This is a genomic window from Pseudomonas sp. PS01301 (assembly GCF_029960215.1).
GTDB lineage: Bacteria > Pseudomonadota > Gammaproteobacteria > Pseudomonadales > Pseudomonadaceae > Aquipseudomonas > Aquipseudomonas coleopterorum.
This window is the reverse complement of record NZ_JASCPM010000020.1, coordinates 1-57671: the sequence shown is the minus strand read 5'-3', so window position 1 is coordinate 57671 and position 57671 is coordinate 1. Positions and strand designations below refer to the sequence as shown.

53 protein-coding genes and 2 pseudogenes are annotated in these 57671 nt (G+C 54.1%); 34 read left to right on the top strand and 21 right to left on the bottom strand.

Features of this window, described 5'->3' with window-relative positions; all coding sequences use genetic code 11:
- Positions 1-685 precede the first annotated feature (685 nt).
- Positions 686-1552, bottom strand: a complete 867-nt coding sequence (locus tag QMX89_RS12595; protein ID WP_282348452.1) for a LysR family transcriptional regulator — start codon at positions 1550-1552, stop codon at positions 686-688.
- Positions 1553-1710: 158 nt separating this feature from the next.
- Between QMX89_RS12595 and QMX89_RS12590 the strand changes: the two genes are divergently transcribed.
- From QMX89_RS12590 to QMX89_RS12565, 6 genes and pseudogenes are all read left to right on the top strand, one after another.
- Positions 1711-2433, top strand: a complete 723-nt coding sequence (locus QMX89_RS12590; protein WP_282348478.1) for an AzlC family ABC transporter permease — start codon at positions 1711-1713, stop codon at positions 2431-2433.
- Positions 2423-2731: an AzlD domain-containing protein gene (locus QMX89_RS12585; protein ID WP_282348451.1), complete on the top strand. Its 309-nt coding sequence runs from the start codon at positions 2423-2425 to the stop codon at positions 2729-2731. The genes QMX89_RS12590 and QMX89_RS12585 overlap by 11 nt, the downstream gene beginning before the upstream one ends.
- A 198-nt stretch (positions 2732-2929) precedes the next feature.
- Positions 2930-3141, top strand: a pseudogene (locus QMX89_RS12580) (hypothetical protein).
- Positions 3138-3614, top strand: a complete 477-nt coding sequence (locus QMX89_RS12575; protein ID WP_282348449.1) for a hypothetical protein — start codon at positions 3138-3140, stop codon at positions 3612-3614. The pseudogene QMX89_RS12580 and the gene QMX89_RS12575 overlap by 4 nt, the downstream one beginning before the upstream one ends.
- Positions 3615-3663: 49 nt before the next feature.
- Entirely contained in the window at positions 3664-4218 is a 555-nt protein-coding gene (locus QMX89_RS12570) for an SH3 domain-containing protein (RefSeq protein WP_349012516.1), read from the top strand.
- Positions 4219-4323: 105 nt separating this feature from the next.
- Positions 4324-5364, top strand: a complete 1041-nt coding sequence (locus tag QMX89_RS12565; protein ID WP_282348448.1) for a DUF4062 domain-containing protein — start codon at positions 4324-4326, stop codon at positions 5362-5364.
- Positions 5365-5428: 64 nt separating this feature from the next.
- Here the strand turns inward: QMX89_RS12565 and QMX89_RS12560 are convergent, their stop codons facing one another.
- Together QMX89_RS12560 and QMX89_RS12555 are read right to left on the bottom strand one after the other, a co-directional pair.
- Complete coding sequence (locus QMX89_RS12560) at positions 5429-5707, bottom strand: hypothetical protein (protein WP_282348447.1); 279 nt, start codon at positions 5705-5707, stop codon at positions 5429-5431.
- A 171-nt stretch (positions 5708-5878) separates the two neighbouring features.
- Positions 5879-6340, bottom strand: a complete 462-nt coding sequence (locus QMX89_RS12555) for a helix-turn-helix transcriptional regulator (protein ID WP_282348446.1) — start codon at positions 6338-6340, stop codon at positions 5879-5881.
- 157 nt (positions 6341-6497) lie between these two features.
- On the opposite strand from QMX89_RS12555, the gene QMX89_RS12550 reads away from it, so the two are divergent.
- The 4 genes from QMX89_RS12550 (at position 6498) to QMX89_RS12535 (ending at position 8396) form a co-directional block, all read left to right on the top strand.
- Positions 6498-6893: a hypothetical protein gene (locus tag QMX89_RS12550; protein ID WP_282348445.1), complete on the top strand. Its 396-nt coding sequence runs from the start codon at positions 6498-6500 to the stop codon at positions 6891-6893.
- 42 nt (positions 6894-6935) lie between these two features.
- Positions 6936-7403, top strand: coding sequence for a hypothetical protein (locus tag QMX89_RS12545; RefSeq protein ID WP_282348444.1), 468 nt, complete (start codon positions 6936-6938; stop codon positions 7401-7403).
- Positions 7404-7408: 5 nt separating this feature from the next.
- Positions 7409-7798: a hypothetical protein gene (locus tag QMX89_RS12540; protein ID WP_282348442.1), complete on the top strand. Its 390-nt coding sequence runs from the start codon at positions 7409-7411 to the stop codon at positions 7796-7798.
- A gap of 193 nt (positions 7799-7991) precedes the next feature.
- Entirely contained in the window at positions 7992-8396 is a 405-nt protein-coding gene (locus QMX89_RS12535) for a hypothetical protein (protein WP_282348440.1), read from the top strand.
- A gap of 91 nt (positions 8397-8487) precedes the next feature.
- Here QMX89_RS12535 and QMX89_RS12530 read toward each other — a convergent pair whose 3' ends face one another.
- Complete coding sequence (locus QMX89_RS12530; protein ID WP_282348439.1) at positions 8488-8955, bottom strand: 3'-5' exoribonuclease; 468 nt, start codon at positions 8953-8955, stop codon at positions 8488-8490.
- 463 nt (positions 8956-9418) lie between these two features.
- Between QMX89_RS12530 and QMX89_RS12525 the strand changes: the two genes are divergently transcribed.
- Complete coding sequence (locus QMX89_RS12525; RefSeq protein ID WP_282348438.1) at positions 9419-9754, top strand: hypothetical protein; 336 nt, start codon at positions 9419-9421, stop codon at positions 9752-9754.
- A 102-nt stretch (positions 9755-9856) separates the two neighbouring features.
- Here QMX89_RS12525 and QMX89_RS12520 read toward each other — a convergent pair whose 3' ends face one another.
- The 5 genes from QMX89_RS12520 to QMX89_RS12500 form a co-directional block, all read right to left on the bottom strand.
- A complete protein-coding gene (locus QMX89_RS12520) occupies positions 9857-11143 on the bottom strand; it encodes an Nramp family divalent metal transporter (RefSeq protein ID WP_282348475.1) in 1287 nt (428 codons plus the stop codon).
- Positions 11144-11435: 292 nt separating this feature from the next.
- Positions 11436-13706, bottom strand: coding sequence for a heavy metal translocating P-type ATPase (locus QMX89_RS12515; RefSeq protein WP_282348474.1), 2271 nt, complete (start codon positions 13704-13706; stop codon positions 11436-11438).
- 536 nt (positions 13707-14242) lie between these two features.
- Positions 14243-14707 (bottom strand): DUF411 domain-containing protein, encoded by a 465-nt coding sequence (locus tag QMX89_RS12510; protein WP_282348436.1) that lies wholly within the window; start codon positions 14705-14707, stop codon positions 14243-14245.
- Positions 14708-14857: 150 nt separating this feature from the next.
- The gene (locus QMX89_RS12505) at positions 14858-16249 is read right to left on the bottom strand and encodes a heavy metal sensor histidine kinase (protein ID WP_282348435.1); all 1392 of its coding nucleotides are present in this window, start codon (positions 16247-16249) and stop codon (positions 14858-14860) included.
- Entirely contained in the window at positions 16246-16920 is a 675-nt protein-coding gene (locus tag QMX89_RS12500) for a heavy metal response regulator transcription factor (protein ID WP_282348434.1), read from the bottom strand. Before QMX89_RS12500 ends, QMX89_RS12505 begins: the two co-directional genes overlap by 4 nt.
- A gap of 501 nt (positions 16921-17421) precedes the next feature.
- On the opposite strand from QMX89_RS12500, the gene QMX89_RS12495 reads away from it, so the two are divergent.
- The 3 genes from QMX89_RS12495 to QMX89_RS12485 all read left to right on the top strand — a co-directional run bounded on the left by QMX89_RS12495 (position 17422) and on the right by QMX89_RS12485 (position 23167).
- The gene (locus tag QMX89_RS12495) at positions 17422-18621 is read left to right on the top strand and encodes a TolC family protein (RefSeq protein WP_282348473.1); all 1200 of its coding nucleotides are present in this window, start codon (positions 17422-17424) and stop codon (positions 18619-18621) included.
- Positions 18622-18688: 67 nt separating this feature from the next.
- Complete coding sequence (locus tag QMX89_RS12490) at positions 18689-20005, top strand: efflux RND transporter periplasmic adaptor subunit (protein ID WP_282348433.1); 1317 nt, start codon at positions 18689-18691, stop codon at positions 20003-20005.
- A gap of 24 nt (positions 20006-20029) precedes the next feature.
- The gene (locus QMX89_RS12485; protein ID WP_282348432.1) at positions 20030-23167 is read left to right on the top strand and encodes a CusA/CzcA family heavy metal efflux RND transporter; all 3138 of its coding nucleotides are present in this window, start codon (positions 20030-20032) and stop codon (positions 23165-23167) included.
- Positions 23168-23216: 49 nt separating this feature from the next.
- Here QMX89_RS12485 and QMX89_RS12480 read toward each other — a convergent pair whose 3' ends face one another.
- Positions 23217-24149 carry a cation diffusion facilitator family transporter gene (locus QMX89_RS12480; protein ID WP_282348431.1) on the bottom strand — a complete coding sequence of 311 codons (933 nt, stop codon included), beginning with the start codon at positions 24147-24149 and terminating at the stop codon, positions 23217-23219.
- 173 nt (positions 24150-24322) lie between these two features.
- Between QMX89_RS12480 and QMX89_RS12475 the strand changes: the two genes are divergently transcribed.
- Complete coding sequence (locus QMX89_RS12475) at positions 24323-24634, top strand: hypothetical protein (protein ID WP_282348430.1); 312 nt, start codon at positions 24323-24325, stop codon at positions 24632-24634.
- A gap of 228 nt (positions 24635-24862) precedes the next feature.
- Complete coding sequence (locus QMX89_RS12470; RefSeq protein ID WP_282348429.1) at positions 24863-25111, top strand: DUF2790 domain-containing protein; 249 nt, start codon at positions 24863-24865, stop codon at positions 25109-25111.
- 163 nt (positions 25112-25274) lie between these two features.
- Here QMX89_RS12470 and QMX89_RS12465 read toward each other — a convergent pair whose 3' ends face one another.
- Positions 25275-26600, bottom strand: coding sequence for an OprD family porin (locus QMX89_RS12465; RefSeq protein ID WP_282348427.1), 1326 nt, complete (start codon positions 26598-26600; stop codon positions 25275-25277).
- A 254-nt stretch (positions 26601-26854) separates the two neighbouring features.
- Between QMX89_RS12465 and QMX89_RS12460 the strand changes: the two genes are divergently transcribed.
- From QMX89_RS12460 to copD, 5 genes are all read left to right on the top strand, one after another.
- Positions 26855-27712 carry a hypothetical protein gene (locus QMX89_RS12460; RefSeq protein ID WP_282348426.1) on the top strand — a complete coding sequence of 286 codons (858 nt, stop codon included), beginning with the start codon at positions 26855-26857 and terminating at the stop codon, positions 27710-27712.
- A gap of 341 nt (positions 27713-28053) precedes the next feature.
- Positions 28054-29919 (top strand): copper resistance system multicopper oxidase, encoded by a 1866-nt coding sequence (locus QMX89_RS12455; protein WP_282348425.1) that lies wholly within the window; start codon positions 28054-28056, stop codon positions 29917-29919.
- Between the two features lie 151 nt (positions 29920-30070).
- Positions 30071-30943 carry a copper resistance protein B gene (locus QMX89_RS12450; RefSeq protein ID WP_282348472.1) on the top strand — a complete coding sequence of 291 codons (873 nt, stop codon included), beginning with the start codon at positions 30071-30073 and terminating at the stop codon, positions 30941-30943.
- A 65-nt stretch (positions 30944-31008) separates the two neighbouring features.
- Positions 31009-31392: a copper homeostasis periplasmic binding protein CopC gene (gene copC, locus QMX89_RS12445; protein WP_282348424.1), complete on the top strand. Its 384-nt coding sequence runs from the start codon at positions 31009-31011 to the stop codon at positions 31390-31392.
- A 2-nt stretch (positions 31393-31394) separates the two neighbouring features.
- On the top strand, positions 31395-32330 hold the full coding sequence (gene copD, locus QMX89_RS12440; RefSeq protein ID WP_282348423.1) for a copper homeostasis membrane protein CopD: 936 nt from the start codon (positions 31395-31397) through the stop codon (positions 32328-32330).
- A gap of 52 nt (positions 32331-32382) precedes the next feature.
- Here the strand turns inward: copD and QMX89_RS12435 are convergent, their stop codons facing one another.
- The gene (locus QMX89_RS12435; RefSeq protein ID WP_282348422.1) at positions 32383-32829 is read right to left on the bottom strand and encodes a DUF411 domain-containing protein; all 447 of its coding nucleotides are present in this window, start codon (positions 32827-32829) and stop codon (positions 32383-32385) included.
- A 288-nt stretch (positions 32830-33117) separates the two neighbouring features.
- Between QMX89_RS12435 and QMX89_RS12430 the strand changes: the two genes are divergently transcribed.
- Positions 33118-33801 carry a heavy metal response regulator transcription factor gene (locus tag QMX89_RS12430; RefSeq protein ID WP_282348421.1) on the top strand — a complete coding sequence of 228 codons (684 nt, stop codon included), beginning with the start codon at positions 33118-33120 and terminating at the stop codon, positions 33799-33801.
- A complete protein-coding gene (locus QMX89_RS12425) occupies positions 33798-35177 on the top strand; it encodes a heavy metal sensor histidine kinase (protein ID WP_282348420.1) in 1380 nt (459 codons plus the stop codon). Before QMX89_RS12430 ends, QMX89_RS12425 begins: the two co-directional genes overlap by 4 nt.
- A gap of 269 nt (positions 35178-35446) precedes the next feature.
- Here QMX89_RS12425 and QMX89_RS12420 read toward each other — a convergent pair.
- Positions 35447-36072: pseudogene (locus tag QMX89_RS12420) on the bottom strand (LysE family translocator).
- 69 nt (positions 36073-36141) lie between these two features.
- On the opposite strand from QMX89_RS12420, the gene QMX89_RS12415 reads away from it, so the two are divergent.
- Entirely contained in the window at positions 36142-36867 is a 726-nt protein-coding gene (locus QMX89_RS12415; protein ID WP_282348418.1) for a DUF3841 domain-containing protein, read from the top strand.
- 183 nt (positions 36868-37050) lie between these two features.
- Positions 37051-37461 carry a hypothetical protein gene (locus QMX89_RS12410; RefSeq protein WP_282348417.1) on the top strand — a complete coding sequence of 137 codons (411 nt, stop codon included), beginning with the start codon at positions 37051-37053 and terminating at the stop codon, positions 37459-37461.
- A 147-nt stretch (positions 37462-37608) separates the two neighbouring features.
- Here the strand turns inward: QMX89_RS12410 and QMX89_RS12405 are convergent, their stop codons facing one another.
- Both QMX89_RS12405 and QMX89_RS12400 read right to left on the bottom strand, forming a co-directional pair.
- Positions 37609-37911: a hypothetical protein gene (locus tag QMX89_RS12405; RefSeq protein WP_282348416.1), complete on the bottom strand. Its 303-nt coding sequence runs from the start codon at positions 37909-37911 to the stop codon at positions 37609-37611.
- A 345-nt stretch (positions 37912-38256) separates the two neighbouring features.
- Positions 38257-38616 (bottom strand): response regulator, encoded by a 360-nt coding sequence (locus tag QMX89_RS12400; protein ID WP_282348415.1) that lies wholly within the window; start codon positions 38614-38616, stop codon positions 38257-38259.
- Between the two features lie 219 nt (positions 38617-38835).
- On the opposite strand from QMX89_RS12400, the gene QMX89_RS12395 reads away from it, so the two are divergent.
- The 4 genes from QMX89_RS12395 to QMX89_RS12380 all read left to right on the top strand — a co-directional run bounded on the left by QMX89_RS12395 (position 38836) and on the right by QMX89_RS12380 (position 41761).
- Positions 38836-39651, top strand: a complete 816-nt coding sequence (locus tag QMX89_RS12395) for an alpha/beta hydrolase (protein ID WP_282348414.1) — start codon at positions 38836-38838, stop codon at positions 39649-39651.
- On the top strand, positions 39641-40816 hold the full coding sequence (locus tag QMX89_RS12390; RefSeq protein ID WP_282348413.1) for a PAS domain-containing sensor histidine kinase: 1176 nt from the start codon (positions 39641-39643) through the stop codon (positions 40814-40816). Before QMX89_RS12395 ends, QMX89_RS12390 begins: the two co-directional genes overlap by 11 nt.
- 290 nt (positions 40817-41106) lie before the next feature.
- Positions 41107-41433 (top strand): hypothetical protein, encoded by a 327-nt coding sequence (locus QMX89_RS12385; protein WP_282348412.1) that lies wholly within the window; start codon positions 41107-41109, stop codon positions 41431-41433.
- 34 nt (positions 41434-41467) lie between these two features.
- Entirely contained in the window at positions 41468-41761 is a 294-nt protein-coding gene (locus tag QMX89_RS12380; RefSeq protein WP_282348411.1) for a hypothetical protein, read from the top strand.
- A gap of 368 nt (positions 41762-42129) precedes the next feature.
- Here QMX89_RS12380 and QMX89_RS12375 read toward each other — a convergent pair whose 3' ends face one another.
- Entirely contained in the window at positions 42130-42918 is a 789-nt protein-coding gene (locus tag QMX89_RS12375; RefSeq protein WP_282348410.1) for a carbon-nitrogen hydrolase family protein, read from the bottom strand.
- Between the two features lie 307 nt (positions 42919-43225).
- Here QMX89_RS12375 and QMX89_RS12370 point away from each other — a divergent pair, with 307 nt between their 5' ends.
- On the top strand, positions 43226-43801 hold the full coding sequence (locus QMX89_RS12370) for a TIGR00730 family Rossman fold protein (RefSeq protein WP_282348408.1): 576 nt from the start codon (positions 43226-43228) through the stop codon (positions 43799-43801).
- A gap of 282 nt (positions 43802-44083) precedes the next feature.
- Here the strand turns inward: QMX89_RS12370 and QMX89_RS12365 are convergent, their stop codons facing one another.
- Complete coding sequence (locus QMX89_RS12365) at positions 44084-45091, bottom strand: metallophosphoesterase (RefSeq protein WP_282348407.1); 1008 nt, start codon at positions 45089-45091, stop codon at positions 44084-44086.
- A gap of 296 nt (positions 45092-45387) precedes the next feature.
- Entirely contained in the window at positions 45388-46155 is a 768-nt protein-coding gene (locus QMX89_RS12360; protein WP_282348406.1) for an NAD-dependent deacylase, read from the bottom strand.
- Between the two features lie 664 nt (positions 46156-46819).
- On the opposite strand from QMX89_RS12360, the gene QMX89_RS12355 reads away from it, so the two are divergent.
- The 3 genes from QMX89_RS12355 to QMX89_RS12345 all read left to right on the top strand — a co-directional run bounded on the left by QMX89_RS12355 (position 46820) and on the right by QMX89_RS12345 (position 49926).
- Entirely contained in the window at positions 46820-47074 is a 255-nt protein-coding gene (locus QMX89_RS12355; protein WP_282348405.1) for a hypothetical protein, read from the top strand.
- Positions 47075-47381: 307 nt separating this feature from the next.
- On the top strand, positions 47382-47678 hold the full coding sequence (locus QMX89_RS12350) for a hypothetical protein (protein WP_282348404.1): 297 nt from the start codon (positions 47382-47384) through the stop codon (positions 47676-47678).
- 97 nt (positions 47679-47775) lie between these two features.
- Positions 47776-49926, top strand: a complete 2151-nt coding sequence (locus QMX89_RS12345; RefSeq protein WP_282348402.1) for an SEC-C domain-containing protein — start codon at positions 47776-47778, stop codon at positions 49924-49926.
- 175 nt (positions 49927-50101) lie between these two features.
- On the opposite strand, the gene QMX89_RS12340 is transcribed toward QMX89_RS12345, so the two are convergent.
- Positions 50102-50389 (bottom strand): hypothetical protein, encoded by a 288-nt coding sequence (locus QMX89_RS12340; RefSeq protein WP_282348401.1) that lies wholly within the window; start codon positions 50387-50389, stop codon positions 50102-50104.
- Between the two features lie 223 nt (positions 50390-50612).
- Between QMX89_RS12340 and QMX89_RS12335 the strand changes: the two genes are divergently transcribed.
- Positions 50613-51509: a hypothetical protein gene (locus QMX89_RS12335; protein ID WP_282348400.1), complete on the top strand. Its 897-nt coding sequence runs from the start codon at positions 50613-50615 to the stop codon at positions 51507-51509.
- 110 nt (positions 51510-51619) lie between these two features.
- Here QMX89_RS12335 and QMX89_RS12330 read toward each other — a convergent pair whose 3' ends face one another.
- Both QMX89_RS12330 and QMX89_RS12325 read right to left on the bottom strand, forming a co-directional pair.
- On the bottom strand, positions 51620-55984 hold the full coding sequence (locus tag QMX89_RS12330) for an ATP-binding protein (protein ID WP_282348399.1): 4365 nt from the start codon (positions 55982-55984) through the stop codon (positions 51620-51622).
- Positions 55985-56316: 332 nt separating this feature from the next.
- Entirely contained in the window at positions 56317-57237 is a 921-nt protein-coding gene (locus QMX89_RS12325; RefSeq protein ID WP_282348398.1) for a DUF808 domain-containing protein, read from the bottom strand.
- Positions 57238-57671: the final 434 nt, after the last annotated feature.

The following is a 57671-nucleotide window of genomic DNA, read 5'->3' as shown; positions in this document are numbered from 1 at the left end:
TCACCTATACATGGTGAGCAAGGACTGCAGAATTCGAGATCACTAGCGTCATCACAGATAGGTGTCGTCAGTGACCAGCCTTCAGCTGAACTCTCAGCAAGGGAGGTCTGCCAGATACTGAGAGAGGTCACATGGGGGCGGCGTACTATGACCAAGGTGGGTGATGCCTTATGGGATGAGATTTATGCTGGCCATTTCCATATGCGTGTAGATGGCTGGGAGCTGTCGATTTATAACGACTGTGATGAGCTCGACTACTGCGAAGAATGCGTGAGCCCGGATGGTCGGCGCTGGTCGTTTGATTCAGGTGATCGATACGGGACTGATCCCATTGCTCTCCTCTCAACGTGGGAGCATCAGACGCTTGAGCAGATGCTGAAGGAGTTGTGATTCCGGTTTAACGTATCGTTGCGTGCCCCTAATAGGGGACGGCTGTCGTGAACCGAGCCTTGGCGTAAACGCCTGCGTCTCGGCCCTGTGGGCTTCCATCCTCACGCCTTCGGCTGGTGCCTGCGCGCTCCGCTTGCGTTGGCTATTTTTCTTTCGCCGGGCAGAAGCAGTTTGGTAGCCTCAGGCCGCTTGTGGGCCAACCTTCATACTGCAGCTTGATCGATGGAGATTGGAACTGATCGGAAGGTCATCGTCCCCTGACGGTCATTTTTACGGGATCGAGGCGTGGTAAAGCTCAGGGCCCTGCTATCCGAAGCGTCTTGATCAACAAGCTCTGCAAGCTATCTACCGACTTTGACCGGGCTGAGGCACGACTTCGATATACCGCGACTTCCATCGGTTTTAGCGGGCCAAGTGCTTGCCCTCCGCCAAGAATTTCCAAGTGCTCGGGGACACTGCATCGAGTCAGGACGGCAACCGCTAGGCCGCTCTCAACTGCTGCGATCTGACCCGCTAGGCTTGAACTGTGATAGACCACTCTGTAGCCACGACCTTGCAGGGCCAACGAGTCAATTGCGCAGCGTCTGGCGAGGCTCGCTTCTTCGTAGGTCGCAATGGGAAGCGGGTCGCGCCTCCAAAGGTCAAACTGGGCCGATCCAACCCAGACCATCGGCTCATGAAACAACAGGGTGCCTCGCCTAGGGTGGTCTCGCGATATTAATGCTAAGTCCAGGTCGCCTCTCTCGACACGAGGTATCAGCGAGGTTGACTGCTCACAATTAAGCTCGATCTCGACTGAGCCATGGCGTGGGGCGAAGCGCTTGAGTACCGGAGTCAGATACTTGGCAGCGTAATCATCCGGAACACCTAATCGTATACGTCCCGTCAGCTCGGCCCCGCTAAAGGCCGCTTGAGCATCCCCATGTAAATCCAATATTCGTCTGGCATATCCAAGGAGTATCTGCCCATCCGGTGTCAATTGATGATGTCGTGCGTCACGGACGAGTAAGCGCCGTCCCACCGCAGCTTCGAGTTTTTTGAGCTGCATACTCACCGCCGACTGGGAGCGAAATACTTCAGGGGCTGCACTGGACAGTGATCCTGTGTCGACGACCGCTACAAAGCATTTGAGCCAGTCTATTTGGAGGTCTTGGATGTTCATGAGAAATTACATCATTCGATTACCGGATATTAGCTACAACTATTATGCGCTTTCCGAAGGCGGCTGTCTGGCGGATAGTCACCTCGTGCTGTGCTACAGAGCGCAGCTTGGGTTTCTCTCCCCTGCATGACACATCCGTATTACCGCTCCAGGAGGAAATGCTTTTGTCGTCCGCTGAAAATCCTATATCTGATTTAACGTTTATTGAGGCCTGGGCCGGCTTCAAGAACTTGTTACCTATTTCGCTGTTTGTAACGGTTTTTGGAGGTGCATTTGGGCTTGCGGCTGCTCAGGCAGGACTGAGTGAGACGTCAACCGTGCTCATGAGTCTTCTTGTGTTTGCGGGCGCCGCACAATTTGCAGCTCTCGATCTGTGGGGCACGCACGTTCCGGTGCTCCCCTTGGTGATCACTGTCTTTGCGATCAATGCCCGGCATCTCTTGATGGGAGCAACCTTGTACCCATGGCTACGGGAGCTTCCACTGGCCAAGCGATATGGGGTCATGCTGGTGGTATCAGACGCCAACTGGGCAATGTCGATGCAGGCGTTCAACAGTCGAAAGCCAGGCTTTGGCGTATTACTTGGCGGCGGAATCGCCCTATGGGCGTCGTGGACGATAGGGACTTGGCTGGGCATATATTTTGGGAGCGCAATCAAAAACCCCGTCAGCCTCGGGCTCGACATGGTGATGGGCTGTTTTCTCCTCGCCATGGCTATCGGAGGTAAGAAAAGCTCCCGCATGTCGATCATTTGGATTGTGGCTGCTGCGGCAGCACTGCTTGCTTACTGGTATCTACCCAAGAACAGCCATGTTGTTGTAGGTGCACTTGCGGGCGGTCTGTTGGGAGCCGTTTGGATGGAAAAGAAAGATGAGCATTGATACCGCAGGCTTTGGAACACTATCTCTAATCCTGATTATGGCTGTGGTCACGCTTGCGACGCGGTGGGGAGGCGTTTTCGTCATGTCCTTCGTGCCCATCAACTACCGTGTGCAACAATTTATCAGCGCCATGTCAGGCTCAGTATTGATAGCTGTACTTGCCCCCTTGGCGGTCACTGGAGACAACGGTGCCCGTCTTGCCTTGTTAACGACTGGCCTCGTGATGCTGCTGATCAAAAAACCTCTTCCAGCTATCGCAGCAGGGATCGCCATAGCGGCTTTATGGCGCAACCTTTGAGGAGGTAGCTACCGCATGGGTGCTTCGTAACCGTCTGTGCCCGTCTCGGCTACTGGGAAGAGTGCATCAGCGAGAATGGCTCCATTCTCTCGTATTACGCTGTCACCTAGGCGCTCCGCTTGCTTTGATCATCTCTGAGTAGATAACACCGCGCTTTGGCTCCTGCTATTCTGCCTTTCCTACCATGGAGGTAAGCAAATGCAGGGCGGCTCTTCACTACCAGACATTTTGGAAAGGCTGTACCAATACCAGCTAGGCCCCATGAGGCTGCGCTGATGGAATTGACCCTACAGGTAGAAGCGCAGGGACACGCGGAAGCGGGGGTTAACATCCGTGGCGCTCTTGAGACAATTGGCGATAACGCTGGTCACATTAAGCAGGGTATAGCTCGCCCCAAAAAGCTGCCATGACGCATCCACTGTTCGATTTTGATCTCAAGCGCGTGTCGCGCGAGCACTACATCACTGGCAAGGCCGCAATCAATTTCCCCCACCCAGGATGTATCACCGGTGGGTGGCATTTCCTGTCTTACTTCGACCGAGATTCGGGCGTCGCCAAAGTATCGCTTGCAGGGATTCACTACCCAGATACGGATGCGTTTTTTGGTGACACAGGCATCACTGATGTGACCGAGCAGTTGAGTGATCGTGGCTGGCCCGTGGAAGACAAAAGGCTCTTCATGGCTGACCACTTCAGAGCGGCGGCGGACATGGTGGTGAAATGGGCGCTGAGTGATTCGAGACACTGCAACATAGAAATCGCGGAATGGTTTCCCACGCGTGAGGCGAAGCTGCGATTGCTTGGGGTGTTGGGTCTCGGGAAGACCAAGCTTTTCGAACTGGAAAAGCTGCAAAAAGTGGAAGCTTGGCTAAGCTCGCAGTAGTTGAATTACGACAGGTTTGTCAAAAGAACAGCCTTCGTTTACGAGCTGAATGAGAGCAATGGATATGCGCAAGAAGTCCCAGTCATGGTTTGTTCCGCTTCTGGTTTTGTTTGCCATCCTCTGGGCAATGGGAAAGAAAGACACGCCCCCAGCCCAAGTACAGCCCAGCGCCCTGAGTACGCCGGGTGCACTGACGTCTAATACGCCAACGTCTGTGTCAACACCAGCGCCGGTCTCTGCCTCTACAACAGAAAAGTTCGTAAGCGCCGACACCCTCAACGTCCGTGATCAACCTAGCGGAAAAGTCATTTCCAAACTGAAGCGTGGTGACAAGGTTCAAGTCTCCGAGACGCGCAATGAATGGGCGCGCATCAGCACTGATGGTCAACCTTCGAAATGGCTTTCGTCAAAAAGCCTTTGCAACGGGTCGGGCTGCTACGTCGTATCGAAGCCCCGACCATTGACTCAGCCAGCAGAGCCTGCTCGCCAACAAATTCCGGCTTATGGTTCCTCGTGCCCCTGCTCCTCTGGAAACGTATGTATCGGGCCTCGGGGTGGTCGGTACTGCATTACCTCTGGCGGTAACAAACGGTATGGCGTTTGATCGTTTGGTCGTTAATCCGCTCTCCAGCACCCAGGGCTAGCTGTAACAATCCCACCGAGCGGCAGTCTAAGAGGCCACATATAACAGCGTTCAGAGGGTGCACTGATGAAGGTGTTCATAAGCTCCGTGGTAAGAGGATTCGAGCAGTTCAGAGCCGCCGCCAAAGACGCGGTGGAAACACTGGATATGAAACCGATTATGAGCGAGCACTTCGGAGCACGCACCTATTCTTCGGAGCATGCCTGCCTGACTGAGGTCGACCAGTGCGATGTCTACATCCTCATTCTGGGCTCTAACTACGGCTATGAACCTGAACCAGGCATGTCGGTCACCCAACAGGAATTCCGCCAAGCAGTCAGCAAACGGAAGCCGATCCTGGTATTCATCCAGCAGACGGACTTTGATGCGAAGCAGGCTGTGTTCGTGAACGAGGTGTCTGACTACAAGCAGGGTTATTTCCGCGCTGCGTTCTCGGAGCCTCAAGAGCTGCTCAAGGCGATTATCCAAGGCCTGTCCCGGATGGATAAAGCCAACAGCTCGCTTCCGGAAACGGCATTCCTTGAACGCATCTCAGAGACCTCGAATACCCGTTCCTCGTGGAGCCACTCATACGCACCACAGCTTGAGTTCGCATTTTTGCCACAACCAATCGGGCAGCATGTTGTGCACGGGACTGCCCAACGCCGTGATGAGATCTTCCAAAGCTTTGCTAGCTTGGGCTTGGCCAAATTTAAAGATGGCTATGAAGACTGGGATGACAGACTGTTCACAGGCTTCAAATCGGGTGACATCTCATGGAGGGTTTTCGATGACGGGCTCATCCTCTTGGAAACCAATGCGAGCGTACCCGTAGAAGGGCGCACGCCAGGCTTATATTTCGTTTCTCCGACCCACCTGAAGACACTCATTCTCTCGTGTTTCGAGGTGGCTTCGTTCAACAGTGGCTGGTATCGCATTGCGCTGAAAAATCTGACAATGGCGAAGATAGAAGAGCCACCAGCAACAGCACCTAGCAGCTATTCAATGCCGATGCGCCGGCAAGAAGTTGTTAGCGAGTCGAGGCTGTTTATCCCCGCCACCCGGCCCATGGCTGAACAGTGGGCGCAGGAAAGCATCGTAAGGATGGCAAGAGCTTTGGATTACTGATGCCCGTAGCTTGGTGCTCGAAGGTGACGACAGGCCGGACTACTTCGCTAGCCCGTGCACTGGGTCAAAGGTCATCTTGCTCCTGCCGAATGTCGATTTCGCCCATAGCTCCCAAGTGAATCTTTTTGCATGGAAGCTCGGTAATGAGCCCGCGTTCGAGAAGCATCCTGGGCACATCCCACAACAGGGCCGACATGTCGTGCCTCTTGGTCTGCTGCGGGATTACCTCTGCGACAAATGAGCCCAGATCGAACTCTCGTGTCGCCACGAATGGCCCTGACCGGTCATAGCCTTCATAGATGCCTGAAGCTATGCAAATGACCTCGCCTGTCTTGACGATCATGACGCCACCCTAAGCATTAGGTTGCTGAGAAGCCTCAGATGCACCGAGGACTAGCCTGTCCGTTTACTACAGCACATCTGACGTGAAATGTCGGTGCTCTTGTAAATGGCTTAGCGATTTCTAGAGGTATGCAAGGCTTCAGTCACGCTGAGATCAAAGCAAATTCCGGGCTTAAGATTGCTCATCGGCGTGCCAAAGCCGGCCAACCGTACTGCGTGGCAGTCCTAACTGGCGACTGGTCTCCACTTGCGAAAGCCCAGTCTTCTTCAACCCCTGTACCGCCTTCAGTTTTTCTGCAGCGGCAGCTGATTGTGGCGCTGGAAGCTTCTGCGGTTCGCCAGGGAGCACCTCGTCGAGAATACCTAAGAGCAGCAGCTCAGCATGTGTCTCATCCAGAGCCGAGCGCGCCGTCTTGCCCTCATGCGACGCAGCCACAAGTGTTAGAAATGTGAGTGGTGATACGCCCAATGCCTGAGCGATATCGGCAGTGAGGTCGACACTGGCAGATCTCGTTGATGCTTCCAATCGGCTGATGTGGCCTTGGTCAGTCTGGTTTTGGAGCTCTGATTGCGATAAGCCCCGCTTCATCCTTAGCCACTGCAATGTTGCTGCGTATGCCTTGCGCAAAGACATCTAGGCACTTCTCCTGAAAAGGAGAACGTATGACGTGTTTGATAGATCCCATTCAAATGTATATAGTCATAGCGATGGGATTTCTGGCCTGCCCTCGAGCGTTCATCACGTCCGATGCGCCCTGAATTTCTACTGTTGTCATGAGGATCATCAATTTATGGCTAATTCTCCTGAGCACGAACTGCTCCAGGAAGGTCAGGTTTCCTTGGCTGGCACGTCGCTGTCTCCCGCAGAGATAGAAGCATTGGTGGCTGAGCGCTTTCCTCGTAAGGCGTATTGCACCGTGGAGGACTGGCTCATATTCCACGTTGACGAATCCCCCGAGTCGCTCGCGAAAGTACGGGCTACAGGCCTGGAACCGATGTTCATGTATGCCCACTGCGTGACCTTTGACGGGCATGGCCGATTCCCGCCGGGGAGCTGGGTACGCTCGACGCTGTGCAAGTCGTTCGACGGCGTTTGCTTGTTTGAGACGCGGAACACCGTGTACGTGCTGGTGGGCAAGGGGCGCGAGATGACCGCGTCGCTCAAGACAATATTTGGCTTATGTTAATCGCAGGCTCACTAGGCGGGCCTGCTTCAGACGAGATACGTGATGTTCAGGATTAGCATGCAAGACCAAGCCGGCCCCGTAGGGATGTTCGGCGATGGCCTCGCTCATTTTCACGCGGTGTCACGATCCCTAGTAACTCACTGGTATCACGTGAGCCTGAAGCGTCGACACGAAGATCGCTTCGTAGCTTACGAGGAGATGTTGAGCGACGAGCCCCGTCTGGTTGAGCTGCTGGTCTCTCAGAACGAGAACCTGCTCGTGCAGGAAGTCCAAGTCGTCACCCCAGGGTGGATGAACAAGGGATCTAGCTGGAGGATGGAGAAGCTGACCTCGTTATCCATGGGATTCAATCAGGCTGAAGTGCCAATCTGCGTCTTGAAGGTCGAGAGTGGTGATGTGTACGTCAATACTCATCAGCGTGATTTGGATGTTGAGTCTCTGACGGGATTGAGGGAGCTCTACCGGAGGACTGCTCCAGAGACCACCGTAACTCCTGTATCGAGAGGTTAGTAACCATGGAAGAGATCAACACGGTCGCAGTCGATTTGCACGTTAAACGCTACTCGGACTTTGACCTGCTTCGCCTCGCCAGAGCAGCGAGCCAGGATTACGACGGGCTGGTTACTGCGTTTCTGGTGGGTGTCCACATTCATGCCTGCAGCGCCGTCGGCGTTGTCTTCAGCCACATTTCCCCAGGGCCATACCAGCGATTTGCGGATGGTCGGCTGATCCGGACATCTGACATTCAGTCTGTGACGAAACAAGGCAGGTTCTGGGTGATCACCACGGTTCACTCCAAGTATGTCATTGCGACGTTCAGGCGCGATGTTGGGCGGCGTAGTCTTCGGGAGTTCATGCGTGTAGCAAGCGGACGTTATGTCCCAACACCGAGTCGTCTCCAGTAGTCATTCCGCCTTGTGGGCGTGCCCGCCTTCGTCGGGACGGCTGTCGTGAACCAAGCCCCGCTGGAGCGGATCTTGGCCCCTGCGGGCTTCCATCCTCACGTCTCTGGCCCATCCAGGGCCGGCGCGCTCCGGTTGCCGTTTTGGCTGCAAGCTTGAGGCGGTCAGCCCTACTCCAACGATAACCTCAGACACCATGAATCAGCGCACCGAAGTTTTACCTGAGATCGACATCGCTGAATTTCAGGAACGCTACCCTCAGATGTTCTCTAACCCCGGTGTCGATGAGATTTATTGCGACCCTGGGTGGCGGGGAATCTTGATCGCTCTTTGCGACACAATTCAGAATCACCTGAAGCAACACCCCGAGGTCTCTCTTGTGACGGTAGAGCAGATCAAGTCCAAATTTGGCGAGCTGCATTTCTTTTATGAAGGCGGCGATGCTTACTGCAGGGGGGCAATAGACGTAGCGATCCAACTCTCGACGAAGACCTGCTCGTACTGCGGAGCGCCTGGGAAGCAGGTCGGGGGCACATGGGTCAGCACACTGTGCTCACGTCATGATGGCAGCGATCAACTGGATGATAAGCTCGCGACATGAGGATCAAGCCCGTCTTGACCCAACGGAGACTGCCGCCTCGTTGTTCAGCACAAGAGCAGCCGTGTCGTTAAACCGCTGAGCATTTCATTGATCAGGGGAGTCCTTCCGCCGTGAGTCCCTCCACGAACATGCCAGCAATGATCCTGGCATCCAAGAGCGCATGGTGCGGCGGCTCTCCACCGTCGCTGACCGGGGACAGGGTTGTAGCGTCGGTAGGGTAATTACGTACGTTTCTAGGCCAGTACCCATTGTCATAAGCAAGCTCGCAGAACAGCTCCCAGTCGAATTGTGGCGCATCCGTAACGATCTCTATCGCACAGTCGAAAGACGCCAGGAACTCGAGAAGCGAAATCCTCGCCTCGGTGATAGGCAACGCCCAGCTGCCACCCCACAACTGCGGAAGCACGATTTCCTTTACGAAATTACTGCAGTCTTCTTCTCTCCAATCATCAAGCAATTCCACGTAGAATTCGCGCCCTTCCTCAGCTACCAGTGCCAGCGATATCAGCTTCGCTGCTGCCGAGAGCTGTGTGAATTCACAATCGAGAAAGAGCCTCATGTCCTTAAAACTCCATAATGAATAGGCGTCGCCTCGACATGGTGCAAGAAGGTCAGCTGTGGGATCTGGCTCTTCACCATTTCGGCCATGAAGGGCTGCTCGAGCTAGTTGTGAAGCTGTGGCGTACCGCTTCTCCCCCACCCACATTACTGGTTGAGCATCTCAGCACCCCTAGGGTGAGCCAACAAGTCCTGAATATACTGAAAGTTGCCCAAGAGCAGGTCGGTGCATTCGTGCCGGGTAGAACGCCACTCAGCGGCACGGTAACTTTGTACGCTCGTCACGCGAGTGATCTTGCGGACGGGCTGATTACTCGTCTGCCGAAGGGGCAGCTCTCGCGAGCTTGGCGGGGCTCATGTCTCGAAATCGACCTAGGAATATGAGCCTCACTTATTTCTCGGAATGCCGTGAAGGAAGCCTAGTAGAATCGCCGCGCTACATGTTGACCCCTTCGAGGCGTTGTATGAATTCAGATTTGAGCGAAGAAGAAATGCGTCTTGCCCTTTTCGGCTCGGCCCAGCCTGAAGAGCAGATACTTGCTTCTCAAGTCGACGATCCGGTGCCAGAGGTTGTGTTCACCAAGCCAACGGTAGCGCCTGCTGCCAAGAAGAAGGTGGCGAAGGCTTTCAAGCCCCGACTGCGAGTCACGCTGAGCGTGGGCAATGAGTTTGAAGGCAAAACGTACGAGCTGATCCATGACGCCGACACCTTGAGCACGCTGCTTGCTGAACAGGAAGCGGTCAAGGCTGCCCGGAAGAAGTACAAGTATGTGGAAGTCGTCTCGGTCAAATCTATGTAGACGTCCTCGCTCACCTAGCCTCGCAGCTGGAATTGCGGCCTAGGTACGATCCTTGGCGAGGATGGTCATGCCCCGGTATCTGTCAGTGCGACTTTTGGCTTGTTAAAGCCAACTCTGCACCACATCCAGCAATAGCTTGATGTTCAGTATCACGATCACCGCTGCGATCCCCCAGGCGAGTATCGCTAACGCACGCCCAGCGACCAGCGAGCCCATCTTCGAGCGGTCGGTAACAAACCTTACCAGCGGAATAACAGCGAACGGCAGCTGCATCGACAGTATCACCTGGCTCAAGACCAGCAGCTGCGCGGTGCCTCTCTCTCCGTACAACATGGTCACGATCACCACCGGAATAATCGCGATTGCGCGTGTGATTAATCTACGAGCCCACGCAGGAATCCGCAGCTGCAGAAATCCTTCCATTACGATTTGCCCGGCCAGGGTGGCGGTAACCGTGGAGTTCATTCCAGATGCGAGCAAAGCGATGGCGAAGAGAGTGGATGCGATGCCTACACCGATCATAGGAGAAAGGAGCTCATGCGCCTTTTCTATATCCGCTACGTCTGTGCGACCTGCCGCATTGAACACCGCTGCAGCCGTGATGAGGATCGCCGCATTGATGAACAGCGCCAAGGTGAGCGCGATAGTGCTATCGGTTACCGCCCAGCGCAAACCGCTCTTCTTGCCAGCCTCGGTTCGCGGGTAGTTGCGGGTCTGCACGATGGATGAGTGCAGATAGAGGTTATGAGGCATTACCGTCGCACCGATAATACCGATGGCCAGATAGAGTGCAGCGGGGTTTGTCACAACCTCGGTTTGCGGTATGAATCCTTGCAGCACCGCAGCAAGTGGCGGCTGGGACATCACCATCTGTGCAGCAAAGCACGCAAAGATCAGCACCAGCAGCGCTACGATGAAAGCCTCCAGCCAGCGAAACCCTCGCCGCATCAACAGCAGAATCAGGAACACGTCGGCAGCGCAAAGAATGGTGCCCCATAACAACGGGATGTCGAACAGCAGCTTGAGCGCAATCGCAGTCCCGATAACCTCAGCCAGATCACAGGCAATGATTGCCAGCTCGCAGACAAACCACAGGCCCATACGAACGGGTGCGCTGTAGTGCGCTCTGCATGCTTGCGCCAGATCCAGCCCTGTAGCGATGCCCAGCCGAGCGGCCAGCGCCTGAAGCACGATAGCCATCAAGTTCGATAGCAGAATGACCGAAAGCAACATGTAGCCAAACTGTGATCCACCCGCAATGTCGGTCGCCCAGTTGCCAGGATCCATATAACCCACGGCGACCATGTAGCCAGGGCCAGCGAAAGCTAGAAGTCGTCGCACCCAGCCGCCAGAGGCTGGTACTGGGACGCTGGCATTCAGCTCTCCCAGGCTAGGCTGTACGCCAACGGCGAGCGGCCCCGGAAGGGCTAATTTGGGATCACGACCGGGAGGATTAGATGAACCTTCGCGCTTCGCCAAAATGCAGCTCCGAGATGAGACACACTAAAGCGTGAACTCCGCTCGGCTCCGTCAATGCTCTGGCCAAGCTCTGCACGCTACCCGTTTGTACGTAACACAGCCCTTGTCTCACTTCACGGCATCATCACCGCTCTTCCATCACGCCAACTTGCCCAACGTTCGACGAGCAACCGTAGCCAGGCGTCAGGATTAACGACCGGCATCACTTTTTCAGCAGGCGTAGCCCGTTCAGCACCACTAAAACGCTCACGCCGACATCAGCGAATACGGCCATCCACATTGTTGCCATTCCCACCAAGGTGAAGGACAAGAACACTGCCTTGATGCCCAAGGCAAAGACGATATTCTGTTTCAGGATGCTGGCCGTCTGACGGGACAGGCGGATGAAGGCCGGGATTTTTCTGAGGTCATCATCCATCAGGGCAACGTCAGCGGTTTCGATAGCAGTATCGGTGCCTGCAGCCGCCATCGCGAACCCAATCTGCGACTTGGCTAATGCGGGCGCATCATTGATGCCGTCGCCGACCATACCCACCACATGCCCTTTGGACTGCAATTCTTCGATTGCGGTGAGTTTGTCAGCTGGAAGCAGATTTCCTGAAGCCTGATCAATACCAACGGATTGGGCAATGGCAGATGCGGTGTGATCATTGTCGCCGGTCAACATGGCAGTTTTCACGCCCAGTGCATGCAGCTCTTCAATCGCCTTTTGGCTAGACTGCTTAACCGTATCAGCGACTGCAAAGACTGCCAGCGCACGATCAGCGTTGCTCAATACCACAACGGTCTTGCCTTGCCGCTCTAAGGCACCCAACTGCGACTCCAGCGAAGCGTCACAAAGACCAAGCTCCTCCAGCAGCCGATGGTTGCCCAAGTGGTACTGCTTACCGTCAATATCTCCCTTGATACCTTTACCGGGCAACGCAGCGAAACCATCGACCTGTACAAGCGTCAATGGATCCTGATCGCGGGCAACGGCCAGCGACACAGGGTGGTCTGACCGGCTGCCCAAGCTTGCTGCGATCTTCCGCAAATCGACTTCAGGCTGATCAACCAAGCTGAAGAACTCGGTAAGTACCGGCTTGCCGTGCGTGATCGTGCCTGTCTTGTCTAGAGCGACATAGTCGACCTTAGCGCCGATTTCCAGATAGATCCCGCCTTTGACCAAAATCCCTTTGCGCGCTGCAGCCGCAAGCCCGCTGACGATGGAAACGGGCGTGGAGATAACCAAGGCACACGGGCAAGCGACTACCAACAACACCAAGGCGCGGTAAACCCAATCAAACCAGGCTCCGGCCATAAAGACTGGCGGTATGACTGCAACTGCCAGCGCGAAGAAGAAAACCGCTGGGGTGTAGTATTTTGCGAACTGATCAACGAAACGCTGCGTGGGTGCGCGGGAGCCTTGAGCCTCTTCCACCGCATGGATGATGCGAGCCAGCGTCGTGTTGTTTGCTCGTGCTGTAACACGGTACTCGAAGGCTCCCGATTCGTTGATGGAACCCGCGTAAACCTTGTCGCCCACCGTTTTCTCAATAGGCATGCTTTCGCCTGTGATGGGGGCTTGGTTGACTGTTGAATGACCTTGCTCAATCTCTCCGTCAAGGCCTATGCGTTCGCCGGGACGCGCACGGACGAGATCACCGATGTCGACAATTTTCGCATCTACTTCCTTCCACTGGCCGTCTGCTTGCCTGACAGTCGCACGATCAGGGGACAGGCTCATCAAGCCCTGAATGGCATTGCGTGCGCGATCCAGGGATTTAGCCTCAATCAGTTCCGCTATGGTGAAGAGAAACATGACCATTGCGGCTTCAGGCCACTGACCAATCAGCACGGCGCCTGTTACCGCAATGGACATCAGTGCATTGATGTTCAGGTTCAAATGCCGGATCGAAATCCAACCTTTTTTATAGGTGGCCGGCCCGCAGATGGCTATAGAAAGCAGGGCAACCATGGCCACAAGCCATTCCGGCGCAGCTGACGTTAAATGCAAGACCTCAGCACCTACGGCTGCGACACCTGCCAAACCTAGAGGCCACCACCCGGTTTTCGGGGCTGCAGCGCCCGGCTGGCTGCTGCCTTCCTCTGCAACCACAGCCGACATACCTAAGCTGCGAATAGCTTCGAGTGCCCCATAAAGAGCCTCTGGCTGATGCGTAAGACTAACAGTGCGTTGAGGTATGTTGAAATCCAGCCCCTCCACGCCTGCAAGCGTTTTGAGCTTGGCGCGAATGAGGCTTTCCTCTGCCGAGCAGTCAAGTTGGGCGACCTGTATCTTCGTGGTTTTAGGCGAGTCCAGCCGCTCCGCAGTCATTCCCAGCGTAGAGATTGCCTTGGCAATTTCAGTCGTATCCGCAAGGGTATGCCACACGCCGAGCGTTCTTTTCATCATGTTGAATTCGAGTTTCTCGACACCCGCCATCTTGCCAAGCTTGCCTTCGATCATGGCCTGCTCGGTTGGGCAGCACATCTGACCTATGTGGAATGTATTGAATGATGCGCCTTGAGAGGATCGGCTATGGGGCGTATCACTTAGGTCGGCTACCTTAGCTACCTCAGGTTCTGCACAGCATTCCGATTCAATATTTTGAGAGGCCAAGCAGCAGCCACCAGGGGTGGGCTCGACGCTGGGCGTCGAACTTTGTAGCTCCTTGTGCGAGTTAGCTGGTTCGCTGAGGGTATAAAGCTGGCCCGAACTGGCAGGTGCCAAGTGGGTTTGTGAGCTAGATGAGCAGCACGTCGCCCTCACGGCTTCGGACGTCAAGCTATCGCTCGCCCCGCAGCAGGGGGTGGTAGAGCCGCCCTGTTCACTGCCAGCGCTATCGTGGTTAGGTGCCCATGTCTCGACCGCTCGTCCAGCCGTTTCGGCGGCGGCTGGAGAACCATTTGGTTCGCCACAGCACTTCTTCATTTCGTTACCCTCAGCAAATTATGCTGAGAGTAAACACCCTGAAGTGGCTACAGGGTCAAGCACCAGGTGGCTCGAATTCGCTCAAATGTATGGCTTCACTGCGCCGGATAGTCAGCCACGACTAGCTCTTTATCTTGGGTTGTCAAACCAATGACCTGATAGGCGCTTTTACGGCTGCCTGATTCCATACCGGGGGAGCCCATGGGCATGCCTGGCGCGGCTACACCCTTGAGATCAGAGCGCTTAACCAGCTCGGCAATCTGTTGCACGGGCACATGACCCTCTACGAACTTCCCATTCACTACACCGGTGTGGCATGAGCCCAGTTTATGGGGCACGCCCAGCTTGTCCTTGACTGCGCTCATGTTGTCTTCCACGTGATCGTTCACCGTGAAGCCATTGTCTCGCAGGTAGGCAATCCATTTGGAGCAACACCCGCAGTTCGGATCTCGGTGTACGTCAATGGTCTGGACTGGAGCAGCTTGAACCAGTGACACAGTGCCTACTGCAATGAGCATGGCAATGCGACGCCCTGCGATTTTCAAACTTGGCAATTTCATATGTGGGCTCACGTTGATATGGAATAAACAGCCTGGGCTCGTCGCACCTGGCTAAATGCAGCCTCATGGAGAAAAAAGCACTTCACAAGCTCTGGATATGTAACAAGGTGTATTCGCCAGTCCAATCTGCCGCTCACTGAGTGTTTAGGGCTATGCGTATTGAGGGAAGATTAGCTTGAACGTCGTAGGGCCGTTAAGTTCGCTTTCTACGGCTACATGGCCTTCGTGGAGGCTCATGATGCTTCGCACGATGGCCAGGCCCAGTCCTGTCCCCCCCTGTTGCCTGGATCGGCTAGGGTGAACACGGTAAAACCTGTCGAAAATCCTAGGTAGATGTTCAGCTGCGATCCCTTCCCCAGTATTGCGTACCGCCAGTACCGCCTCGGTTCGGCTTTCTTCAAGCTCCAAAGCGACAGTGCTCCCGTCAGGGCCGTGCCTGATAGCATTTGAGAGAAGATTTGAGATGGCCCTTTGGATCATCAGCCTCTCACCGATGGCGTGTGAGTGGCCCTTAATGACCAAAGACATGCCCTTGTCTTCAGCAGAGTGCGAGAACAGCTCCATCACTTTCTCGGCTTCGCTGCGCAGGTCAATCGACTCGGTCGCTAGCGGCACAGAGGGCTGACTGACGCTCGCCAGGAAAAGCATTTGTGAGACCATGCGCGAGAGCCGTTCCAGCTCTTCAGTGCATGATTCCAGCACCTGTTTGTATTCCGAAGGGGGACGTTCTCTTGAAAGCGTGACCTGAGCCTTGCCCATCAGGTTGTTCATCGGCGAGCGCAGCTCATGGGCAAGGTCGTCAGAAAACTGCGCAAGCTGCTGCACGTCACCATCAAGCCGATGGAGCATGAAATTGATAGCGTGGGCCAAATCTCGAAGCTCATCGGGAAGGCCATCCACTTTCATCCGATGAGAGAGATCACGTGCAGATACCATGGCAGCGACTTTTCGAAACGCACGCAGCGGTTTTAGCTCTCGATGAACAAACCACCAGGCACCGCCTCCCACCAAAAGAAGGATCAGTGGAACCGCAAACAGAGAGGATTTCACAAAAGCGCTTAGGAGCGTGACATCGCTTTCCCTGTCTAAAGAAAGGAGCACGAGCACGTGCTGACCATTAAGCAGTCGTACCACCCTGTAGGCCATTAAGGTTTCATGGCCTTCAGGGCTGGTCAGGTGAAGGTAATCCTTAGACCGACCGTCTGTTTCAGGAATGGGCAGCTCCTTTCCCTCATCTCCACCTAGGCTCAACAGCCGCCTTCTTGGCGAACTGGAATCCAGGATTGTCAGCGTGTAGTCATCATGGCCAATGATCTGGTCACGAAGGTTGTGCGGGTGCAGAACCACTTCGGCTACTGAGCTTGAGCCCTCCGCCAAACTATGCTCAATCTGGCTGAGCTTTTCATTGAGCGCATCCACAGCCCGCGCATCAAGCTGGCGTGAAAGGGTCGCATACGCCAGCGTGGCCATGATCAGCACCAGAAGCGCACAGATGGCACTCACCGTCAGCCCTAGGCGCATGGAAAGTCTGGTAGGCCTCACTCCCGCGCCTCCAGCACATACCCAACACCGCGCAGGGTGTGAATCAGCTTGCGGTCGAACGGGTCATCTATCTTCGCCCTGAGTCGACGTATCGAAACCTCTACCACGTTGGTATCGCAGTCGAAATTCATGTCCCAAACCAGAGAAATGATCTGTGTCCGAGACATGACTTCACCGCTATGGCGCATCAGCAAATGAAGGAGGGCGAACTCTTTGGTGGTTAGGTCAATGCGCTGGGTACCGCGAAAGGCTCGGTGCCTACCTTGGTCAAGCTCAAGATCTGCCACGCGAAGCACTTCAGGCAAACCCGACTGCTCGCTTCGACGCATCAGTGTTCGGATCCTGGCCAGTAGCTCGGGAAATTCAAAGGGCTTGACGAGATAGTCGTCGGCACCCATTTCAAGACCTTTTACCTTTTCTTCCAGGCGTCCACGCGCTGTCACCATAATGACTCGGGTATTGCAGGTTTTTCTAAGTTCTCTCAAAACCTCCCAGCCTTCCATCACCGGCAAGTTAACGTCCAGAATTACAATGTCGTAAACCTGGCTTTGAGCAAGGTGCAGACCATCAATTCCGGTTTTAGCTATATCAACTATATAACCACTTTCCGACAGGCCTTGATGCATATACTCGGCAGTTTTGAGCTCGTCCTCTACAACAAGGATTCGCATAGAAGACATCCTCTATAATTAAATTATCTGACTCACGAGCTATAGAAGTTGTTGGATGCCCGGCGCCGCCACTTTCACAGATTTTTCACAAGCCTCTGTACGCAAAGGGATTTTAAAGCCTGTAGCTGGTTCAGGGTCAAGGTTCCTGACACAGAGAATCGGCCCGATACGCGCTGATAGCACCCACGGTTGACGCAAAAAGGAACTAAGGTGTTACTGCATATTTCCGTCGAAGACCTGCTACCTGACAACCTTAATCCAATCCCTAAAGGCCCGTGGCCAGATAACGAAATTGTAATTTTCCTGCAACCCTCATGATAACCACTGTTCCCTAGAGTTCTCGCACCTACTTTGTCTAGCTATAGGCAGAGTTTCGCCTGCTCGTATCGAGCTGAGTATGTTGAGCGACTGGAGAAGTGCAGAGTGCTTGGGTTTGGAATTTTTTCAGTAGCGTCGCGCACTCTAAGGTGTGCTTGCGCACTCGGCGTCTTGTCCATTCTGATGGTGCCACTGAGCGCTACGGCGCTGGACAAGCCGCAAAACATATCCTTGCAAGAGGCAATCGAGGCTGCGTTTTCACGCAACCCGGATCTTGCTGCAGCCCGGTGGGAGATCGAAATCTCCGAAGGGGAAAGGCAACAGGCCGGGTTGATGCCAAATCCCGAACTGTCGTGGGAGGTAGAAGATACCCGCCGCAGCACCAGCACCACTACAGTCATGCTGAGTCAGGCTCTGGAGCTTGGCGGTAAGCGGGGTGCCCGTATTAACGTAGCAGAACGTGGGCAGGATACGGCGAGAATCGAGCTGGAGCGTCGGGGCAATGAGCTACGTGCCGATGTGGTACAGGCCTACTTTGCAGCGTTCAGAGCACAGACCGGGCTTGATTTGGCCAGGCAGTCTCAGGGCCTCGCACAAAGAGGTTTGGAGGTAGCCGAAGGTCGAGTCCGTGCGGGCAAGTCCTCACCGGTGGAGGCCACCAGAGCCCAGGTGCAGCTTGCAGAGACAGACCTTCAAGTGCGCCGGGCACAGACCCTTAAAACTAACGCTTATCGGGAACTGGCCAAGGCAACCGGATCCGCTGTGATCTCTTTCGACAGGTTGGACGGTGCTGATCTGTCCAAGATTGTAGCGCCGCCCTCGATGGAACTGTTGAGCGCCCTGAGTCAGTCTGCCGAGCTGCGCCTGGCTGAAGCCCAGATACAACGAACTGAAGCAGCCTTGGGATCGGAGCGGGCACAACGTGTGCCGGATTTAACCGTCAGCGTTGGCAGCCAGTACAGCCGCGAAGACCGAGAGCAGGTGAACGTCGTCGGCATGTCAATGCCCCTTCCGCTGTTCAATCGTAACCAAGGCAATGTCTTGGCCGCCTCTCGCCGCGCAGATCAGGCCCGAGATCTGCGTAACGCTGCAGAGTTAAGGCTTCGCACCATAGTCCAATCGGCTCTGGATCAGTGGACAACCTCTTCACGGGAGGTCGAGTCCTACAATCGAGCCATCCTGCCGGCAGCTCAAAACGCCGTAGACACCGCCACACGCGGTTTTGAAATGGGCAAATTCGGTTACCTGGAAGTGCTTGACGCTCAGCGAACGCTCATCGATGCACGCACCCAGTACCTGGAATCCATGGCTACGGCGACTGATGCCAGGGTAACCGTGGAGCGCATCTATGGCGATCTCAGTCACCTGTCCCCTAATCCGTAAATCTCGCTAATCCGAACTTATCGGGCACGTTGCATGCGCGGCATGCATATGGTCGTCAGGAGCATTCATGAATAACACACGGGGCATAACAATCGCTGTGGCGGTCGTAGCCATCATTGGTCTGGGTAGCGTTGCAGTAGGTGGCAAAATATTGCCCGTTGTGGCTGACGTTCAAGCTGCTGGCGATGGCCACGAGAAGGAATCTGGTCACGCTCACGGCGAAGACGGACATGGCAAGGAGGAGCATGGTGCAGCAGGAGAAAAAGAAACTGGCCATGGGGAAGAAGAACATGGCGATGAAGGCCATGGCAAGGAAGGCCACACAGAAACAGCCTCCGAGGGAGCCCATGAAGAGGAAGGACACCTTGAGCTGACGGCTGAGCAAATTAATGCCGCTGGCATTGAGATCGTAGCCGCTGTACCCCGACAGATGAGTACGTCTGTGACATTTCCTGGTGAAATTCGCTTCGATGAAGACCGTACCTCTCACGTAGTACCTCGCGTAAGCGGCGTAGTCGAGTCAGTGAGGGCAGACCTGGGGCAGGCCGTGAAAAAAGGCCAGGTGCTGGCTGTGATTGCCAGCCAGCAGATCTCCGATCAGAGAAGCGAGCTAAGCGCTATCCAGAGGCGTTTGGAACTGGCACGCCTTACCATGCAGCGCGAGAAAGAGCTATGGCAGAGCAAGATATCTGCCGAGCAGGACTACTTATTGGCTCGCCAGGCGTATCAAGAGGCAGAGATCAATTTGGCCAATGCGCGGCAAAAACTCGGCGCCATTGGGGCAAATCTGAATGCGTCTGCAGGAAACCGGTATGAGCTTGTGGCGCCCTTTGATTCCGTGGTCGTGGAAAAACATCTGAGCATTGGCGAGATGGTGAATGAGGCCAGTACCGCGTTCACTTTGTCAGACCTCACGCGTGTCTGGGCAACCTTTGGTGTAACCCCAAAAGACTTGAACAAGGTCGTCGTTGGCAAGCCGGTGACTGTCAGCGCCCCTGATCTGGACGCCAAGGTTGAAGGCCGTGTGAGCTACGTCGGCAGCCTGCTGGGCGAACAGACCAGGGCTGCAGTAGTGCGAGTCATTTTGCCCAATCCTGAGGGCGCCTGGCGTCCAGGGCTTTTCGTATCAATCGACGTGACAGCGGAAAAGGCCCAAGCGGGTGTCAGCCTCCCTGAGACGGCCATTCAGACCGTTGAGGACAAGCCTTCGGTGTTCGTGCGCAATCCAGAGGGGTTTCAATTACAGCCGGTGACAATAGGTCGACGCGACGGTGGCTACGTAGAAATCGTTCAAGGCCTGGCCGCAGGTACCCAAGTGGCCTCTACAGGCAGTTTCATTCTCAAGTCAGAGCTCGGTAAAGGCTCAGCTGAGCACGTCCATTGATCCGCGTCGTACGAGTACAAACTCATGTTTGAACGTTTAATACAGTTCGCGATAGAGCAGCGCATTGTCGTGATGCTGGCCGTGTTGCTAATGGCTGGTCTTGGCATTGTCAGCTACCAGAAACTTCCCATCGATGCAGTGCCGGACATCACTAACGTCCAGGTGCAGATCAATACCTCGGCGCCAGGTTTTTCGCCGCTCGAAACTGAGCAGCGCATCACTTATTCGATTGAAACCAGCATGGCCGGCTTGCCTGGGTTGCAGCAGACGCGTTCGTTATCGCGTTCGGGTCTGTCTCAAGTGACCGTTATTTTTGAAGACGGCACGGATCTGTTCTTCGCTCGCCAGCAGGTCAGCGAACGGCTGCAGGTCGCCAGGGATCAACTGCCTGAGGGTGTCGATGCCGTCATGGGGCCGGTTTCGACAGGGCTCGGGGAAATCTTCTTATGGACAGTCGAAGCTGCCGAAGGCGCACTCAAGGAGGACGGAACCCCTTACACCCCGACCGACCTTCGCGTGATCCAGGACTGGATCGTCAAACCGCAACTGCGCAATGTGCCGGGCGTTGCAGAGATCAATACCATCGGGGGCTTTGCCAAGCAGTACCAGATTGCACCAGACCCCAAAAAACTGGCGGCTTACAAGCTGACGCTGAATGACTTGGTGGCGGCCCTGGAGCGCAACAACGCAAACGTTGGTGCCGGCTATATCGAGCGCGGTGGAGAGCAGTTGCTGATCCGGGCGCCCGGCCAGCTCGCTACAGCGGATGACATCGCTAACATCGTCATTGCCAACGTACAGGGCACGCCCATCAGAGTCGGAAGTGTTGCGGATGTAGGCATCGGCCAGGAATTACGTTCAGGAGCTGCAACCGAAAACGGGCGCGAGGTCGTGCTCGGCACTGTCTTCATGCTCATCGGTGAAAACAGCCGCACGGTGTCGCAAGCAGTGGCGGCCAAGCTGGTCGACATCAACCGCTCGCTGCCGAAAGGTGTTCAGGCCGTCACGGTGTACGACCGCACCAATCTGGTCGAGAAAGCCATCGCGACCGTAAAGAAGAACCTTATCGAAGGCGCGATTCTGGTTATCGCGATCCTTTTCCTGTTCCTTGGGAACATCCGTGCTGCATTGATCACGGCCATGGTTATCCCGCTAGCAATGCTGTTTACGTTCACCGGCATGTTTGCAAACAAGGTCAGCGCTAACCTCATGAGCCTGGGGGCGTTGGACTTTGGCATCATCGTCGACGGTGCAGTGGTGATCGTTGAAAACGCGATCCGCAGGCTCGCCCATGCGCAGCAGAAACATGGTCGAATGCTGACCCGAGGAGAACGGTTCCACGAAGTTTTTGCTGCAGCCAAGGAGGCTCGCCGACCTCTGATCTTCGGCCAGCTGATTATCATGGTCGTGTATTTGCCTATCTTTGCCTTGACGGGCGTTGAGGGAAAAATGTTTCACCCTATGGCGTTTACCGTGGTTATCGCGTTGCTCGGTGCGATGATCCTGTCTGTAACGTTCGTTCCTGCCGCTATCGCCATGTTCGTCACCGGCAAGGTCAAGGAAGAGGAAGGCGTCGTCATGCGCACGGCACGCCTGCGCTACGACCCTATTCTTAAATGGGTGCTCGGCCATCGCTCGGTAGCCTTTTCAGCAGCATTCAGTTTGATCATCTTGTCTGGTTTCGCAGCAAGCCGAATGGGCAGCGAGTTCATCCCCAGCTTAAGTGAGGGTGACTTTGCTTTGCAGGCGCTCCGAGTGCCCGGAACAAGCCTGACCCAATCGGTTGATATGCAGCAGCGATTGGAGAAAGCGGTCATTGAAAAGGTGCCAGAAGTACAACGTGTCTTCGCTCGAACAGGGACGGCAGAAATTGCAGCTGATCCGATGCCACCGAATATTTCTGACAGCTACGTCATGCTCAAGCCGCAAAGCGAGTGGCCTGATCCAGATAAGTCGCGGGAGACCTTGATTGCTGATCTTCAAAAAGCGGCAGCGAGCGTTCCCGGTAGCAACTACGAGCTGTCCCAGCCGATCCAGCTGCGCTTCAACGAATTGATTTCAGGCGTGCGAAGCGATGTTGGGGTCAAGGTATTTGGCGACGATATGGAGGTGCTGAACCAGACTGCCGCGAAAATCGCCGCTGCGTTACAAAGGGTGCCTGGGGCGTCCGAGGTCAAGGTCGAGCAGACAACCGGGTTGCCGGTACTGACTATCAACATCGACCGGGACAAGGCTGCTCGCTATGGCCTGAACGTCGGTGACGTGCAGGATGCGATTGCGACCGCCGTCGGTGGCCGCCAAGCGGGCACGTTGTACGAAGGTGACCGTAGATTCGACATGGTAGTGCGCCTATCTGAGAAGCTTCGAACTGATGTGTCAGGCTTGTCGAGTCTGCTTATCCCCGTTCCGGCCAGTGCCGGCAGCAGCGATCAGAAGATTGGCTTCATCGCGCTCTCACAAGTCGCGAGCCTGGATTTGGTGCTTGGGCCTAATCAGATTAGCCGGGAAGATGGGAAGCGCGTTGTGATCGTCAGCGCTAACGTTCGTGGACGAGATCTAGGGTCGTTTGTTTCGGAAGCTGCAGAGACCATTCAAAACGGCGTGCAGATTCCTGCCGGGTATTGGACAACGTGGGGCGGGCAGTTCGAGCAGTTGCAGTCTGCGGCCAAGCGGCTACAGATCGTTGTGCCCGTCGCGTTAATGATGGTTCTGGCATTGTTGTTCATGATGTTCAACAACCTGAAGGATGGCTTGCTGGTCTTCACCGGCATCCCGTTTGCACTGACTGGTGGCGTCATGGCGCTGTGGCTTAGAGACATCCCCCTGTCTATCTCGGCGGGGGTAGGCTTTATTGCCCTTTCGGGTGTTGCGGTGCTCAACGGATTGGTCATGATCGCGTTCATCCGAAACCTCCGTGAAGAGGGGCGCTCGCTGAGCGACGCCATCAATATCGGGGCTTTGACTCGTCTACGCCCTGTACTGATGACGGCGCTCGTTGCCTCGCTCGGGTTTATACCCATGGCATTGGCGACGGGCACAGGTGCTGAGGTTCAGCGCCCATTGGCCACCGTAGTGATCGGCGGCATCCTGTCCTCGACGGCGCTGACCTTATTGGTGCTCCCGGCGCTGTACCAATGGGCTTATCGCCGAGAGGAGGACTGATCACGCCAGCCGCCTCAAAGCAAAGCTCGCGGCAACTCTGCCGCGAGCTTCACGAATGGTGCAGGTGTCCATCCTCATGATGATCGTCCGCTGAATGATCATCATCGTGAAAGCCGTCATGCTCCAGCTGGATGGTGCAGTGGCCGACCTCAAACTGTTCAGTAACCAAGGTGGTAATTGACGCCAGAATGGACTGACCATCCAAAGAGCTTTGCGAAATGACCACATGGACGCTCATCACGTTCTTGCCGCTGGTGACCGACCAAACGTGCAAATCATGGACAGCTTGGACACCCGTCACAGAGAGTATGGCTTGTTCTACTTTGTCTAAATCGATGCCGTTCGGCACGCCCTCAAGCAGCACATTCATGCTCTCGCGCAGTAGCTTCCAGGTGCGAGGAAGCACCCATAAGCCTATGGCCGCTGCGACCAGTGAATCCATCCATACCCAACCGGTATACCTAATCACGATAGCGGCAACGATCACCCCTATCGAGCCGAGCATGTCACTCCACACCTCCAGATAAGCGCCCTTCACATTCAGGCTTTCGTCACTTGCGGCGCCTAACAGGCGCATTGAAATGAGGTTAACAACAAGACCAAGGACGGCCACAATCAGCATGCCAGTCGACTGAATGGCCGAGGGGTTCGAGAGCCTCTGGTAAGCCTCATAGAGAATATAGAGAGCGACGAGAAACAGCAGGATCGCGTTGAACGCTGAGGCCAGAATCTCAAACCTCGCGTACCCGAATGTTCGATTCCGATCAGCAGGTCGCTTGGCAATCTGGAAGGCCATCAACGAGATGGCCAGCGCGGCAGAATCTGTGAACATGTGAGCAGCGTCCGAAAGCAATGCCAGGCTGCCGGTTATCCATGCGCCGATCACTTCTGCAATCATGAACCCAGTGGTCAACCCTAGAGCCATCAAAAGCTTCTTTTCATGCCCTGCGCGTACCTGCCCGTGGCTATGACCTGCGCTCATAGTATGTTCCTTGAATGAGATAAAAGAGGTGCCAACCGATCTGTATCTGTGGGACATACGCATTCTGAAGGTGTTCAGCGCAGTGCCATGGAGGCAAAAAAAAAGCGCCCCTATGGACGCTTAAATATTCACCTTTTCCAAAGGAGCTATTGAGCTTCTAAGGTGAATCCGACATGAAGTGGTTAACCTTTGGATTTTTCAGCCAGTTGCTTTTCAGCTTTATCTTCGCCCTTTACCAACCGCTGCGATTCAACGCGCAATTCATTTTTTTCGCGGGCTTCCTGCTGGGCAAGACGGAACTGCTGAGCCGCTTGCATGGATCGCTCGCTGCCGTCTTGGGCAAAGGCGAATGTGCAAGAAAGAGTTGTGGCCACGAAAAGGATCGATTTAACAAGCTTCATATATCACCGGAAATTATTGGGCAGCTCCAGAATTCAGAAATCCTTTCTGCAGAGATTAGGTCGATTTTAACTCCCGGCTGCTAACAGGAACATGATCGCAAGATTACAATATTGTTATGCCAAAGGTAGCGGTGACCACTTGAAAAATATAGATTTCCGAATCGTAATTCTTGGGCAACCTTCAGGTAATCCCACCTCCATATAATAGGGTGACTTACTATAGAGGTTCACGCTATGCGCCTTATGTCCCTACTGATAGCCACCTGCATTTCTTTAGCTTCCCTTCCATCCTATGCACTCAGTGAAGACTCCTTGGCCAAGGAGCTTATCGAGAAGCATCAGATAGCCATCCAGGCCTATGCAGATAAGAAAAACAAGCCCATGCCCGAGATCATCGAATACAAGTACGGCATGAAACTGGACGTAGCGAAAGTTGTAAGACAGACGCCGGATACAAAAAGCTGCCAGGTCATACCGCGACTTATGACCTATGAGAACTCAGCGGGTGAGCTGATGACAGTGCAGTACGCGGCGTTAAGCGAATGCCGCAACAAGCACTGACGCGATAAGTGAACGGCAAGGGCCTAAAACGGCCTACCGAGCGCTACCACACCAAGAAATTGATGTTCTTCAGATAAAGGCGCCTTGTATAGGGCGCCTTTTCTTTTGGTACTCAGCCGCAACCGTCACCATAGCGCCAAGCGTTATGGTTTGGATCACTGTGTTACAGGATGCTGAGTGGGTACTCAACTATCAACCTGACTTCGTCTAAGTCAGATTCAAACGCCGTAGCTCGTGTCGTGGCCTGACGCATCCGCAGTGACAGATCTTTCATAGATCCTGTTTGGACGACGTACTTGGCCTCAATGTCACGCTCCCAGCGATGTTGATCGGTCAAGGGGTTTCCTTCTCCGTCTCGGCGCATATAGACGTTATTCGCATTCGAGTAATCGGCTCCGGTGGCCTTGGCGTAACGGGTCATGAAGGACAGACCAGGCAAGCCAAACGGTGACATTTCGATGTTATAGGTGATCATCCATGATCTTTCCTTGGGGGAGTTAAAGTCGCTGTACTGGATCGAGTTCGCGAGATATATCGAATCGGATTGGCGGAGATAATCGAAGTCATCATCGCCTTGGTTACGCTGGTGCGAGAGCGACAGCGTATGTGCGCCGTACTTGACCCCAACTTTTGCGCTCCAGATGTCGTTATCGAACTCGCCAAGGAGTTTTCTTCCTTCATCTTTCGCGCTGTAGTAGTTGAAGTCAGCGGTGAGGGCAAGCGCGCTTGTGATGGGTTGAACATATGAAGCAGAGACGTAGGTTTGATCCCACGCATCTTTCAAACGGCTTCCGTAAAGACTAAGGCTTAGTCGATCAGTTGCATCATACTCGCCTCCGAAGTACCCAACCCATGGCGAGTGCACTGTGCCTGCATAAAACGTTGCAAAATCACCCTGCATCCCACTGGACGCAGGCTGACTCATTGCGTGAAGGCGCCCTGCTTGAAGGGTCAAGTCGCTGATGCTGTTGTTCACGGCGGTCACCCCCCGGAAACTCTCTGGAAGCAGGCGCGAATCGCCGAAGGACACGACTGGAGTGGTAGGGAACACGTCTCCTACGTTTACGATGGTATCGAAAGCCCGTGCCTTGATCGAACCACCCAGTTTTGTGTATTCGTCTTCGGCATCGCCATTGCCATCTACCGGTAGTACGTCAAATGAGCTCCTGGCGCCGTTACGGCCTCCTCCGGTATCAAGCTTGATACCCGTCATCGCAAATGCATCAACGCCAACACCAAAGGTGCCTTGGGTGAAGCCAGATTGAAATCGACCGATGATTCCTTGCGCCCATGCCTCGGAATACCCATTGCCTGTGGGGCTTGACTCCCCCTTTCGGTGGTCACGGTTCATATAGAAATTTCGGGTGAGTACCGTGAGCGTACCGCCCTCGATAAATCCTTCCTTTTCGTCATCCGCAAAGCTGGTAACGGGTGTCAAACTGGCAGCTGCTGAAATCAAGGCCAGGGATAGTTTCTTCAAGTGAGTCATGTGCGCTCCGTTCGAATCGGCAGATTATCAATGTCGATCTGGCTTGTTTTGTTATGTGAGCTGCTAGCAGGCGCATTTTGACGAGTCGAACATAACGGCGAGGTGGAGGTAGGATTACAAAAACGAAAGGCAGCCGCAGAGTGACGTATCCCCCTGGGGAACCTCGCAGGTCATGGACGGCGTGACGCCTTGCGTGCGCCGCTGGGGCGCGGCAGGCATGATAGGAAACCCGTACCACCTGGATAATCGTGACTATGGAAGAGCTGGTTTATACCTCGATATGCCAAAACAACGGCTTGATCATTTTCGATGCGCTCGGTGAAAGCGAAATGCAAACAGGATTGCGGCTTTACGAGGATTTGCTCGACCACTCCACCGCTATTGGCCGAGCGGGGTACTGCAGTTTCCACAAGATCAAAAGCAAGCAGATGTTGATTGCAGCACTGAGGATGGTGCAGACGGAATGCAGATCAGGCGTTCTCTTTCCCGTACTCCATTTCGAGTGCCATGGAGATCCTGCGAAAGGAATCTTCCTGCACGCCAGCAATGAATATGTCGGGTGGGAAGAGCTTGTCCAGGAGATTGCGGCGATTAACCAGGCGACCCGTAATAACACGGCGGTAGTGCTAGCTGTATGCCACGGGTTGGAGATTTCAAAGCTTGTAAGCATCACGGCGCCTTGCCCATTTAACTATCTCATTGCGGCACCTGATGAGGTGCAAGCTGGTTACCTTCGAGACGTCATTCCAGCGTTCTACAAGTCCGTCGTTCAGTCTGGCGATTTGCAGGCAGGGCTTGCCTTGTTAGCTGCTCCTCTGAAGCTATTCCACTGCGGAGAATGGTTTTACCGAACCCTAGCCACTTTCATGGTGACCAGCTTCAACGCTGCAGGGCGTGCTGAGGTCGTAGAGCAGATCGTCACCGACCAGGTAGAAAAAGCCGGGTACCGTAATCGCGAAATGATTCGAGCAGCCCGAGCTAGAGCAAAAGCGTATGTAAAATCACCGCACGGCTTTTACAACCAGGCATCGTCCATTTTCTTCCACGGTAAACTGCCCATTCCCTACGGGGATTTCCGCGCATTTGTGGAGGTCAAGCGACATTGCAGGTAGACCCCGAGCGACAGGGCTGCCCTTGTCACTCCATGAGCCATGTTTATGCGCGCATCGACTGTTTAAGCCAGCCCTTCTACCTTCGCCGAGCGCCTCCGGTTAGATGACAGCAGCTCGGCTATACGCAGCCACCATAATCCCAGTTAATAAATTTTGAAGGCGTGTTGGCCCGACGCTTACGCAGACTCATCACTGCTGAGCCGTCCAGCTTACGGAAATGTAATTACGCCGTTGGTTGGCTTATGTCATCTTCGATGTATCAAGCGCACAAGCTATCCAAAGGGCGAACCCTCGGAAATACACCGCAGTGCGTGCACCTGACTGACAGGACATGAATCGGTATGCAATCCAAAACTTCTCGGCGCACCTTTGTGAAAGGTCTCACCGCAGGCGGAATTCTCGGTGGCTTAGGACTCTGGCGCACGCCGCTTTGGGCGGCCCCCAGTTTGGGCGAAGCCAATATCCTGTCAGGTACGGAGTTCGACCTTTTTATCGGCGAAACGCCGGTAAATATCACCGGAAGCCCCCGGACGGCCCTGACCATAAATGGTGGAATTCCGGGGCCTCTGCTGCGCTGGCGTGAAGGAGATACCGTCACCTTGCGAGTCAAGAACCGCCTCAAGGACATGACCTCCATTCATTGGCACGGGATTATTCTTCCCGCAAATATGGACGGAGTGCCGGGCCTTAGCTTCCGTGGGATTGAGCCTAATGGCACGTACGTTTACCAATTCAAGGTCAAGCAGAACGGAACGTATTGGTATCACAGTCACTCCGGCTTCCAGGAACAGGCAGGCGTATATGGCCCGTTAGTCATCGAAGCAAAAGAACCCGAGCCCTTTGAATACGACCGTGACCACGTAGTGATGCTCACTGACTGGACGGATGAAGATCCGGCTGCACTGATGAAAACGCTAAAAAAGCAGGCGGACTACTACAACAACCACAAGCGAACAGTCGGTGACTTCATTAAGGACGTAGCGGACAAAGGTTGGTCAGCTACCGTCGCTGATCGCAAGATGTGGGCTGAGATGAAGATGAATCCTACCGACATCGCAGACGTCAGTGGCGCGACATACACCTACCTAATGAACGGCCACGCTCCGGACTCCAACTGGACAGGCACTTTCAAATCGGGTGAAAAGCTCAGGTTGAGGTTCATCAATGGTTCGGCCATGTCCTACTTTGATGTCCGTATTCCGGGTTTGAAGATGACCGTTGTGGCCGCCGATGGCCTATATGTGAAGCCAGTGACTGTGGATGAGTTCAGGATCGCCACAGCTGAGACCTTCGATGTAATCGTCGAACCAACTCAGGATGCCTACACACTGTTTGCGCAGTCTATGGATCGGACGGGGTACGCCAGGGGCACCTTGGCCGTCCGGCCTGGTCTGGTTGCTCCAGTACCTGAGCTTGACCCTCGTCCTCTAGTCACCATGGCCGACATGGGCATGGCCGGGATGGGTCATGGCGCAATGGCCGGTATGGGTAATATGGCTGGAATGGATCACAGCAAGATGGCCGGCGCGGGCGACAGCTCTGTGCAGGGTATGTCTGGGATGGACGGCGGCGACATGAAAGGCATGAATCATGGCGCTACCCAAGACATGTCCGGTATGGACAGCATGGCTGGAATGGATCACAGCAAAATGTCTATGGGCGGCATGGGTGGAATGGGAGAAATGCAGTCGCACCCTGCCACTGAATCCAACAACCCCCTCGTCGACATGCAGGCCATGTCGACATCGCCAAAGCTCGATGATCCCGGCATGGGCCTTCGCGAAAATGGCCGAAAGGTACTGACGTACTCTGACCTAAAGAGCACGTTTGAAGATCCAGATGGCCGTGAGCCAAGTCGAACCATCGAATTGCACTTGACCGGGCATATGGAGAAGTTTTCCTGGTCTTTCAACGGCGTGAAGTTTTCGGACGCCGAGCCTTTGAAACTGAAATATGGCGAGCGAGTCCGCATCGTTCTCGTCAACGACACCATGATGACCCATCCCATCCACTTGCACGGCATGTGGAGCGACCTTGAGGATGAAAACGGGCAATTCCTTGTCCGCAAACACACCATTGATATGCCGCCAGGAGCAAAGCGCAGCTACCGAGTGACCGCCGATGCGCTGGGACGCTGGGCCTACCATTGCCATCTCCTGTACCACATGGAAATGGGCATGTTCCGCGAAGTGCGTGTTGAGGAATAAGGGGCCGACTATGAGTAATTTCTTTTGCGGGACTGGCATGCACTCAGCTGTATTTACGGTTGCTCTAACCGCCGGTTTTGTCTTTCCGGTAGCCGCTGAACCAAGTCAGGGCACGGAAGACGGACAGATGCAGACGATGGAACATAGCCAAATGCAGGGCATGGATCACGGCCAGATGAAAGGCATGGATCACAGCAAAATGCAGGGTATGGATCATAGCCAGATGCAAGGTATGGATCACAGCCAGATGCAAGGCATGGATCACAGTCAGATGCAGGGTATGCAGCCTCCCAAGCAGCAGACCCAAACCCAAAGCCGGACTCCGATACCGCCTCTGACCGACGTGGACAGAGCCGCAGTCTATAAGGCACCAGGTGGTCACGAAGTCCATGACACTGCCCTTAACTCGTTTTTTACATTTGAAAAATTGGAATGGCAGGATGCTGACGATGGAAGCGCGCTCAACTGGGAAGCTCAAGGTTGGATAGGGGGAGATGTTGATCGTCTGTGGTTGCGTTCAGAAGGTGAGCGCACCAATGGGACGACCGAAGAAGCAGAGGTTCAAGCTCTTTGGGGCCATTCCATTAGCCCTTGGTGGGATCTGGTTGGTGGAGTTCGCCAAGATTTCAAACCAGGCGACCCTCAAACGTGGGCAGCTTTCGGTATCCAGGGCTTGGCGCTCTACAATTTCGAAGCCCAGGCTACTGCTTACCTGGGTGAAGGTGGCCAGACCGCCGCTCGGCTGGAAGGAGACTACGACATTCTCCTGACCAATAAGCTGATTTTGCAACCGACGGCAGAACTCAACTTCTATGGCAAAAACGATCCCCAGCGGGGCGTTGGCTCAGGCTTGTCTGAGAGTGAGGTTGGTTTGCGGCTCCGGTACGAAATCCGCCCAGAATTTGCACCATACATAGGTGTAACTTGGAATCGGGCCTATGGACAGACTGCTGACTACACGCGCGACGAAGGCGAAGACAGTGACGAAGCACGCTTGGTGCTCGGCGTCCGGGTGTGGTTCTAAATAAAAGTCAGTGGCAATAATTATCTAACCTCATCACAACAGCTACGCGCTGTGAGGAGCTTTGCATGTCAGTATTCAAATCCTGTTTTATGGCCGTCGCTCTTTCTTCCAGCCTTTTGCTCAGCGCGGTTGCCCAGGCTCACCCGAAGCTGCTGTCTTCGACTCCAGCTGAAGGCGAGAGCGGCCCCGCACCTGCGAAGATTGAACTGCATTTTTCCGAAAACCTGGTTACGCAATTTTCCGGAGCCAAGTTGGTCATGACGGAAATGCCCGGTATGTCACACTCCCCTATGGCTGTAAAAGCCAGCGTTGCTGGGAGTAGCGATCCTAAAACCATGATCTTGACTCCAGCCTCTCCTCTCTCTGCTGGTACCTACAAAGTCGAATGGCGGGCGGTTTCCTCCGATACCCATCCGATTACCGGCAGCGTTACTTTCAAAGTGAAATAAGCATGGGCGACCCATTGAATGTGGCGCTGCGCCTCGCGCTTTATCTTGATCTGATGCTCTTGTTCGGCCTAGCGGCCTTTGGACTGTACGGCTTTCGGGGCAAGGAGCGCGTGTCCGGGGCAGTGCTGCATTTTGGGTGGCTACTGCCTATCGCCGCCGCTCTAGGCATGCTTTTGTCCATGGCAGCTTTCGTCGTTATGACAAGCAATATGAGCGGCGCCTCTGACTGGGGCGAGCTGCGGCCTCACCTGGAAATGATGCTGTACGAGACTGAGATCGGTCATAGCTGGATGACGCGCATGATCTTGCTAGCGGTGGTCATTGTCGTCGCAAGCCAGAGCAAGCGATGGCCAACAGAAAGTCTATGGATTGCTGCGTTGGCGGGCAGCATCGCCTTGGCGACACTCGCGTGGACAGGTCATGGAGCTATGGATGAAGGTGCTAAACGATTCTGGCACTTTGCCGCTGATATCCTGCATCTACTTGCCGCTGGCGGGTGGGTCGGAGCTCTTGCGGCGTTTGTTTTGATGTTACGAATAAAAGGATCTGATCCAGAGCGACTCGTCCGAGTGCTATCACGAGCGCTCAGCGGATTCGAAACAGCAGGTGCTCTGATCGTTGGCACGGTCATAGTGACCGGTATCGCCAATTACCTCTTCATCGTTGGGCCGACAGTGGCCAATGTCATATCAGGCGCCTACGGCGTTCTTCTACTCGTGAAAATTGTGTTTTTTGCCGGCATGATTGGACTTGCTACCTTGAATCGCTTCTATCTGAGTCCTGCCCTTGAGCGATCTGCGCAGGCCGGTGATTACTCTTTAGCAGTGACTGCTTTGCGAAAAAGCGTGGTGCTCGAATCCACTTGTGCTGTGGCCATCGTCGTCCTGGTGGCTTGGTTGGGGACACTGAGCCCGTCAATCGACATGGCTCAAGGGTGAGCTAGAGCCCAGATCTGAGCGGCTCCAAGGGGGGCTCAGATCTAGCCAACAACTATCGACTAATGGGGTAAGTAGCCACCACTTCTTGCGCACCTGTCTTGGTGACCCCCATAACGTTATACGGCTGATAATTTTGACCGTATTTCATACCTGGGGAACCTGCAGGCATGCCTGGCACTGCGATCCCTACGAGATCGGATCGACCGTTCAGCTTCTTGATTTCTTCGGCTGGGACATGGCCCTCGATGAGCTTCCCGTCAATGACAGCTGTATGGCATGAAGCAAGACCATGGGGCACACCCAGGCTCTGCTTGATAGCGCTCATATCTTGTTCCACATGGTCGACCACTTTGAATCCACTCGACTCAAGGTGTTTGACCCATTCCTTGCAGCACCCGCAGTTCGCGTCGCGGTGTACATCAATCGTGAGCGGTGCTGCTGCCTGGGCGGTACCACAAATCATAAAGGCCACTGCCAGCGATAGTTTTCGTTTAAACATTCCATCCACCTCACCAAAGTTAGTATGTGGTTGCTTCAGGTGCCCTTGGCCTAGACTGCGAGCCGCGCTTCCGCACCGATTAAAAAGGTAGGTTAAGCGCAAATAATCAGATTGCCGATTACATTTCTGTAAGCCGCTGCTCGCTGCTTTGACTGTCTCCACCGAAGCCCAACCGGCCCTGGAAGGGCAGCTATCTGCAGGCTTTCGAGACGATTACATTTGCGTCAGCTTGCGCATAGGGGCCAATTTGGTAGCACACTTGAACGCCGCACAAACCGGAGCCCAGGCATGAAACTCTTGGTAGCTGAAGACGAACCTAAAACTGGCATGTATCTACAGCAAGGCCTTGTAGAGGCCGGCTTCACTGTTGATCGGGTTGTGACTGGGACGCAAGCACTGCATCAAGCGCTGAGCGAGAACTACGATCTCCTAATTCTGGACGTGATGATGCCGGGCATTGACGGCTGGGAAGTCATCCGAAGCATCCGCGCAGTGGGGCGCGCTGTTCCTGTGCTCTTTCTGACAGCGAGGGACGGGGTTGATGATCGGGTCAAGGGATTGGAACTAGGTGCGGACGATTACCTTGTCAAACCTTTCGCGTTTTCCGAGCTGCTTGCTCGCGTCAGAAGCCTGCTCCGCCGTGGCTCTGCCGCTCCCAACCAGACATCAATCAGAATTGGAGACTTGGAGGTCGATCTTTTAAAGCGCCGGGCCATGCGCTCTGGTCGGCGGATAGACCTCACGGCTAAGGAATTTTCGCTACTAGAACTGCTGATGCGTCGCAGGGGGGAAGTCTTGCCAAAATCCCTGATCGCATCCCAAGTCTGGGACATGAATTTCGACAGCGATACCAACGTGATCGAAGTCGCCATTCGCAGGCTTCGGGCCAAGATTGACGATGATTTCGACACCAAGCTGATTCAAACCACGAGGGGAATGGGCTACATGCTAGACACTCCCGATGCAGAATGAGGCGAGCATCTCTTACCCTGCGATTGAGCATGATGTTTGTCTGTGCCGTCGTCGCCGTGCTGGTAGTGGCAGGCTTTACCTTCGATGCGTTTAGCCGACAACACTTCAAGACGCTCGACCGTCAGGCCTTGACGGAAAAGCTCGAATCCATCCGACAAATCATGGATGGCGAAGCTGGCTCCGCAGAGTCATCAGAAGTCGTGTTACAACTACAGGCTTTGCTTGGTGCTCATCAGGAACTTTCGGCCTCGATCACCACCAAGCAAGGGAAGACGATCTTCGCAACACCGAATGCAGTTCAACATCCCCCTGCCTATTCGAGCGACCCGAAGGAAGACATGTGGGAGTGGACAGTTGGCGGCCATATGTACCGAGGCATGCAGGCCCAAGTTCGCTTAGTAAATGAAACCGAGCCGCTGACCGCTTGGTTGAGTCTAGACATAACCAGCCATCTGCATTTCGTTGAGACCTTGCGGTGGTGGCTAGTGATAGGACTGGCGATCAGTGCCTTAGTCAGCGCAGCTTTAGGTTGGTTGGTGGCGCGCAGCGGGCTGAAGCCGGTAGCACAGGTGACCCAAGTGGCGGCCTCGATGTCAGCCGGATCGTTGAAAGAGCGCATCCCGATGGAAGAGGTGCCTCGCGAGCTTGAAAGTCTTGTCTCCTCGTTTAACGCCATGCTTTCTCGCCTTGAAGAGTCCTTTGTTCGGCTATCCAACTTTTCGGCTGATATCGCCCACGAACTGCGCACACCTATCAGTAACCTGCGAACGCACACTGAAGTCATCCTCGCTAAGAAACGTGCGCCTGAAGTATACGAAGAGAATCTCTATTCCAACTTGGAGGATTTGAACCGGCTCTCCAGCATCATTGATGGCATGCTTTTCTTGGCCAAGTCGGACAACGGTTTGGTTCTACCAGCCAAAGAGAAAATCGAGCTGCGTGCGGTCGTTGAAAAGCTCTTTGAGTATTACCAGTTGCTGGCAGATGATACCGGAGTAAAGCTACAGGTCTCTGGGCGGGGCGCAGTGTATGGTGATGGTACGATGTTGGATCGGATGGTTTCTAATCTGCTGTCCAATGCGATTAGGCATACGCCACCGTGCAGCGTGATCCACGTGAGAATCGAGCCAGGCGAAGGCGTGGTTAATTTGTCAGTTAAAAATCCTGGCGAGGATATACCGCAACAGCACTTGCCCCGGCTGTTTGACCGTTTTTACAGAGTCGATCCTGCGAGGAGAGAGGGTAAATCGATCAACGCCGGATTGGGTCTGGCAATCGTTAAGTCACTAGCAGAAGCCCACTACGGCACAGTCGGGTGTGCCTCCTCGGAGGGCTTTACGACCTTTAGGATCAGTCTCCCTGCATGGGAAAGTTGACTCACTAGCGATCAGGTCTGCACAGCAAGGCCTTCAGATGGCAGTAAATCTCGCTGCTATCGTCACATCCTGACAGCGCAGTGACAGCTATCACAGACAGCCGCCGGCCAATTTTGTACCGGGGCCGTTCAATCATCCTGTTCATTATGCAAATCAATCCAGAGTAATTATTAGGTTCCCGGAAACACTCAGTGGCATATGCAGGCGCTAAACGCCGAGTGACGCAGCCCTAGGACGTTTGCCGAACGTCCGGGCGTGGGATCCTGATATCAACGCCGTCCTCCTGTTGCCATTCTGATTGCTAAGCCGGCGAGCACCGTCCCCATGAGCCAGCGCTGTACCAACGCAAACATCGGACGACGGGTAAGGAGCATGGCTACGCTGGCAGCCGACAGGACAATCACTGCGTTGACCACGATGCTGACAGCAATCTGGGTAGTCCCCAGTATCAAGGCCTGGCTCAACACGCTTCCAGCTGTCGGATCTATGAACTGAGGCAGCAGCGAGAGATACAGTACAGCGACTTTGGGGTTCAGTAAGTTCGTCAGAAGCCCCATCAGAACAAGCTTGCGGGGACTGGGGCCATAGCCTTCGCTTGGAAAGGTGAGCGACCGCCAGTGCGCACTGCCTGCCAAGCCAGCCACAACAGGTAGATGGCGCCGGCAAAACGGACAGTGTCATAGGCAAACGGGATGGCAAGGACAAGCGCCGTGATGCCAAATGCGGCGCACAGCATGTAGAAGGCAAAGCCCAGCGCGACCCCGCCAAGCGAGATCAGTCCAGCCGCTCTGCCTTGGGAAATTGATCGCGATACCTAGTAGATCATGTTTGGGCCTGGGGTCAGCACCATGCCCAGTGCGATGACTGCGAAAGCCAGAAGACTGGTAAATTCCATTTTTTTGTATCTCCCTAACAAACCTTTGGGTTGAATTGCCGAATAGTCTCACTTCCAAGGTGCTGGAGAATGAAGCCAGGAAGCCATCAGGCTGTCATCCTTCAGCTTGGCGAAGATTATCGACGTGTCACTGCCATCCGTAAGGCGTCCAAGTTGTCCCTAGCGACCCACATCCAGAAATGGCAGTCCGAGTTCTCCACAGATGACCGAATAACTTGCTGGACGATCATGCAGCGTTCAACGTGGCGCCTCCTTGAAAAGCATGGCCAGCTCACCTGCTCAGCCAGTAAGGCGGACGAAGATCCGATGTTCCAGGCAGCATACGCTTGGATCAAGGCGTCCATGGCCGAAGGCGGTGTTCCTCCTCCGACCCCTGGCTTAACGCCATGGTGGTGCTGGGTTCGCAGGGAAAACAATCACCCAGAACCATATGTAGAGGATCTGAGTGGTAACGATGATCCTGTAGTGTTGCAGCTGTCGATCCCGTCCCATCTGGTGGCCCTGTCCTGTTTCGATCTCTGGCATTTTGTGCTCAACCGGATCTATGTTTATGCATCCGAGCTTGATGAGCAGGCGTTCGACCAGGCTCTGGCGGCAGCTCCCCAAGGATCTGCAGCTGCGCTTCAGCTTGAAAACCGTGTGCGAAAATCATGGGACGCTATCTTCGAGCTCGACCAGTGCGCAGTGGACATGGGGCCGCTTGAGTCCAAAAGCATCCAGGGTTGTTTCTGGACGTTGAAGCGCTCATACGTGACTGCGGTGCTTGAGCCGAGTGTGCTGACTAGCTATTTGTGAACTGGGACGATTGAGCAGCTTTCAGGGAAGTCTGCTTCGCACGTAGCTTCTGTCCACAGCATCCAAAAGACAGTCATCGTATCCAAGCGTCGGAAGATCGCTATCGCCTCTCATCGCGATAGCTGCTGAAAAATGCGCGAGCTGGATCGTCTATACGATGCGCATATTCTCCAAGGAACCTCAATGAGAACGGATTGGCAGCAAATTTGCGAAATGATGAATACAGCTATCGACAGCTGCGAAAAGATTGAGCTCGCCGGCTTCAACGAGAGCTACCGCTCTGCGGTGGTGACGATCAATGGGGTCGACAATTCGGTCGCCGAATTCTTGATCAGCGCCTGGACGTTACCTGAGAACCTCCGCTATCAAATCATCCACGGACGCCACGCTGCCGGGGTCGATAGCCCCTACGTACCGGAGGCAGCCCGAATTCTCACCGCGATGGTACAGGCTTGTTCGGAACTCATCGGCGCGGCTGATCAGGCACCAGCGGCTAAAGCCATTGCTGGGATGAATCACTGGTATTCGTCCTATGCGGTGCCCAACATAGTCAAAGCCATTCATCAGGCTAAAGATGCAGAACCCAGCTCATAAATTTTGTGCGGTGTTGGTGGGTCGGACTGGCGGACGGCTGGGGACTTAACGGGCTTCGAGTTTGGCCAACCTGAAGTGCGTGCGCTGGTCGCAGCGTTACCGGTTTAACGGCCTGTTATAAACCAAGTGGGTACGCATAGTGGCCCATCACCGCGAGAATTTGTCGATCACTATTTTCCCATCTTGGAAAGTTGCGGTGATCTCAAGGCTTGTTCCTCCCAGTGCTATAACGGCATTGCGGAGCATGCGGACATAGGTGTCAGTGAATTTGATCAGATCATCAACGAGCTCTGGCCTGATCTGCTGGGTTGCCAGAATGCACTCGAGTGTCATACCCAACGCATCTGCCAGCTTGTCACTGCTGCACCCTCCGTGGAGCTTGGTGTAAGCCTCCAACGCGTCACGGCTTGGCGTAATGGATGTGACTTTCCCGGTTTTTTTATCTGGCATGGCTAGCAGGGCTCCACTGTCTGTCCTTTCTGAAAGTGTACGAACATCTCTGCAACCTTCCGGCAGTGACGGATGAGCGGGCGAGAAAATGCTGAGTTTTTCCCTAAGCGTACGGGACGGCAAGTACATCAAGACGCTAGAAGCGTAGGTGTCGCTGCGTAAAAGGTAGACCAACGAATAGAGCCTGGCACGACAGTTGGTCTTGATCAGCCTTCGAGGCTGGAACGGGTCAACGGCTTCCCTCCGTTGCCATTCCGACTGCCAAGTCGGAGAGCACCGTTTCCATGAGTTGTTGGGTATGACGTTACCGGTGCCGTCGGATGATGTCGCTGCTATAGCAACGGGCTATTCACATGGGAGCAGATCTTCAATCGCCCCATGCAGCGCCGCGAGGGTGCATGGCTTGCGCAGAAATAGAGCGTCTGCTGGAAGCATCCCAGCCGGTAGAGACGCGTCACCAGACATGATGATGACCGGTAAGCCGGCCCACCTTGACCAAATCAGTTTAGCCAACGCCAAACCATCCATACTGCCAGGCATCCGTACATCGGTAACGACGAGGACTACTCGAATATTTTCTAAAGCCTCCAACCCTTCATCTGCATTGGAGCACTCGACAACCTCAAGGCCTAGTAGCGATATCGCCTCGGCTATCAGTGGTCTAACTATTTCGTCGTCTTCGACGAGTAACACGCGGGAAAACATGGCCAGCCTCCGGGATCTATAGGAGTTGGGTAGGCCTGGTCATGGTTCGTTTCGTCAGTCTGATGAAGTGCAGGATAAATATGCAGGGTACGAGGCTGTAAGCGGCGGAATGTAACAGCTGCCAAGGTAATCTGAAACCCGGCTTGCCCTACGATGAAAGTGACCGGCATCATAGGCCGTTTCAGCCATACTGGCTGCGATAAACTCACGAGATCACACATGAGCATTGGGCATCGCAACAACGTGACGGTGGTAGGCGATGGCCCGTCAACCCTGATCTTTTCGCATGGGTATGGTTGCGACCACACCATGTGGCGCTATCTCTACCCCCACTTTACGGGTCGTTTCAAGGTCGTACTGTATGACTTGGTCGGTGCTGGGCGCTCGGATCTAGGTGTCTACAGCTCGGAAAAGTACAGCTCGTTAGCCGGGTACGCTTATGATCTGAATGAGATCGTTGACCAATACGCGGTGGGCCCCACCGTACTGGTGGGCCACTCAGTGAGCGCGATGATAGGTGTCTTGGCCGACAGGCTAGTGCCCAACCGGATTTCGGCCCACGTAATGGTCGGCCCATCACCCTGCTACGTTAATTCGGATGACTATGTAGGCGGCTTCGAGCTTCAGGACATACGCTCGTTGCTCGATACCCTGGACAGTAATTACCTAGGTTGGTCTAGCACGATGGCCCCTGTGATTATGGGAGCACCGGGCCAACCTGCGCTTGGTGAGGAGCTCACCAACAGTTTTTGTCGAACAGATCCCGAGATCGCCAAGCGGTTTGCACGGGTCACCTTCCTTTCGGACAACCGACCTGACGTAGCTGGCCTGATTACGCCGACTCTGATCCTGCAGTCTTCCGACGACCTAATCGCACCGGTCGCTGTGGGAGAATATCTCCATGAAGCAATGCCTAATAGCACTCTTTGCCTCGTACCTAATATTGGGCATTGCCCACATATGAGTGCGCCGGGCGAATGTGCGGAAGCGATGGATACTTTCCTGAAGCCATGGGCAGGTCAACATGTCGGCTGAGCAACAGACGTTGCCGGACACTAATGCCCTTTTTGAATGGGCCCCCTGCGGCCTGGTTGTAACTACCGAAGACGGAAGGATTTTGCGCGTCAATGAGACGCTATGCAGCTGGATTGGCCTTAGCCAGGTCGAAGCCATTGGTGTGCGCTTTCAGACTCTTCTGACCATGGGAGGCCGAATTTTTCATCAAACCCACTGGGCTCCCTTGATGCAAATGCAGGGCTCAGTTGGCGAGATCAAACTCGAACTACTACACAGGGACGGCCACCCAGTCACAGTTCTGCTGAACGGTGTAAGACGTACTTATGAGGGGGGGGTTTACCACGAGCTCGCATTGTTCGGTATGAAAGACCGGGATCGGTACGAACGCGAGTTGGTAGAGGCCCGAAAACACGCGGAGGCGCTCCTCCGGGAAAAGGTAGCTGCGGAAGCAGCGCTGCAGCAAGTGAAGATAGAACTGAACGTTGCGTGGGAGAAAGCGCAGCGTCGGGCGCTTTTTGCAGAGCAGATGGTGGCCATCGCTAGCCACGATCTGAAGAACCCATTAACAGCGATCAAAATGGCCTCGGACTTACTGGCAAGAGGTGAACGGAGCGCTAAGGAGCTCCAATTACTGCAAAACATCACCCAGTCCTCCGAGCGTGCTGAACGCATGATTAGAGATCTGCTTGACTTCGCCATGGCCAGAGTTGGGCGCGGTATGTCTATGAAGAGAAGCCTTGTTGATCTTCACGAAATAGTGCGTCTAAGCCTCAACGAATTAAGCGTTGCCTTTCCTCATGCCAAGCTTACACACCATGTATATGGAAATGGCCTCGCGCATCTCGACGCCGACCGGATCCAGCAGCTTGTGGGCAATCTCGTGGCGAACAGTGTTGCTTATGGCGATCTTCGGTATGCCATCACGCTGACCTCCAGCATTGAAGACGGTCTGGCTTCGATTGCGGTACACAATCAAGGCCCGCCCATACCCGAAGCGCAGATAGCGACCCTTTTTGAACCTATGACGCGGGGAACTGCTGGCGATGGGGGCGCGAGAAGCATCGGCCTAGGACTGTTCATCGTGCGAGAGATAGCCAGTGCGCACGGTGGGAATGTCGGGGTCACCTCTGGCCATGGTGCAGGCACGACCCTTAGCATCACTTTTCCTGCAGCGGATTCTTAATCCACGAGTGGCCCAACCACTTGCGTGCCAGCAAGTTTGGCTTACCGGCAGACCCGCAAGACGTCATCGCAGCTAGGCTGAACTGCTCACCTCATAAAAGACACCCGTTGCTCCCGAATGAGATCTTTGCACTATCGGTAACCCGTCAGGTGCACGCGGTCGGAAGACAAGCTGGCACTGGTCGGGCACGCTTGAAACCATGACGAGGCTGGTCTTGAATCGATGAACTGACTTCGTCAGTGAGGTGGTCAAGGGGGAGGCTGCTTCTGACTCTATACAGGGAAGCAATCATGGAAACGAGTCCGGAAGGTGTGTACTGCAATACCCTGGTGGCTGTGTTCGGGGCTGCGTTCAAGCTAGGGTTTGACCCTTATGCCTTGGCAGTTCAGGCAAAAATTGATGTCGCAAGATACCTTGAAATGCCGCCCATGAAACTGAGTGAAAGCGTTGAGCGAGTTATAGATGAGTCATTGCTCGTCGCGAAGCTTATAAATGAGCGCTGGCCAACCTACGACCTTAACGATTGTGACGAAGAGCATGCTCGACCCGGTAGGCCAGACGATTATTCTGATATCGCTGACGACGGCCCTTACGTGGCTGGTCGTGCTCGTGGCTGAACAGGACGACTGAACCAACTTACAGGGAGGTATGATGGCGAGCAAAGACCGAGGTTTTCCTATCCGCGATCTGCTTATAGCCTTGCTGCGTGATCAAAATATTCATGAGGGTTTTTGGGGTTTGACCGTTCAGTTTCATGCTCAGGGCACTTCGGTTTCGTTAGCCGGCAAGCAGGGAGAGAATTTGCCTGGGCTCGCAGTTGCAGTGTCAGGCGTCACACTCGTTGCAGCACAGGAAGGAGAAGCAGGGGCGGTAGACGCGTCGTTGGTCAATCCAACCAGACAGCCTCGTGTTCGGAAGGAAGTGAAACCTAAAACGCTCCAATAGAGGGCTGCAGATATAAGCCCTTGCTGGATGCGGCGATGGCGAAATGCTTACACCAGCGTTGGCAATCTGGCTCTATACGTGCCCCAAGCCAAGCGGTACTTTTGCCTCATCAACTGAAGCGAATGAGTCGCTTCAGCGGTCAAGGATGATCGACCATGCAGGACGCAGCCGACAGGATGTTGGATTGGCTTTGATACCAAAGAACCCGCTTAGGCGGGTTTTTTAATGCTTGTAAGAGAGCTGCGCATAAGCGCGTCCGACGAGACTCTGCATCATCACCAACGCAGGCCCTTGGAGAAAAATCTGCTTGGCTATCGACTCAATGGCCACTGAAGTTGACGCACTACCGCGCATGGTTGTCCACCTGTCTAGCGACGCAAGGCGCTCTGCTGCGCAACCGGTACGACAGGTACTGAAGTTTCGAAACCGTGCCAATTATTCTGTCGCTTTGAAACGACCAGCAGCCGGTTTCCTGTACCTTGTGTTGCCGCAACGCATCTACCTCGCTCATCCCAAAACGCGCTTCGCCCAGCAGCGCTCCATCCACCGGTCTCGCCACCGTGATTCGCCATCAGCACGGCCATTCCATGGTGCCTTGCGTAGTTCTGCAAAAGCACACTGTCGTGTGGATAGCCTGTCTCACCGATCAGGACGCTGGCGGCGTACAGCTGGGCACCTTGTTCAGACGCGTGGGATGGATGCTCCGGCTGACTGAAGTCGGCACACAGCGACAGGGCTATACGAGTGTCGGCAATATGCAGCAAGTCGCCCCCACCACCTGCACTGAAATATTGCTCTTCACCAAGGTGTAGGTGCTGCTTCGTATAGACGCCAAGAGAACCGTCCTGGTGAATTACAAACGCTGCAATCAGCGGTTTTTCAAAAGAGCTCAGGCGCAACGGTAGACCGACTACCGTAGTCATGGAGACTTCTTGGGCAAGCTGTCGCAAAGGATCGAGCAATGGGCTATCGATATCCTGCACCAAAGCTTCAGCCAAAGCAGGCTCATAACCTGTGAGCGACAGCTCAGGAAAGACCAACAGCTCCACCCCGTGTTCGCGAGCATGGCGCATAAATTCCATGTGCAGCATCAGGTTTGAATTGATATCGCCAGCTCGAACGGCGCATTGGGCTGCTGCAAACACAGGTGCCGACATGACAATCTCCGAAAGGGGGGCATCCTAACGTGGCCTAGGTTCACACGCTACAGTGCGCCCAAGTTCTGATCCGGTCTGGGCGTGCTCAAGCGTCCGCGATCTTAAACCCTAGGTCGCAGAGACAGTACACATGAACGACTTCGTCATCGTAGATGGCTACTAGCTTCTGAACGGGCTGCTAAGCGTGAAGATTCAATGGCCGACTCGCCCATGCCCTTAGCACAGACTCCGTGGTAGTTTATCGAGCGATGAACGGTAGGTGGTGCTAGGAAAACCACCTGCTGTATGTGCAAAAGGGAGAGTGATAGTGCGTCTATGTGTTTTATGTGGATCGAGTTCTGGTAGCAAGGCCATCTACCTCGAAATGGCAACTCGCCTTGGTAAAGCCCTCGCGGATGCAGGCATTGGCTTGGTCTATGGCGGCGCCTCCGTAGGGCTGATGGGGGCTGTAGCCGATGCCGCGCTTGCAAATGGAGGCGAAGTAATTGGGATCATCCCCCAAGCGCTTCAAGAAAAAGAAATTGCTCACAAAGGGCTGACGGATCTACGAGTAGTTGGATCAATGCACGAGCGCAAAGCATTGATGGCTGAGCTGTCTGATGGCTTCATCGCTATGCCAGGAGGCATCGGAACACTCGAAGAGCTGTTCGAGGTATGGACGTGGGCTCAGCTTGGATATCACACCAAGCCATGCGCCTTGCTCAATGTCGATGGTTTCTATGACGGTTTGGCCACCTTCCTGGATAGCCTAGTCGAACAAGCATTTGTTAAGCCTAATTACAGAGAGATGCTGATCGTAGAGGAGCAGGTGGAGAGCTTGCTAGCCGCGATTAGCAATTATGAAGCGCCGGTCGTAACCAAGTGGGTCAAGACGAGCGAGTAAGATAGGCGTCTGCCAAAGTCACTCTGCATGACTCTGGCAGGCACCCCCATTCCGTGGTTGATCTGAAGCGCGCGTCTTTGAGAGAAAGCAGCCCGCTTGTGCATTTTCAGTGGATCGACTTGGCCCGGTGGTTAAAGCTGATTGATTGCAGCCTGACGTCATTCCTATCAGGTCAAACATTGATTTTTTAACGGCACCACGCGGCGGCTATGAAACAGTATCTGCAACTCGATACAAGCAGCTAATCGCTCTCTAAACAGAACCTGGAAGGCACTTCACTAATCAACCGAAAAGCCGCTCAAGCAAACCTGCAATTTGAGTTCCCGCGTGTCGCGCTTTCAATTCATCGAGCTTCGCTTGTCGCCGCTCCCCGGCCATCAAGCTAAGCCCATGCAATTCATTCGTAAATTGCTGTGCTTCTTTGGCCTCCTGCTGAAGGCTCGACCAGCCGGTGTTTACACGCTTGGCCAAGGCTTCCGCTTCCACGCTCAGGTTCCGGGATTCGAGAAGCTTGTTCCCGCTCAGTAGGGTCTTCAGGCTGTCTAGCTTGAGCTCAAGCTCAGCAAGCTGCTCTGATAATGCCTCAGCCTGATCCAGAGAGACCGAACGCCCCTCTACATAAATTCTATCGTGTTGCACGCAGTAGATTCCAAGTGGGCCATCGCCGCCGCCTGTGCAATCCAAAGCCAAGACATTTCCTAGGCGGAGCGGCACAGGTATCCAGGTGTGCCCAGTACAAACTCGCCATGCTCCAGGTACACCGTCGCGAAAGTGTTTTTTGATCCTGCTCCTTCCCCAGAGCGCAATTTCTTCAATCTGAGGGTTATCCAGGCTATCAACGAAGGTTTGCCAGGACATGCCCGGAGGAACGTCCGCGTGCACCACACCGATGATTCCTTGCGGCGACTCGACTTCGATCACGGTGGGAAGGCTTTCTAGCTTCCGGATAATCATTTCTTTCGATTCGTCAGCGATAGTGGGCCACCACCCTGCGCCATGGGCACTGTATCGAGCGTGCGGGTCTTGTCGGTACGCGTCGATCAGCATCTGCTCGTGATTGCCCCTGACCGTAAAGAACCACGGCTCGCCCAAGAGCTTGAGGCCGTCTAGGACGCCTGGGCCTCGGTCGATCAAATCACCTACTGCAATCACGCGATCAACAGTGCTGTCGAAGCCAAGCGCCCGCAGTCCTTTGTGTAGGTCGATAGTCTTGAAGTGAATGTCACCGATGACGAAGTCACGTCCTTGCTCGTTCTGGGACAGTCTCAATACCTTGCGGCTTGTTTGCACGTGACCTCCAATTCGGGAAGCAATCCATTGATGCAAAGGCGTTATTGCCGGACGCTCATGCAGTAAACGCTAACGGTAATAGTGCGCTGCGAAGCTCATAAGCATACCTTGCGCAAAGCTCGCCATGCCGCCGTCAAATATTCTTCAAGCGCAAGCGGAGCGCGCCGGCCTATGGGCCGAAGGCTTGAGGATGGACGCCCGGAGGGCCGAAACCAGGCGCAGCCGGGTTCGGTTCACGACAGCCGTACCCGTAGGGGCAAGCACAAAAAAGGATTGATCAGGGTGATGACGAAGAGCTACAACGCGGGAAGACCACCGAAGGCCTCGCGAAGCAGACATTGCATCATTGTCGACGCAGGCCCCTGGAGAAAATGCTCCTGAGTGCTGATATCGAACCGCACAGGATTGATGTGAACAACAGTCGCTCCATTGCCTAGAGCACGTAACGGAAGCTCAGCTGCCGGGTAAACAATCCCAGACGTGCCAACAGAGAAGAACACATCGCATTCCTCTGCAGCTGCAAGCCCTGCACTCCAAGCATCCTCAGGCAGCATCTCCCCGAACCAAACGACTCCAGAGCGGACATACCCGCTACAGGCACTGCATCGCGGCGGCTCAATCCGACTTCCATCCTCAGGCAGAGCATCGGACGTGAGAGGCAACGTATAAGCCAGCCCGCAGTCAATGCACCGAGGCGTATGCAGGCTGCCATGCAAATGAATCACATCCTGGCTGCCAGCACGCTCATGAAGGTCATCAACGTTCTGGGTCACCACAGTGAGCTTAGGCACATAATTGGCGAGTTCGGTGATAGCGACATGAGCACCGTTGGGCTGCGCCTGCCCAACCTTCTGCCGGCGCCACTCATACCATCCCCAGCAGAGGCTAGGATCCGCACGGAATGCTTCAGCAGTCGCTAACTGCGCAGGATCGAAGCGCTCCCATAATCCCGTTAGGGCGTCTCGAAAGGTCGGGATGCCGCTTTCCGCTGACGCCCCAGCACCCGTGAAGACAACAACATGCTTAGCCTCCCGCAATTGCTGAGTCAGGGTACTAATGGTCATGTTCATCTTCCTCCAAGGAGGATGTATTTCGACGGACACTCATAGGAAGGTCAATCACCGATTGATGGCTGTCGGCCAAAAGAGAGGTAGATCCTGATCCTCAGGTAACGGGATTTGCAATGCTGCCCGCTGGCCAAGAAATAAGCTCGGAAAAGCCGGCGCTAAAACCAACCCTGGTCTCAGTGTGAAATGACGCCACGGGATTGGCACCTCCAGACCTTGCGAGGCCCTTGCGGCGGGTAAACGGAGACATGCAAAGGAAAATGTTTCTAAATGCTTCCGGCGAAAACGGCATCACCCCGTAATCTAGGGGCCTGGGCATACATACAGGAGAAAAAAGGATCCAATCGACGGATTATACAAAAGTTATCCACAGGGCATCGGCTTGCAATGTCATTTTGACCCCATTATCTTGTAGGTCATCCCGACATTAGCACTACATCTTGTGTTTTTGCGGGGCGCTGAGGCTTCAGTGAATGCAGCGGATATGAGTGCAAAGTTTGGTCGCCGAACACACATATCCGCTTGTCCCTGAGCCAATGCAATCACTGGTGGGACGGGCATTAGAGGAAAACCGACTTTGGATGTCAATCATCCAGGCTGGTATTCCGCTCAAGGGTCGCTCCTGCCGAATCGAGTTTTCTAGATACAGGAGCACCTAATCGTGCCTAAAAATACCAAACAAACCTCGTCAGCAATAGCGAGCCTGGCTTCGAAAATTCTTCGCAGTGACAGTTCTTCAGCCATTCAAAAGGAATTGGCAGGGTCTGCCATGGCTCAAGCGTCTACCGGCAAGCAAACCGGTGCCGAAATGGAGACCAAAGCCAGCCACGTCCTCGAGAGCAATAAGTACAACACCACCACAAAGGCACTCGCGGCGTCGGTACTCGCTCAATCCAATAAAAAGCGGGGTGAGTAAAAATGGCTCAGTATTTTGTAAACCGGAATGCACAGCCCAATGGTGACCACGAGGTGCATACCAGCTCGTGCATCTATTTGCCTGCCCTCCACAACCGCCTCGATCTTGGATATCACACCACCTGTGCGACCGCTGTTCGCCAAGCTCGTAACACCTATCGGCAATCAAACGGTTGCCGAACATGCTCCTCGGCGTGCCACACCCAGTAGGAAGAGGCTGGAAGTCACGTTTTTCGCTTTGGGTGAGCCGGCTGCGGTACGGGCTGGCCCCCATTTCATCGAGCGCAGTTTTTTTAGGAGTTTGCACTATGAGTTATCTAGTCTATTGCACGTTTGATTTGAAGAACGCTTCTTCAAAAGACTATGAGAACGCCTACGCTGATCTTCAGCGGATTGGCTTGGCGAAGGTTGTCAAGGCAGATGAAGGGCAGCATGTGGTCATTCCTACAACGTCGACGATGGGATTCTTCACCGGCACTAGCGCAGCTGCGGTACGAAACGATATTCGTAATTCCGTACAAGCCGCTTTCCGAGCAAGGCTTTTGAACTCTGAGATATTCGTTGTGGTTGGTGGTGATTGGGCGTGGGGAGCAGGTACGACCTAACGGCTAACTGCTCTCGCAGAAGGGACTCCGGTGGGTTTCTAGCCCGGATACTCCCTTACGTCTTATTCGCAAATCCTTAGCTCTCAAGGGATCAGCCATGCACCGAAGCGAAGCTGACGTTTTTAACGATCTAACAGATCTGACTGCCAAGCCAGGCTACGCTCACGCCCTAGCTGGTATCTGTTATCGCGACAACTTAGTGTGTTTTCAAGGCGAATATAAGCCTTCTGACATCGAGCATCTCTTCGAACGCAAAAGGCTCAATCGCAATGAGATAACTACGGTCTTGGGGCTGATGTCGCGTCAGCCTTTGGATCTAACTGAAGTTGATGAAGCCACGCTAAGAGGCTACGTCTCGCGCACTGATGAGTTGATGAGTGAGCTTCATGAGGCTATGACTGGCCTTATGGTCGGCGAGCTTATGCCTCAGGCTCGGCAGGGCATGCCCATGAGTGATTTTTGGACAGGCGCTATGATGAGGGAGCCAATTTTCTATGGCACCGAATCAGCTTACAGCTTCCAGTACCGAGATTTTTTTGCTGAGAAACACGCCCATGATGACGACTGGTTGGTTCAGGTCATGGGGTTTAGCAGTGAACAGGCACTACGAGTGGCGCGTGCAATGTGTTCTTTGATGGACACCAGAGCGACCAACGGAGCACAAATAAGTGGCCGGGCCAAGGTAGGAGAGCTACCTGCAGCATCGGCGTTGGCACTTTACGAATTCACTGCACACGAGATCGCTGCGCGCTCCAGTCAGGAACTCCCGGTTGTTGAAGCCGTTTTCAAAGCCCTAACGTTCAGTGGGGACAATGGCCAATTTAATGGAGTGGGAGACTTTAATCAGGTAGCTGCAACCCCACTGATGCCGACAGGGCGGGATTCTGTGCTCCTGTTCTCTCATTACGCAATCTACGAAGCGCTGTATGAGTCACCTTTCTTCTGGATGCACCAAGACAAAGCCTACAGGCAAAGAGCATCCGACAATCGAGGCGCATTCACCGAACAATTCTCCCGGCGTCGCCTCACAGCGGTGTTCGGAAAGGCGAATGTGCACACAAACGTCAAGCTCTACGAGGGTAAGCGGATCGTCGCTGAGGCGGACGTGCTGGTCATCTTTGGCGACAGACTCATCATTGTTCAGGCAAAAGCCAAAAAATTAACCCTTGCTGCGCGTAAGGGTAGTGACGGACAGATCAAGGCCGATTTTGCCGCAGCGATTCAAAAGGCCTACGACCAAGGGAGTGACTGTGCGACTGCCATTCTTTCCGGCAAATGCCGCTTAGAAAATGATCGTGGCCAATCTGTTGTGATTCCAGAGACGGTTAAGGAGATCTATCCATTCTGCGTGGTATCCGACCATTACCCAGCATTGGCTTTTCAAGTCAGCCAGTACCTCAAATATTCTGCTGATGAGACCGTCCGCCCGCCCTTCGTGATGGACGTTTTCCTTCTAGATGTTCTAGCTGAAATGCTGGACACGCCGCTGCGCTTCCTAAGTTACGTCCGGATGCGGCTAGAGTCGGCACAGAAATTGATGATGGGGCATGAGCTTACTGCCCTAGCGTACCACCTGCGATGCAATCTTTTTCTCGACGAGCAATACAACATCGTGATGCTGGAGGACTCTATCGCAGCAGACCTGGATACAGCCATGACTGTTCGGCGCGAAGGCCTTCCTGGCGAACGCGTGCCGCCAGGAATCTTGACCAAGATGAAGGGCACGTACTACGAACGATTGATTGAGCAGATAGAGCGCCGACCCGACCCAGCCATACTAGAACTGGGTTTCACGCTTCTTTCCATGAGCGGAGAGTCATGTAATACGGTTCATCGAGCTATTGACGGGCTAACCAAAATGGGAAAGATGGATGGCAAGCGACATGATTTCGTACTTGGGATGACTAAGCCAGGTACGGGCATCTGTTTCCATTTCAACCCGATGCCTAGTGATGCAGCGGTTGGGGCTTTGGAACTCCATTGCGCTAAACGAAAATACGCTCAGCGAACAGCGAATTGGTTCGGAGTTTCGGTAGGACTTCAGGGGGAGATTCAATTTGGGATTACGCTTGATTTTCCGTGGGAACAATCACGGGAAATGGACGATTTGACCAAGGAAATGAGGCAACCTTCATCACTGGGTTCGGCGATGAAAATGGTTGAGAGAGCATTGGTTCCTAAGAGACACGGACGCAACGACCAATGTCCTTGTGGAAGCGGCTCAAAATACAAGAGGTGCTGCCTGTAAGAGCGCTCACTGGCTGCCAAAAGGCAAGCGGAGCGCGCCGGCCCATGGGCCAAAGGCCTGAGGATGGAAGCCCGGAGGGCCAAAACCTGGCGCAGCCAGGGTTTGGTTCACGACAGCCGTCCCCCAAACGGGGGCAAGCCAAAAAACGCCCCGTAAGCAACGAGGTAGTCACTACTCACCAGCCCAAAATTTTCTCGACCTTGGTGGTGAGTTCTACCCGATCAGTGACCGCGCTTAGATCTCGGTGATGAAGTGCATCCTCTGCAGCATGCAGCTCTTTAACCTTTTTCTTGTCGTGCTTGTTCAAAAGCTGCTCCAAGAAATAAAGGACTTCGTAGCCTTCATCCTTGTCAACCTGCCTACGATCTTCAAAGCCAGCGTACGGCTTGTCATTACCATCTCGAGTCCAGGTGTAGGTGTAGACCTCGGTCTGCAGGTCTGAGCGTTTCAGTGTGCCAGCCATGTGAACTCCATTTACGTATACAGCTGATGTGGATCAAGCGATCCATGCGTCCAAAGCCCGCCTTGTTGAGCGAGCACAATGGTGCTTGGGCGAGCTATCGTGCCTCAGCTTTGGGGCGGTGTCATGGGGTTGGTGGCTTCTTGCTATCGCATTTTGTAAGGAAGTGATGCCATGATGCAGGTGGGCCATGCTAAGCGCCTACCTGCCTATGAGGGCCTCTGTGATGGAAGAGATAACGCTTAACTACGACCAGAAGATTGCCTCCGACGCCAACACCATTTTTCTCATCGATTGCCTCGGAGAGGATGATAAGCAGTCTGCTCGTACTCGCCATGAAGGGATCTGCGACTCATTGATGGCTCTGTCGGCGCAAAACATTATCCATGACACATCGGGCGTGTATCACCTGCAATGCAGGCATCGAGATAATTGGTCTGCCGCCATGAAAAAGATCCGGGACTCTTGCAAGGTGGGGCTGCTTCCGCTGGTTTTCATCGATGGCCATGGAGATGCCGAGAAAGGCTTGGCCATGCCCAGTGGCGGCTTCATTTGCTGGCAACAGTATGGTCAGGATCTGCGGGCGATTATGGACGCAGCCCGTGGCGAGTTAACGGTGGTTGCAGGATTCTGCCACTCATTTGCGTTCATCGCGACGGCAGCAAATGAGGATGGGAAACTACCCTTCGGGTTCTACTTTGGTTACAAGGACGAGGTGCTCACTTCGGTAGTCGAGGATGAAACACAGATCATCTACGAATCGCTGATTAACGATGGAGGCCAAGTTCTAAACTCCCGCTCTCTGGAGATTTCAAGTTTCAACGAATACGACCATGCAGAAAAAATCGTCGGGCAGGTGGCCTTCATGCGGCTTAGACCTGAAGCGCTGGTAGCTGAGCAGCCTCAATTATCTAAAGCGAATTTGCGCAGGGTGCTTGAGAAGTACCTCGCCCAACAGGGCAAGCCATTGGGTGAAATGCGGGAGATAGTGAAGCATGTGCTGAGCAATACTCCCCGGATCGCAGAGAGACTCATCGACACATACATGCACGACACCACACGGCGAAGCCACTTCAAAAAGCAAATTCTCTCGCAAATGGAAGAGGCCGACTTACCACGCTAGGAATTGGCCGCTTATTTTAAGGGCTAGCAAAGGTTGCTGACAGCCTTGAGGTAGGCCGGACTTAGTGGGGGGAGGGCCCAGTTTCAGCCTACCCCTACTGAGCGGGTCGGTTACGATTTTGCTGGCACATAACGCTCTGAGCTGCCCCTAGCCCAATCATCGCTCCAATGAACCATCTGCAGTTTGCCGTGCTTTTGCCACACCACGCCTTCTGAACGTCGCCGGGATGCATGTTCATTATCACCGCCCGGCCATGCGCTACGTTCCGTCACAAAAACCCATACACAAGCAAGCCCGTCTTCCGCCAGAAATGTTTGGAAAAGCTGCTGGTCGATAAACGCGTGTGAGCCGTTACCGGGACTTCTGCCGCAAATGAAGCGAGTTTCTCCAGAGTGATCCACGTAAACAGCTTGATCTGTAGGATGGGGCGTCAGGTTGAGCCTCTGGGCCAGCCAAGGCGCTGGTATTAAAGCCTGCGCGCCTTCGGGCATTGAGACATCCAAATGAGATTCCCAATAGTGGCGGAAGCAGGGATAGGCGACTTCTATTTCCCCCAAGTCGTAAAAGTCGTAGGTTGACCATTGCTCTTGAGCCCATGTCGAGCGCCATGGCGCTTCTCTGAGGTAGCCATCATTGGTGAAATCACGGGCTGTCCAGGAGTCCACTTCCAGCTTTTGCTTTTCCCGAATGTAATCGAGAAGCTGTTGCTCGTCCCCCTGCCTCACCAACACCGGCAACAGGAAGCGCCACTGCTGTTGCCTGGAGCCATGCTCCCCACCTTCCTTCTCTGGGTACTTCACTGTCACAGAGCGATGTTCGTGTAGGACTACCCACGCCGCATGGGTTGAATCAGTACGGATTACCAAGTCTGCCATGCCGTCGGAGGGTTCTTCCTCGAATGGCCATTTCCCCACGTCGTTTTCGACAGTCTCTCGTATGGAGATCCGAAACTCATCGATCACTGGATGGTGTACATCAGGCCGGCTGTGCTCGTCAGTGAGCAGGATAGTTGGATCTATGTCGCGATGAGTACCGATGTCTAGAGGGCTGGCATAACGACGTGCCCCCTGTTCACTCGTCTCAGATAACCACTTGTTGTCGGCAAGGCTACAGAGAAGCTCATCTAGGGCAAGCCACTGGTATTTTTTCCCGATGCGCTCGATCAATGGTCGATTGCGACTGTAGTCTGACCGACCCGAACGATCATCTGGAAACAGCTTTTCTGTCCAGCCCAGCCCATATGCTCGTTTTGCCACCCAACGCTGTGCCGCCTGTATATCGACGTGAGGTAGCCTTTCATCTCCAGCCGTCGAGGGTTTGAAACGTTTTTTATACTCCTTTCTATATCTTGCCCGCTCTGCAGGGCTCAAAACATCCAGCAGCAGGTTTTCAGCTCTCGTGAAATAGGTTGAGCGCTCAGTAACATCTTGCTGAGAAAGCTTGAGCCTGAGATCCCGGAAGGCATTAGGCCTGAAATCGTTCATCAATTTCAGGATGTCGATTCGTAGGTCGGAGTGATTAATGACCTCATCCTCGAACCGCTCATATACCTGTGTGGCGCTCAGAGGCTCAGGCAAATCCAGTGCTACATTCAAGAACGAGCTGACCCTCGGCTGGATCTCATAACTGGCAAAATCGCCTCCCCATCCTGCGCAAGAATCTTGGATCTGTGAGTCTCCAGCCCGCTTCGCCACTTTTTCGAGGGCCTCTTCGGACACTGACAACCTGATGTTTTTGGACTGATAAGGCGGCATTGCTTTCACGATATCAACATGTTTGGGCAGGTGATCATTTAGCAGTGCGTGCTCGATAATGCCGAGGGCGCTGTCCCTGAGTAGAATCGAGAGCGGAACGTTCTCTCTGTCGAAGACCTCGTTGTACGCGACCTCTGAATAGGTGCGCAGTCGATGCTGTTCTGGATCGATGCAGCATGCTCCGAAGGCGGCTGTGTGTAGGCGCTCGAGGACGTAGAGATCGCCTACCTTGCTGAAGTCCCTGCAAAGCATCCCATACAGGCTGGGATTCCAGATCATGAGCGACGTAAGCGCCTTTGTTGCTTTGTCTCGCAGCTCACGGTGAGAGCAAGTGAAAAACCAGGTCAATGTTATTGCGCAGAGGTACTGGACTTCTGGGTCGGTTTGATTGCTTTGCTCGAAGGCACTCCATTCGATCAATCGTCGACCGGTATTCTCCTCATCCATGGGCAGGAAATTCAGCTGAGCAGTCCATGTAGAGTCCCGTTTGGGCATGCTCTGAGAAGCAAGTCGGTTGTGCAGGAATTTCGCATTCCACGGGTGACCTACACTTGCACTCACTTGAAGGATAATGTCGAAATGCTCGTCGCTTTCGGACAGGAAAGAATCGAACAGTTCAAGTGTGCGGTTGCTGAAGGATTCGTTAGCTCGCCAACGCAAGCTCTCGATGAACGCCTTGCCAACAGAGTAGTCGTTTGCCCATTGATCCACGGCGCCAGGCATGGCATCAAGTAGCTCTATCTCGAAACGCTCAGGTAGCTGTACGGAGAGTGCCTCAGTCAAGCCAGCCCATTTGCCATGAAGCCGCGCTCCATTATGAATGAACTGAAGCGAACCGCCTTTCAATGCCCCCGCAGGGTCAGTAACCCCGTCCAAGAGCCCCGAAGCCATCAAATGATCCTGAAGCCTCTGGAAGTTAAAGCGGACGATGTCCTCCGATGAATCGAATGGATCTACGTTTCGGCTTTCTGTGTCTGGATCAATCCTGAACAACCCATTTCTCTGGAGCACCTCAAACCAGGTTGTTCCTGGAGGAGTCGGAAAAACGTGAAATTTTTCATTAACGATCCGGATGGCTTCAGAGTGCAGAACGTAGTCTTGCCTCTTTGCCGCCATCTCAGTGGCGATTGAAAGAAGTGCTTGATTGGTTGGCTTTACGAGGTCATCGCTACCATCTCTCCCCACACCTAAGTATCGAGCAACACTTCTCAGGTAAAAAGAAAAAACCTGTTTCGTACCTGTCAAACCTCTGGGAAACCACTTTTTATTATCTTTCGCAAGTGCAACACAGGCGCTTCTCAAAAATAGCGGATTGACGAATTCGGCAGCCAACCAAGGAACATTGGGTTGCGAAATCCCTCGCTTCTTGAGGTAGACACGCGCTGCACGACTTTGCTCCTCTTGAGTTACAAATCCGTGAACGAAAAATGACGGAACTGTCTCTTTGAGAGTGTCAGGTATAACGTATTCGGTATACGCCGTCCGGCAACTGAACACGACGGCAAGGTTTTTATGCTTTTCGATCCTGCCGATAAATTCTGCAAGTTCCTTGCGCCAAAGCGTGATGCCCGCCCCCTCATTTAACGCATCAATGAGAATCAAGCCGCGCTTTTTCGTAGCCTCTGCTGCAGCACTTAAAGCCTGAAGGAAAACGTCGGAGTCCATGTTACCTAGACCTAGACGGTTAGTCACTTGCCCCCAGACACTATCATTATTGAGGTGCTGGCCTAGTATAAGAACGGCGACTCTGCCATCAGCTATAGCTTGCTGAGCAATACTGCCGAGTAGGTGAGACTTTCCGATTCCGGCTTCACCCAAGAGGAAGAAACTTCGGCTAGGCTCTGCAGAGAGATACCTCTCTTGGAGTGATGATCTCAATACGTAAGATGCGTCACTTAGCTCACTCAGTTGATGTCGCAGATGATCTAAGGAATGATCGGCAGATGTTTTCTCCTTACGCCTTTCCTCCTTAACATCCCACGCAACCCGTTCGAGCGAGTGGACGTCGTCTGAGATGATCTCAAGATATTCGAGACACTTCGCGAGCGGCCAAGCAAACCAAGGATCAGACGTAATCCTATCCCGCAGTCCTCTAAGCCGTTCGACTTGGGAAATGACACGTTCCATCAAGGCGGTGCTGCGATCCCCCAATAGCGACTCAACACGGCCTATTTTTGTTAAAGAACAAACTTTATCAATCTTTGCCTGAAGATCTGAGATGATGCTCTGATCGCGTAAGATTATCTTGAATAATCTTTCCACTCCGACTTCCACATGATCGTCAGGATGGTATCTTTCATCGAGTGATTTTACGGCCCACTCAATCTTCTCTGACAACCAGCTTGGTGAAAACTCGACGTCACCGAACCAATATCTTTTTAATCCTTCGGCGCTCGGGAGAGTCAGTCGACTGGTTAAATCTGAGGCCGTCCAGGGAACGAATTCGACTATCTGACCTAGGGGAACGTAGGATGCCCACTTCGCCTTATGCGTTTCCCAGTGTTCCCAACCTCTTTTACCACTACTTTTCTTCCCGGTCTTATCGGTCAGATCACACGCTAAGGCCACAACATACCTGGTCAAAGATGGATGTGACTGCAGGGCGCGTTGGACGGAATCGTCAATATTGGCCCAGTCAATTTCACCTGTTTTTAGATAGTATTTTGCTTGGTATCCAATCTTGCTTCCGTCACTAAGCAACCAGTAGGCCTCGATAACCACCGTCTCCCCCGGCCCCTTCTATTCGCCTGAATTCGGCATCAGCGGCTGGTGGTTCGCGCCGAGCAATCTGGCAAACGAGTTCTTCGAAAGCGAGGCGTTGTCCTGAATCCTTGCCCCTAATGCGTCTGTAATCCATGGTCAGTCCGTAACGAAAGCTGGTAGTCATACTGGCAGAATGCCTAGATTGTACCGTCTCCCGAGCAACCAGGATGATCCTTGCGCTGACTCTCGCTAAAACCTGGGTTGTTTGCCAACGTCTCTGTGGTGCACCAAGCCCCTCTAATCCCGCTGAGGCCACGCGGGAGCGAGTGCACCTGTTGAGCTCCCATGGCCTACGTGGACGCTTTACCAAAAAGGGTTGCCACGCCTTTAGCGGCGAGTACCGCAACAAAGCCGACAAGCACGCCTACTAGGCAATGAATGGATAGAGTTGCCACAGTTTCCCAAGCCCCTGCTCCAGCGACGAGCTTTTCAGCAAAGTCCTGCACAGGCACGATGCCTTCTGTGATGAACGCGCCACCGACCAGAAACATGGCAATAGTCCCAATCCAGGACAATGCCTTCATAAGTTTCGGAGCAGCTGACAGCAGCCATCCACCCACAGTTCTCACCACAGAACCCCATGTACCTGTGGCTTTAGATTTTTGCAGGATGAGGCCTGCATCATCCAAGCGAACGATTCCAGCAACCAAGCCGTAAACACCTACAGTCATGACCACCGCGATCAGTGCCAGTGTTAACACCTGCTGAAGCATTGGGGCGTCAGTCACGATATTCAGGGTGATCACAATGATCTCAGCGCTCAGAATGAAATCAGTGCGTACCGCACCAGAAATCTTCCGTTTCTCATAAGCGGCGAGCTCTTCTGGGGTCTTGGGCTTGGGTTTTCTTGGTTGCCCAGTCCCATCGTCTCGACTAGCCGTGAGCTTGTCCTTGATGGCCTCAAATCCCTCATAACAGAGATATGCGCCCCCAACCATTAGCAGCCAGTGAACCGCCGCAGGCAACAGTGCATTCAAAACCAAGGCACAAGGCACCAAGATTGCTTTGTTTCGCAATGACCCCTTGAATACAGCCCACACCACCGGGAGCTCGCGGTCAGCTTTCATGCCGGTAACCTGCTCAGCATTCACAGCCAAGTCGTCGCTCAGGACGCTAGCCGACTTCTTGGCAGCGACTTTGCTCATGAGCGAGATGTCGTCCAGCAGCGTGGCGATATCATCCAATAGTGCGAACAAGCTACTGCCGGCCATCTAAGGCTCCTTCCATTGTTAATTCTGTTTCCCGACGCCAACGGCCAGAATACCCTCCCTCCATATACTCAGGATTGGCTTGTCGTCATGCGGCGAGGGAGAGCACCTTTCTAGACCGTTGGGGCACCATGCCGTTCAGCAGTGCCTAGAAACTCACCGCTGATGTTGCGTGACCTCAGGGAGCTGTCCTTGCGTGCACGCGATCAACTGACCTCAAGTGGCGCCATTAACGGCAGAGGAAGGGGCTGCGGGGTATGCCATAGATCGTGGTGTGTCAGAAAGACCAAGGCAAGAACACTCCCAGTCAAGCGCACATCTTGACCTTTCCCAGCAAGAGCAAGAGCAGGCAGGAGCAGGAGCAGGAGCAGGAGCAGGAGCAGGAGCAGGAGCAGGAGCAGGAGCAGGAGCAGGAGCAGGAGCAGGAGCACCAAAGC

Excerpts from the sequence above, each read along its gene's own strand:
- QMX89_RS12455 (WP_282348425.1), top strand. The coding sequence starts at position 28,054 with ATGCAATCCAAAACTTCTCGGCGCACCTTTGTGAAAGGTCTCACCGCA.
- QMX89_RS12450 (WP_282348472.1), top strand. The coding sequence starts at position 30,071 with ATGCAGGGCATGGATCACGGCCAGATGAAAGGCATGGATCACAGCAAA.
- QMX89_RS12515 (WP_282348474.1), bottom strand. The coding sequence starts at position 13,706 with ATGTGCTGCCCAACCGAGCAGGCCATGATCGAAGGCAAGCTTGGCAAG.
- QMX89_RS12480 (WP_282348431.1), bottom strand. The coding sequence starts at position 24,149 with ATGAGCGCAGGTCATAGCCACGGGCAGGTACGCGCAGGGCATGAAAAG.
- QMX89_RS12590 (WP_282348478.1), top strand. The coding sequence starts at position 1,711 with ATGCTTTTGTCGTCCGCTGAAAATCCTATATCTGATTTAACGTTTATT.
- QMX89_RS12385 (WP_282348412.1), top strand. The coding sequence starts at position 41,107 with ATGGAAACGAGTCCGGAAGGTGTGTACTGCAATACCCTGGTGGCTGTG.
- QMX89_RS12390 (WP_282348413.1), top strand. The coding sequence starts at position 39,641 with ATGTCGGCTGAGCAACAGACGTTGCCGGACACTAATGCCCTTTTTGAA.
- QMX89_RS12585 (WP_282348451.1), top strand. The coding sequence starts at position 2,423 with ATGAGCATTGATACCGCAGGCTTTGGAACACTATCTCTAATCCTGATT.
- QMX89_RS12340 (WP_282348401.1), bottom strand. The coding sequence starts at position 50,389 with ATGGCTGGCACACTGAAACGCTCAGACCTGCAGACCGAGGTCTACACC.
- copC (WP_282348424.1), top strand. The coding sequence starts at position 31,009 with ATGTCAGTATTCAAATCCTGTTTTATGGCCGTCGCTCTTTCTTCCAGC.
- QMX89_RS12410 (WP_282348417.1), top strand. The coding sequence starts at position 37,051 with ATGAGAACGGATTGGCAGCAAATTTGCGAAATGATGAATACAGCTATC.
- QMX89_RS12495 (WP_282348473.1), top strand. The coding sequence starts at position 17,422 with ATGGTGCCACTGAGCGCTACGGCGCTGGACAAGCCGCAAAACATATCC.
- QMX89_RS12395 (WP_282348414.1), top strand. The coding sequence starts at position 38,836 with ATGAGCATTGGGCATCGCAACAACGTGACGGTGGTAGGCGATGGCCCG.
- QMX89_RS12535 (WP_282348440.1), top strand. The coding sequence starts at position 7,992 with ATGAATCAGCGCACCGAAGTTTTACCTGAGATCGACATCGCTGAATTT.
- QMX89_RS12465 (WP_282348427.1), bottom strand. The coding sequence starts at position 26,600 with ATGACTCACTTGAAGAAACTATCCCTGGCCTTGATTTCAGCAGCTGCC.
- QMX89_RS12560 (WP_282348447.1), bottom strand. The coding sequence starts at position 5,707 with ATGATCGTCAAGACAGGCGAGGTCATTTGCATAGCTTCAGGCATCTAT.
- QMX89_RS12380 (WP_282348411.1), top strand. The coding sequence starts at position 41,468 with ATGGCGAGCAAAGACCGAGGTTTTCCTATCCGCGATCTGCTTATAGCC.
- QMX89_RS12360 (WP_282348406.1), bottom strand. The coding sequence starts at position 46,155 with ATGACCATTAGTACCCTGACTCAGCAATTGCGGGAGGCTAAGCATGTT.
- QMX89_RS12555 (WP_282348446.1), bottom strand. The coding sequence starts at position 6,340 with ATGTCTTTGCGCAAGGCATACGCAGCAACATTGCAGTGGCTAAGGATG.
- QMX89_RS12335 (WP_282348400.1), top strand. The coding sequence starts at position 50,613 with ATGGAAGAGATAACGCTTAACTACGACCAGAAGATTGCCTCCGACGCC.
- QMX89_RS12570 (WP_349012516.1), top strand. The coding sequence starts at position 3,664 with ATGAGAGCAATGGATATGCGCAAGAAGTCCCAGTCATGGTTTGTTCCG.
- QMX89_RS12545 (WP_282348444.1), top strand. The coding sequence starts at position 6,936 with ATGTTCAGGATTAGCATGCAAGACCAAGCCGGCCCCGTAGGGATGTTC.
- QMX89_RS12345 (WP_282348402.1), top strand. The coding sequence starts at position 47,776 with ATGCACCGAAGCGAAGCTGACGTTTTTAACGATCTAACAGATCTGACT.
- QMX89_RS12430 (WP_282348421.1), top strand. The coding sequence starts at position 33,118 with ATGAAACTCTTGGTAGCTGAAGACGAACCTAAAACTGGCATGTATCTA.
- QMX89_RS12525 (WP_282348438.1), top strand. The coding sequence starts at position 9,419 with ATGAATTCAGATTTGAGCGAAGAAGAAATGCGTCTTGCCCTTTTCGGC.
- QMX89_RS12540 (WP_282348442.1), top strand. The coding sequence starts at position 7,409 with ATGGAAGAGATCAACACGGTCGCAGTCGATTTGCACGTTAAACGCTAC.
- QMX89_RS12530 (WP_282348439.1), bottom strand. The coding sequence starts at position 8,955 with ATGAGGCTCTTTCTCGATTGTGAATTCACACAGCTCTCGGCAGCAGCG.
- QMX89_RS12490 (WP_282348433.1), top strand. The coding sequence starts at position 18,689 with ATGAATAACACACGGGGCATAACAATCGCTGTGGCGGTCGTAGCCATC.
- QMX89_RS12350 (WP_282348404.1), top strand. The coding sequence starts at position 47,382 with ATGAGTTATCTAGTCTATTGCACGTTTGATTTGAAGAACGCTTCTTCA.
- QMX89_RS12595 (WP_282348452.1), bottom strand. The coding sequence starts at position 1,552 with ATGAACATCCAAGACCTCCAAATAGACTGGCTCAAATGCTTTGTAGCG.
- QMX89_RS12400 (WP_282348415.1), bottom strand. The coding sequence starts at position 38,616 with ATGTTTTCCCGCGTGTTACTCGTCGAAGACGACGAAATAGTTAGACCA.
- QMX89_RS12565 (WP_282348448.1), top strand. The coding sequence starts at position 4,324 with ATGAAGGTGTTCATAAGCTCCGTGGTAAGAGGATTCGAGCAGTTCAGA.
- QMX89_RS12325 (WP_282348398.1), bottom strand. The coding sequence starts at position 57,237 with ATGGCCGGCAGTAGCTTGTTCGCACTATTGGATGATATCGCCACGCTG.
- QMX89_RS12415 (WP_282348418.1), top strand. The coding sequence starts at position 36,142 with ATGAAGCCAGGAAGCCATCAGGCTGTCATCCTTCAGCTTGGCGAAGAT.
- QMX89_RS12500 (WP_282348434.1), bottom strand. The coding sequence starts at position 16,920 with ATGCGAATCCTTGTTGTAGAGGACGAGCTCAAAACTGCCGAGTATATG.
- QMX89_RS12485 (WP_282348432.1), top strand. The coding sequence starts at position 20,030 with ATGTTTGAACGTTTAATACAGTTCGCGATAGAGCAGCGCATTGTCGTG.
- QMX89_RS12575 (WP_282348449.1), top strand. The coding sequence starts at position 3,138 with ATGACGCATCCACTGTTCGATTTTGATCTCAAGCGCGTGTCGCGCGAG.
- QMX89_RS12460 (WP_282348426.1), top strand. The coding sequence starts at position 26,855 with ATGGAAGAGCTGGTTTATACCTCGATATGCCAAAACAACGGCTTGATC.
- QMX89_RS12375 (WP_282348410.1), bottom strand. The coding sequence starts at position 42,918 with ATGTCGGCACCTGTGTTTGCAGCAGCCCAATGCGCCGTTCGAGCTGGC.
- QMX89_RS12425 (WP_282348420.1), top strand. The coding sequence starts at position 33,798 with ATGAGGCGAGCATCTCTTACCCTGCGATTGAGCATGATGTTTGTCTGT.
- QMX89_RS12550 (WP_282348445.1), top strand. The coding sequence starts at position 6,498 with ATGGCTAATTCTCCTGAGCACGAACTGCTCCAGGAAGGTCAGGTTTCC.
- copD (WP_282348423.1), top strand. The coding sequence starts at position 31,395 with ATGGGCGACCCATTGAATGTGGCGCTGCGCCTCGCGCTTTATCTTGAT.
- QMX89_RS12510 (WP_282348436.1), bottom strand. The coding sequence starts at position 14,707 with ATGAAATTGCCAAGTTTGAAAATCGCAGGGCGTCGCATTGCCATGCTC.
- QMX89_RS12475 (WP_282348430.1), top strand. The coding sequence starts at position 24,323 with ATGAAGTGGTTAACCTTTGGATTTTTCAGCCAGTTGCTTTTCAGCTTT.
- QMX89_RS12435 (WP_282348422.1), bottom strand. The coding sequence starts at position 32,829 with ATGTTTAAACGAAAACTATCGCTGGCAGTGGCCTTTATGATTTGTGGT.
- QMX89_RS12405 (WP_282348416.1), bottom strand. The coding sequence starts at position 37,911 with ATGCCAGATAAAAAAACCGGGAAAGTCACATCCATTACGCCAAGCCGT.